We start from the raw sequence: 57002 nt of genomic DNA, 5'->3' as shown, positions 1-57002 counted from the left end.
GCGGTACCTGTCGCTCACGCAGGCGGGGGTGTCGCGCGAGTTGGCGCGCATCGGGCTGCCGGTGAACGTGTACACCGAGTGGTACTGGAAGTGCGATCTGCACAACATCCTGCGATTCCTGGCGCTGCGTCTGGACGCGCACGCGCAGATGGAGATCCGCGTGTACGCCGAGGCGATGCTGCGCCTCATCGAGCCGATCGTGCCGCTGACGGTCGAGGCGTTCCGCGACTACGAGCTGGACAGCATCCGCCTGACCCGCGCGGAGGTCGAGGCCATCCGGGCGCATCGCGGCGGGGTGGCGCCCGACATCAGCGCGTCCAACGCCCGCGAAGCCGCGGAGTGGCACGCGAAGCGCGGGACGCTGAACCTGGGCGGGGCGTCCGGGGGGGCGTGACCGGGCTTGCGGGGTGCTGTTGGCCGAGCCCCCATGGGGCTTGGCGGGCATCCGGGCGAGCGCGCGAACCTTTTTGGGCGTGACGAACCCCGCGCCGGAGGGCAGGAGTGGGTCTTTTTTGGATTTTGTGTGGGTCGATTGATGACCGAATCAGCAAAAACCTCACGCCAAAGGGAAAAAAACCTTGCCGAGGACGGAAGACGCATCACGTTCACAGTGGGTCAGGAACGAGTCGTTCGTTCTCCGCGTGTAGAGGGATTTTCGTCCCACCTAGAACTTGTGAGGAGATTGTCATGAAGAACGTGATCGGGATGATTGCTGTCGCCGGCCTGGCTTCCGTCGCCATGGCCCAGGGCCAGACGGAGCTTCGCTACGAGGCCCGCATCGCCAACCCCGGCAACAACACGGGCTGGACCTCGAACCTGAACGCCGCCCCCGGCGACACGATCGAAGTCCGCGCGGTGGTCTCGTACATCGGCCAGGCGGCCCCCGTCGCCCTCGGCCAGATCGTCTTCCAGCCCGTGCAGAGCAACTGGGTCGCTGGTGACACGCTGATCACCACCGCCGGCACCCCCGGCAACAACGGCATAGGCCCCGTCGGCGGCAACACGAACAACGGCTTCGTCAACGACGAGCCCGGCGCGTACGGCCGCATCACCCCCTGGGCTGCGAACGCCACCACGACCTCGACATTCCTCCGCGGGCACGTCCAGAACGTCAGCGGCGGCACCTTCCTCCGCATCGCTCGCGCCGACGTGACGAACTTCATCGGCGTGGGCGCCTCCTCGGGCGCTGGCGCGGCGAACAACACCAACGGCGGCGGCGGCGTCTCGATCGCCCAGGGCAACATCGGCCCCGCTCGTCCGACCAACTTCCCGCCCGCCGTCCTCGGCACCAGCGGCCTGGTCGTCTTCAAGTACGGCTTCACGCTCTCCTCCGACACCGCGCTCCGCACGATCACCGTGACGACCCCCGCGCAGGGCTTCGGTCGCTCGACCGCCGCCTCGAACTACGGCGCGGACAACACCCGCTGGTTCTCGAGCTCGTCGGACTCGACCCCCGGCTCGATCGTCACCAGCCCCTTCGCCGTTGACGCCGTGATCAACGTCGTCCCGACGCCCGCCTCGATGGCCCTGCTGGGCCTGGGCGGCCTGATGGTGGCTCGCCGCCGCCGCTAATCGCTCTTCGCAGTTCTACGCGGGAGACACCTCTCCCAGAGACGCGATGACTCGCCCCCTTCCGGACCTCCGGGAGGGGGTTTTTCATTGCGCCCGATGGGCCCGACCACCACGTTTCAGCCCTCGCCGCACGCCGGCGACGTCAAGAAAACGTGAATTCCAGCGGCTTCGAAGGCGATTTGGCAACCCGTCCCACAGAATCGGAGCCAAACCACCAAACAAAGAACGTAAAGTGTGTTTTTCGCTCGTGGAAACGGGGAAATTTGAGGGGGCATCATGCCCCCGGAGCGAGGGGTTGCGCACGGCTAGCCGGGGCGGTCGAGGGCCTGGGACGGGGGCGGCCGCGCCAAATCTGCCGGAACGCTCTCAAAATCATCTTGCCGTCCAGAATGGCTCCTGCTATTCTCCGCCTCGGTCAGGAACGAGTCCTTTCGTTCTCAGTGTGCAGAGAGACAGACAGGTACCCATTTGGGAGGAGATTGTCATGAAGAACGTGATCGGTATGATTGCTGTCGCTGGCCTGGCCTCGGCCGCCATCGCCACGACGGGTGATACGGAGCTTCGCTACGAGGCCCGCATCGCCAACCCCGGCAACAACTCGGGTTGGACCTCGAACCTGGACGCCATGCCCGGCGACACGATCGAAGTTCGCGCCGTGGTGTCCTACGTCGGCACGGGCTCGCCCGTCGCCCTCGGCCAGATCGTCTTCCAGCCCGTGGTCTCGAACTGGGGCGCCGGTGACTCGGTGATCACCACCGCGGGCACCCCCGGCAACAACGGCATCGGCCCCGTCGGCGGCAACACCAGCGGCGGCTTCGTCAACGACGAGCCCGGCGCGTACGGCCGCATCACCCCCTGGGCTGCGAACGCCACCACGACCTCGACCTTCCTGCGTGGCCACCTCCACAACATCAGCGGCGGCAGCTTCCTCCGCATCGCCCGTAACGACGTGACGAACTTCATCGGCGTGGGCGCCTCCTCGGGCGCCGGCGCGGCGAACAACACCAACGGCGGCGGCGGCGTCTCGATCGCCCAGGGCAACGTCGGCCCCGCCCGCCCCACCAACTTCCCGCCCGCCGTCCTCGGCACCACGGGCCTGGTGGTCTTCAAGTTCGGCTTCACCCTCTCCTCGAGCACCGACGTCCGCTCGCTGACCGTCACCACCCCGGACAACGGCTTCGGCCGCTCGACCTCCGCGTCGAACTACGGCGGTCCCAACACCCGCTGGTTCTCGAGCCTCTCCGACTCGACCCCCGGCTCCATCTTCACCACCCCCTTCGCCGTTGACGCCGTGATCAACGTCGTCCCGACCCCCGCCTCGATGGCCCTCCTGGGCCTGGGCGGCCTGATGGTGGCCCGCCGCCGCCGCTAAGTTCTCTTCGCTTCTTCTACCGGGAGTCTTCCTCCCATAGACGCAAGTGACTCGACCCCTCTCCGGTACCCCGGGGAGGGGTTTTTCTTTTCACCCGCACGGTGTTACAAAAAGCACGACCTACGCGGCCCGTTGATGAATCTAATACGTCAGCACCGCGTGCACCTCGGCGTCCGCCGGCAACTTGGCTCTCCCTCGCAGCCCGGCGAGCTCGATGAGCACGGTCATGCCGACGATGCCCGCGCCCGCGGCGGCGGTCATCTCCGCGCAGGCCCGCAGCGTGCCGCCCGTGGCGAGCAGGTCGTCGACGAGCAGGACCCGCTGCCCGGGGCGGAGGGCGTCGGCGTGCATTTCCAGGCGGTCGGACCCGTACTCGAGGTCGTACGACACGCCCCGGGTGGCGCGGGGGAGTTTCCCGGCCTTGCGGACGGGCACGAACCCCGCCGAGAGCGCCTGCGCGATCGCCGTGCCGAAGATGAACCCGCGCGATTCGGCGCCGACGACGGCCTCCACGCCCCGGCCCCGGAAGGGGTTCACCATGAGTTCGACGGCGAGCGCGAGGGCGCGCGGGTTCCCCAGCAGGGGCGTGAAGTCCTTGAACGTGACGCCGGGCTTGGGGAAGTCCGGCACGTCCACGATCAACGCCTCCAACGACCGCACGATCGAATCGCCCACGCGTACCTCCCGGGCCCGGCCCGCCCCAGCGTAGCGGGCGGAGCCCCCGCGCGCCATCGCCCCGGGCATAGCATCACGGCGATGGCTACACGAGAACCCGAAGGCTCCGCGGCTCGCGCCATCGAGACCGTCGAGCCGATCGGCAAGCGCGTCCTGATCCGCAAGGACGACGACAAGAAGCAGACCAAGAGCGGGATTCACCTGCCGGACAAGATCGAGATCCCCACGATCACGGGGCGCGTGGTAGCCGTGTCGGCGCAGGTGGAGCGCGACGCCGATTACCCGATCCGCCGGTACGACCGCGTGCTGTTCAACCCGAAGCACGCGATCCCCGTGGACTTTGAGGGCGACAACCGGCTGTGGGTGGTGCCGGTCGAGGACGTCGTCGCTGTGTTCCGGCGCGACGGGCAGGACGGCGCGCCGTGAGCGGCGCGGGCGGGAGCGAGGGCGAGATGCTGGCGGCCCTGCGCGGGCCGCTGGAGGCGCTCCCCGATCCGCTCCCGCTGCCCTGCGCCCATGGGCGGAGCGTGGCGGTCGACATCCGCCCGCCGGGGTCCAAGAGCCTGACGAACCGCGCGGTGCTGCTGGCGGCGTTGGCCGAGGGGCACAGCGAAATCCGGGGGGTGCTCGACGGCGCCGAAGACAGCGAGGTCATGCTGGCCTGCGTGCGGGCGTTGGGCGCGACGGTGGAGCGCACGCCCGGGGCGGTGCGCGTGCGGGGGGTTGGCGGGCGCTGGCCCGTGCCGCCGGGGGGCGTGACGCTGGACTGCCGCAACGCGGGAACGGCCGCGCGATTCCTGGCGGCGGCGGCGCTGCGGGCGTCGGGCCCGGTGACGATCGACGGCTCGCCCCGCATGCGTGAGCGGCCCATCGGCGAACTCGGCGAAGCGCTGGGGGCGCTGGGGTGCGGCGTGGAGTATCTGGGCACGCCCGGCAGGCCTCCGGTCCGCATCACCCCGCCGCACGCGGGGGCCCCGGTGCCGGACCCGCTGACGCTCGGGCCGACGCAGTCGAGCCAGTTCGTGTCGGCGATTTTGCTGATGGCGCCGTGGCTGGGTGGGCTGACGGTGCGGCTGACGGGCGTGGTGACGAGCCCGGCGTACATCACGATGACGCTCGGGCTGCTGGCGCGGCTTGGGGCGACCGCGCGGACGTCGGACGATCTGCGCCTGATCCGGGTGTTCAGCGAGCACGCGGGGCTGGGGGCGTTCTCGTACGACGTGGAGCCCGACGCGAGCGGCGGGACGTACTGGTGGGGGGCCGGGGCCCTGCTGGCGGGGGGCGCGGTGGGGGTGGAAGGTCTGGACACGTCGTCGCTGCAGGGCGACGCGGAGTTTCCGGACGTGCTGGCGCGGATGGGCGCACGCGTCGACCGGGTGGGACGGTGCGTGCGGGTGTGCGGGCCGGCGCGCCTGGAGCCGGTGACGGCGGATTGCTCGGCGATGCCGGACGCGGCGATGACGCTGGGCGCGGTGGCGTGCTTCGCGGGCGGGACGAGCCTCTTGCGGGGGTTGCGGACGCTGCGGGTGAAGGAGAGCGACCGGCACGAGGCGATGTGCCGCGAGTTCGCGAAGCTGGGGGTGCGCGTGGAAGCGCCCCCGGGCGAGCCGGACGCGATGCGCATCACCCCGCCCGCGCGGATGCGCGAGGACGCGGTGGAGTTCGACACGTACGACGACCACCGGATGGCGATGTCGCTGGCGCTGGTGGCGTTGCGCCGGCCGGGCGTGCACATCCGCAACCCGGGCTGCGTGCGCAAGACGTACCCGGGGTTCTGGGCGGACTTCGCGCGGCTGTACGATCCCGGTCAGTCGGAGCCACACCCGTGAGACAGGTCACGATCATCACCACCGGCGGCACGATCGAGAAGACGTTCAACGAGCGCTCCGGCGCGCTGGAGAACACGCGGTCGATGGTGCACCGCATGCTGCGTCGGCTGCGCCTGGAAGAGACGCGGGTGAACGTGGTCGAGCTGATGAGCAAGGACAGCCTGCTGATGACGGACGACGACCGCACGCGGATCGCCGAGGCCGTTCATGCGTGCGGGGGCGGGCACGAGCTCTCGACGGAGGCGTCGGGGATCGTGGTGCTGCACGGGACGGACACGCTGAACCTGACGGGCGAGGCGCTGGTGCGCCGGTTTCCGGCGCCGCGGGTGCCGATCGTGCTATCGGGGGCGATGCGTCCGTACGAGGTGACGCGGTCGGACGCGCTGCAGAACCTGACGGAGGCGATCTTCGCGACGGGCGTGCTGGGGCCCGGGGTGTACTGCGTGGCGCACGGGCGGGCGCTGGCGTTCCCCGGAGTGGTGAAGGATCGCGAAGCGGGGACGTTCGTGCGCCGATAACCGGAACCTGCGGATCCGCTGGGACGGGCGAAGACGCCGCGTGAACTGACCGATACCTCTCGTACGCGCCGCCGCGTGAGAGGTACGTCCATGGACAAGAGCAGCGTCATCGGGAGCCTGTTGGGCGTCGCGTGCTGTGCGGTCGTCGGCTTCATGGCGTCGGGCGGCAACTGGGGGATGTTCTACTCGCCCAAGGGCGTGATCATGGTGTTCGGCGGCACCATCTCGGTCATCTTCATGGCGATGCCGATGGACCGGATCTCGCAGATCCCCGGGTACGTGAAGCGGTTCTTCTTCGACAAGGGCACCCGCCCGGCCGAGGTGATCAAGATCATGGGCAAGCTGGCCGAGCGCGCCCGGCGCGACGGCATCCTGGCGCTGGAGTCGGAGATGTCCTCGATCAAGGACCCGTTCCTCCAGGCGAGCCTGAAGATGGCCGTCGACGGGGTGGAGCCGGGGAACATCGAGTCCACGTGCCGGATGGAACTGCTCGCGATGCAGGACCGGCACAAGGCCGGCAAGAAGTTCTTCGACCTGATCAAGCTGTACTCGCCCGGGTACGGGCTGGTGGCGACGCTGATCGGCCAGGTGGGCATGTTCGGCGGGCTGGCGGACGCGGAGATCGGTCACCTGGGTCACATGCTGGCGGTGGCGGTGGTGGCGACGATGTACGGGACGGTGCTCGCCAACGCCGTCGCGGGGCCGATGGGCGACAAGCTCTCGCTGCGCTCGGGTGAAGAAATCCTGGCGCGCGAGATGATGCTGCAGGGCGTGCTGTCCATCCAGGCCGGCGACAACCCGCGCATCACCGAAGAGAAGATGATGGCGTTCGTCCCCGCGCCGACCCGCAACAAGCTCCGCGTCGCCGCCTGACCGGCCGGAGGTTCCCGTGAGCGAGCACGAGCACAAGGAAGGACACGAGGGCGGGGGCTCGCACGGCGGCGGGGGCGGGCACGCCCCGCACGGCGGGGGTCACGAGGAAGGGCACGAGGGCGCCCCGGAGTGGCTCATCTCCTTCGCCGACATGGTCATGCTCATCATGGGCTTCTTCGTCATCCTGCTGGCGATGAACATGCAGAAGAACACCGCCGGCGGGATCGGCGGCGAAGCGGAGATGGGCGGCGCCAAGTCCGACGTGCTCATGGAGTTCGTCCTGTCCGTCCGCGAGGGGTTCAACAACCCCGTCGACCTGAAGTCCAAGCGTCCCGAAGACCAGGCCCTCATCCGCTACCTGCTGCGGCGCAGTTCCGGCACCACCAGCGAGGACGCGCCCAGCGGCGGGCACAACAAGGTCCAGAGCCTTCCCGCGGGCACCAAGGCCACCATCACCGGCGTCATCCCCTTCGACGATCGATCGACCGTCATGGGCGCCGCCGAGCGTGCGATCGCGGTGGACCTTGCCACCCGCCTCAAGGACCAGCGCTGGGTGATCGAGGTCCGCGGGCACGTCAGCCCGTTCGAGGTCATGCACAACCCCGTCCGCGCACGCCAGCTTTCCTACGAGCGTGCGCAGAACGTCGGCCTCGCGCTCGTCGAATCCGGCGTGCGCTGGGAAGCGCTGCGCCTGGTCGCCTGCGGCGATGGCCAGCGCGTCGTCCCCCGCGCGTTCGATCGCGACGAGGACCGCACCAACCAGCGCGTCGAGATCATCGTCACGACCGACCTGATCCCCGACGATCCGTACGCCAGGCCGGCGGGCACGCCTCGACAGTCTCCCGACGCGGCGAGCCCGGCCCCGGGCGACGCGCCCGCGCCGGCGCCCGAGCCGCGAGCGACGCCGCCGGGCGGGCACAGCCCGCACTAGCGCGGCGTGTCGTCGTACACGCGCCCGTCGATCACCACGCCCACGCACTTCGTGCGGTACTCGAAGGGGTCGGCGTCGAAGAGCGCAAGGTCGCCGTCCATGCCGACGCGGATCGACCCGACGCGATCGCCGATGCCCAGGATCGCCGCCGCGTCTCGGGTGACCGCGGCGAGCGCTCCCTCAAAGCCCAGCCCGTGCGCCGCCGCGACGGCGGCCTCGAAGATCGCCATCCGCGCCTTGGGCACGTAGCTCTCGTACCCGCCCTGGATGGCGACCGGGATCCCGGCCTTGGCGAGCACGCCCGCCGTCTCCCACGACTGGTTCTCGAGTTCGCCGTACGCGCGTGCCATCGTGGGATGGATGAGCACGGGCACGCCCGCGGCCTTGATCTCGTCGGTGCGCAGAGGCGCCTCGGCGGCCCCGTCGAGCACCACGCGGATCTCGAACTCACGCGCCACGCGCAACGCCGCGTCGATGTCCTGGGCGCGGTTGCACGTGATGAGCAGGGGCACCTCGCGGCGCACGACGCGGTCCATCACCTCTTCACGCAGGTTGCGCGTGCGCTCGTCGGCCTTGGCGGCGGGCGTGGCGCTGTCGGGGTCGGGCGTTGCGTCGGCCTTCGGCTCGGCGTCGCGCGCTGCCTTGCGGACGCGCTCGCGCGCGCGGATCAGCTCGTCGCGCAGCATGGCGATCGCCTTCGCGCGGGTGCCGGGCGCGCCCCCGCCCCGCTGGGCGCCCGGGCCGATGGTCGCGGCGACCGCGGCCGTCTCGACGAGCGTGGATAGCTCGACCGGCTCGCCGGTGGTCTTGATGACCGCCGTCTGCCCGGAGACGAGTTCGCCCGGGGCGTGCCCGGTGTGGATGGTCGTCATGCCGAGCGACCGTGCGTAGGCGACGAGCGGGTCGAGCGGGTTGAACGCGTCGATGGCGCGGAGCTCGGGCTGCATGGCGCCGGAGGTCTCGAGCTGGTCCTGGTCCTGACGCTGGTTGAGCAGCCCCGACACGCCGATCGTGCAGCGGGCGTCGATGAGCCCGGGCGTCGCGACGGGCGCGTCGATGACGCGGTAGCCCTCGGGGATGGGCGTGCTCGAGGCGGGCCCGACGGCGGCGACTTTGCCGTCGGTGATGACGACGACCGCGTTGTCGAGCCGCCCCGTGCCCGGGGCGCTCATGGTGTGCAGCACGCGCGCCCGCACCGCGACCTGCGCGATCGTGCACGACGTGACGCACGCGAGCACCAGGCCCGCGACGACCGTTCGAACGCTCATTGCCCGCCCTCCTGCTGCGAGCGCCAGACCCACACGCCCCCCGCGCCCTCGGCGCAGCAGAGGTAGGGCTTCTGCGGCTCGCCCGCGCCGAAGCCCCCGACCGCCCAGAGGCGGTCCTTCGGGTCGGCACGGTCGAACACCTTGACGCCCTCGACCCACGTCTGCTCGACGACGGTGTAGACGCTGAACGGGTCGCCGCTCAGCACGACGAGGTCGGCGTCCTTGCCGGGCTCGAGCGTGCCGACGCGATCCGCCAGGTCGAGCATGCGGGCGCCGTCGATGGTGAGCGCCCGCAGCGCCCCGGCCTCGCTCATCCCGCCCCGCACCGCGAACGCCCCCGACCGCAGGAACAGGCGCGAGTCCGTGATCCAGTCGTCCGTGTGGATGCACACCGAGGCGCCCGCACGCTCGAGCGCGCCGCCGGTCGTCCACGAGAGTTCCGCCGCCTCGAGCTTCCCGCCCGGACTGTCGATCACGATCACCGACGTGCCCAGCACCTTGCCGCCGGTCTCGCGCTCGGCCCGGGCGATCTCGCCGGCCACCTTCCAGGCCTCGCTGGCGTGGTGCAGCACGACGCGGAAGCCGAACTCGCGCTGCAGGCGCAGGACGGTCATGATGTCGTCGGCGCGGTGGGTGTGGTGGTGCACGATGCGCGTGCCGTCGAGCGCTTCGCCCAGCGCCTCGAGCGCGAGGTCGGGCGCGGGGGCGGCGTCGGGCGTGTTGTCTCGGGCGGCCCGGTCCTTCTTCGCGCGGTACGCCTGCGCGTCGATGAAGCGCTGACGCACGAGGGCCGCGGACTTGCCCCGCGTGCCCGGGAACGGCGCCCCGCCGATGGAGTTCGTGCCGTTGGCCATCTTGATGCCGCCGAGCGGCGTGCCCGTCTCGCGCGTCGCGTTGGGGGCGTAGATGCACAGGTCCTCGATCGAGCGTGCCGCGCCGGGTCGCGTCCGCAGTTTCAGGTACACCGTCTGCCCGCTCAGCAGGTGCCCGGAGCCGGGCATCACGTTCACCGTGGTGATTCCGCCCGCGATGGCACGGCGGAAGCCGGGATCGAGCGGGTTCAGCGAGTCCCACACCCGCACGTCGGGCTGGATCGGGCCCGACGAATCGGCGCCCGCCGCCCCGCCGATGTGGCTGTGCGTGTCGACCAGCCCCGGCAGGATCACCTTGCCGCTGACGTCCACGCGCGTGGCGTTGGGCGGGAGGGGCGTGTCCATCGGGCCCACCCGGAGGATCTTCCCGCCCTGCACGACTACCACGCCCCGGTCGAGCGCCTCGCCCGCGACCGGGACGACCCGCGCCCCGACGAACGCGACGGGCGTTTCCTGCCCGTGCGCGGGCGAAGCAGAGCCGAGCAGACCCCCGGCCCCGAGCACGGCCCCGAGCACGACGCCGACCAGCCGCTGCACGATGTCCCGCATGCACGCTCCCTCGCCCCGCCTCACCCGTCCGACGCGGCGCTCCGCAGCGTAGCGGATCACGCCCCGTCATGCGGGTGTCAGGCCCCGGCGGAGCCGGTCGGGGCGGGCGCGCCGTCGAACATGAGATCGAGCGCCCGCTCGTACACCCGCCGCGCCACGCCGGCGCCCGACGGGGTGCCGGCGAGCGCTTCCATCATGACGCCGCTGTTGACCTCGAGCACGCGCCAGGCGGCTCCGACGCGGACGACGTCGACGCTGCCGAAGGTGAGGTTCATGGTGCCCGCGGCGCTGAGCGCGAGGCGCCGCGGCTCGGCGAACGCCTCGTCGTCGGGCGCGTGGAGCTCGATGGACGCGCCCTGCCCCAGGTTGTGGCGCCAGTTCACCACGCGCGTCTCGCCCGGGGCGGGGCGGTCGCGCAGCGCCCCGGCGGTCTCGGCGTCCATCGTCGCGAGCAGGCGCGACAGTTCGCGGGTCAGCCCGCCGCGCGCCACGAGATCGCCCAGCAGTTCCAGCACGGTGCGGACCCCGTCGCCAACGACCGCGGGGCGGACCTTGGAGTACATGACCTCGCAGCGTCCGGCCAGCACGACGAACCTGGTTTCGGCGTCGATGGGCACGAACGGGCAGAGCGCCACGCTGCGCCCGCGTTCAAACAGCGCGAGCGCCGCCGCTTCCAGCGCCACGTGCGAGCGCGCCCGCTGCACGTCGCGTCCGCCCGTGCCGGTGTTGTCCTTGACGACCACGTCGCGCCCGTGCGCCTCGAAGAACTCGAGCATGCCCCGCCAGTTGCCCGGGTGACGCACGTACGCGGACAGGTCCGGGTTCAGGAAGAGCCGGTGCTCGACACGCGCCAGCCCCGCGGCGCCCAGCACCTCCGACGTGGCGGCCTTGTCGCACGCGATCGCGTGCGTGGCGGCGGAGTTGAGGTCGAACGCGTACCCGTGGACGCAGCGCACGACGCCCCCGCGGGCCAGCCGCAGCACCCAGCCCTCCGAGAGGGCGGTCACTTCCACGCCCCGCGCGCGGGCGGCCTCCTGCAAGATCCTGGACATCGCGCGATCGACGTTCAGTTCGCTCATGCCGCTCTGCGCCTCACGGTGCGGTCTCCTGTGCGCCGGCGCTTACAGCCCGCGCGCCTCGCGGAAGCTCGCGATGAGCAGGCTCAGCCGCTCGCCCGAGGCATCTCCGGGCGGGGCCGTCCGGGCCGCCCGCACGAGTTCCGGGTACATCCGCTCGGCGCGGCGCATCCAGAGCACGCCGCCCGGCCCGCGCCAGCGCTGGGCCGCGTGCTCGGCGCAGGCGAGGTGGTACGCGCGATGCCCTGTCGCGACGGCGAGTTGGGCGGCGGGATTCTCCTTGAGCCATCCCGACGCCGCACGCCGCACCGCCTCGGGGATGAGGTACGCCGTCTCGCCCGGGCCCCCGCCGGCGTCGAGCGTCCACAGATCGAACAGCCCCCGCAGCGCGAGCTTGGTCGCGACGCTGGCGGCCCGCGTCTCGCGCACGGTGGGGGGCGCGCCGTCGGGGTCGTCCGCCGCGGGATCGGGGAAGGACTCGCGCGCCCCGCCGACCGCGGCCAGACCCCGCGCGGAGAAGGGCCCGGCGAAGCTCGACGCCGCGAGGAGCACGGCCAGTTCGCCCGGCGCGAGCATGTCGAGCAGCCAGCGGGCGAGCAGGCCCTGCACGCCGTCGGGTGGGAGTTCGCGCAGGCCCGAGACGCCCAGCAGGCGGGCGCGCTGCTCAAGCCGCTCGCCCAGGTCGGAGAGGGGCACGCTCGCGGCGACGCCCGCGAGCAGGTGCAACACGCCGGGCCACCCGCCTACACGCTGGCAAAGGAGCGCGGCGGTGCGTGTGATCTCGGGCGTGAGCGCGCCCAGGCCCGGGTCGGCGGCGCGGAGGCGCTCGAGGAACACGCGGGCCGCGTCGAGGCGGTCGGATGCCCCGCGGGCGACGTCTTCCGGGTCCGGGCAGGCGAGCCCCGGGATGGTGACGACGCCCTCGCCGGCGAGCCCGAGCGCGGTGCGCGCGGTGGCGATGACGCGCACGTTGGGGCAGGCCCCGAGCAGTTCGTGCACCAGCCCGGCGCAGGCGGTGGGCGCGTTCTCGCACGTGGTGAGCACGATGATGGCGCGCCGGGCGCCCAGGCGCGACAGGACGGCGTCGAGCCCCGCCCCCGCCGCCCCGCGGGCGCCGATGGCAAAGCCCACGCTCAGCGCGGGCACGTCGTTGCCGGGCTCGGGGGGCACGGGCGCCAGCCAGGCGCCGTGGGTGACGCCGCTCCGGGCCGCCGCGGCCGCCGCTCGCGCCACCCGCGCCCGCCCCGACCCGCCCGGCCCGACGAGCGTGACCAGTCTGGACAGCCCGGCGAGGCGCACGGCCTCGGCGACCTCGCGCTCGCGGCCGATCGGCGCGGGCTCTGCCGGCAGGTTCCCGTCCGACGCGGGCCAGTCCTCGCCCGTGGGCGCGTTCGCGACCACGACCCGCCCGCCCCCGGAGGCGCCCCGCAGGTCGTGGATCGCCTTCTCGAGCGCCTCGCACGCCCAGGCCATCGTCTCGGGGCGATCCGACACGTCTTTCTTCAGGCAGCGGCGGACCAGATCCAGCACCCGCGCGGGCGTGCGCGCGGGCAGGGCGGCCCAGTCCGGCTCGGCGTGCAGCGTCGCGGCCAGCGCGTCGGCGAGCGACTCGCCCGCGAACGCCGCCCGCCCCGTGAGGCACTCGAAGATCACGCACCCGAGGGCCCAGAGGTCGGTGTGGTGCGTCACCACCCGCCCCCGTGTCTGCTCGGGCGACATGTACCCGGGCGTGCCCACGATCATGCCCGAGGTCGTGGGCTTGGTGCCGGGCGAGAGCATCACGGTCGGCGCGTCGGTGTGCACCACGCGGCGTACGTCGCCCGCCATGGCGATGCCGAAGTCGAGCACCTTGACGACCCCGTCGGGGCGCAGCTTGATGTTGTCGGGCTTGAGGTCGCGGTGCACTATGCCCCGCTGGTGGGCCGCGTCGAGGCCGCTCGCGACCTGGCGGCAGACCGACAGCGTCTCCTCGACGCTCATGGGCTCGCGCGAGACTTTCTCGGTGAGCGTCGGGCCCTCGACGTACTCGAGCACGATGTACGTCTGACCCTCCTGGTGCTCCAGCCCGTAGATCGACGCGATGTTCGGGTGATTGATCGCGGCGAGCGTGCGGGCCTCCTGCTCGAAGCGCTCGCGCCGGCGCGGGTCCTGCGAGACGTCCGACGGGAGGGTCTTGACCGCCACCGCCCGACCGAGCTTCGTGTCGTGCCCGAGGTACACCACGCCCATGGCGCCCCGCCCAAGTTCACGCTCGATCAGATAGTGTGTGACAGCCTGCAGTTTCGGCATCCCCGGCTCTCTCGTCGCCCGCGATCGTACCGGACCAAGCCCTCGCGGGACGTCCGTCCGTCGCGCTTTCGCACCTACGCTCCCGCATGGCCCCCGATCCCGGCCCGCCCGACGCCCTGCTCTGCCCGCTCGACGGCTACATCATGCAGCGCGTCACCGTCGACGGCGTCGGCGTCGACAAGTGCGGCGGCTGCCACGCCCTGTGGTTCGACGCCCTGGAACTCGAGAAAGTCCTCGCCGCCCCGGGCGCCGTGGCCGCCCTCGAGCCCGATCCCTCGCCCCGCGCCCCCAACGGCGCGCCCGCCTCGCCCAAGTGCCCCCGCTGCGCCGCGCTCCTCATCCGAACGCGCGACCTGCGCCAGCGACATGTCCACCTGCTCTCCTGCACGGTCTGCGGCGGGGTGCTCCTCGACGCGGGCGAGTTCACCGATCTCTCGCACTTCTCCCTGCTCGAACGCGTGCGCGCGTACTTCTCACTCGGCTGACCGCTCATTCGGCGCCGGCTGGAACCGCAGTTCGCCGCCCTTGCCCGCCAGCACCAGCAGGCCCCGCCGCACCCGCCACTGATCGGCCTGCCCGAGCGCGCCCAGGAACGCGTCTTCCGCCGCCTGCACCGCCGGCGGACCGGCCATCTTGGTCGCCCCGATCGGGCCCATCTCGAACGAGCCGTCCGCCTCGAGCGCGTACGTGCCGAAGAAGCGGTTGACGCCCGCAACGCCCGTCGCGCGCCCGTCGGCCCCCAGCGTGAGGCTCGGGCGTTGCTCGTCGGGCGTCGAGGCCGCCATCTGCCACGTACGTCCGATGACCTCCGCCGGCGACGCGCCGGGCCCGGTCGATGCCCGCCCGGCGCACCCGCCCGCCGCCAGGCATCCCGCGGCCCCGACCAGCAGCAGCCGCATAAGACCGTCGCGGCGCCCGATGCCTCTGACTGTGCCCATGCCGATGATCCCCCCGCGTGTCTGGCGTGCGCCCGCGCGGTCACTCCGCGGGGACCAGCCGCACGATCCGGTTGTTGCCGCCGACTTCGTCCGGGCTGCCGTTGAGCACGACGTAGACCAGCCCGTCCGGGCCGCACGCCACATCGCGCACGCGTCCGAGCCCGTGGATGAGTTCCTCGCGCTCGACGAGTTGCCCGGAGCCGGAGGCGTCGCCGGTGACGCGGAGGCGGTCGACGTTCTCGCCCGAGAGCCCGCCGGCGACGAGATCGCCGTTCCACTTCGGGAACTTCTCGCTGCGGACGACGTCCAGGCCGCACGCGCCGATGGAGGGCAGCCAGCGGAACACGGGCATGACGATCTCGGCGACCTTGCCGGTGTGGCCTTCGCCGGAGGCGAGGTCGGGGAAGGGCGTGCGGAACGGCGCGTCGTTGTAGTTGATGCCGTACGACACGGTGGGCCAGCCGTAGTTGCGGCCCTTCACAACGACGTTGAGTTCATCCCCGCCGCGCGGCCCGTGCTCGGTGTCCCACAGCACGCCGTTGAGATCGAAGACCAGCCCCTGCGGGTTTCGATGGCCGAAGGACCAGATCGACGCGTACGCGCCGGTCGTCTCGACGAACGGATTGTCCTTCGGTACCTCGCCGTCGTCCCACACGCGGTGCACCTTGCCGTTGGGGCGCGTGACGTCCTGGGCCATCTCCATGCGTCCGCGCTCGCCGATGCAGAAGTACAGGTACCGACGGCCGCCCTCCTGGGGCGCCGAGAAGACGATGTTGTTGCCGAAGTGCAGGCCCGTCGCGAGGAAGTGCTCGCGCTTCGCCTCCCAGATCACCTTCTCGTCGGTCCACTTGGGCGACTTGGGGTCGGTGAGGTCCAGCTTCCCGCGCGAGATCGTGGTCATCGTCGGCGGGCGGCGTTCGCCCGGGGCCGCCTTGGCGTACCCGAGGTACACGTGCCCGTTCGTCGCGTAGTCCGGGTGGACGGCGACCTCCATGAGCCCGCCCTGGCCGATCTCGACGGACTTGGGAATGTCGGCGACGGGCGGGCTGAGCACGCCGTCTTTCCACACGCGCAGGCGCCCGGCGCGTTCGGTGATGAGCATCGACCCGTCGGGAAGCCACGCGACGGCCCAGGGTGTGGCGAGCCCGTCCTTCACGACTTCTTCGACGCGGAACGTGTGGTGCGTGGAGCGCACGGAGCCGGGGCGAGCGCCCGGCGAGCCGCGCTCGCGCCGAAGCGCGCGGTGCTGCAGCTCGCGGATGTGCACGACGAGCGCCCAGATCTGCTCGTCGGAAAGGGTCTTGCCGAAGGCCATCATGCCCATGTCGGGCACGCCGTTCTTGATCGCGTCGAAGAACGGGCGGTCGTGCGACTGGTCGAAGAGCGCGGCGGTCAGCAGGGTGCGTGTGCCGGCGCCCCCGCCCTGGCCCTCGTCGCCGTGACAGTTGGCGCAGGTCCGCTCCCACAGGTTCGAGATGTTCCCGGCGCCGCCGATCTGCGCCAGCGCGGGCAGGGCTCCCGACGCGATCGCGACCAGCGCCACCCCACCACGACGGGCAATGCGAGTGCTCATGGCAGCATCGTACCGGTCGGCCCGCCCGCCCGCGTTCAGGCGCCACGCTTTCCGCGCGTCCGTGCCGGCGCCTTCGCGCGCGACGCCGCGCTCCGCACGGGCGTGCGCTTGCCCTTCGATGTCTGCACCCCGGAGTAGCCCGGGTGCCCGCCCTGGGTCCGCGTCTTCTGTCGCGGGCGCGGCGCCTTCTTCGGCGGCTTGGGCGTGCGCGTCGCGAGCAGTTCGCCCGCGTGCAGCGCCGTAGCGGCCCGGAGCACCGCCGCCGCGTGCCCGGGCGTCTTGACCCGGTCCCATCGCTTCGCGACCGTGCCGTCGGGCGCGATGAGGTACGTCGTCCGCAGCATGGCCCGCACGATGCGCCCGTACATGTTCTTCTCGCCGTAGGCCCCGTACGCCGCGCTCGTCGGCGGCACGCCGTCCGCGCCCGGCACGTCGGCCAGCAGCGGGAACGCCAGCGCGTGCCGATCGGCGAACGCGCGCTTCGACGCGACGTCCTGCGGGCTCACGCCCAGCACCGCCGTCTTGATGTGCGCGAAGTCCTGGTGATGATCGCGGAACTGGCACGCCTGCCCCGTGCACAGGGGCGTGTCGTCCTCGGGATAAAAGTACATCACCACCGCACGCCCGCGGAAGTCACGCAGCGCGTGCGTCTTCCCGTGCTGGTCCTGCAGGCGAAAATCCGGCGCCGCCTCGCCCGGTTGGATGAAGCCCATGTGAAAATAATACGCCCGCGAAGCGCGTCGCCCGCCGCGCCATGCGCCTCTAGACTCCGACGTGAAGGGAGGTGCCCGTTGGCCGAGCAGATCCTCAAGTTCATCGCGCGCTTCGTCCGCGACGACACCGGCGCACCACTCTCCGACCCCGCCCTGCGCGTGCGGTTCCTCGACCGCGACTTGCTGCGCGACGACCTGCTGGGCGAGTCCGCCCTCTCCGCCGACGGCGTCGCGCAGGTGCTCTGCACCAGCAGCGCGTTCCGCTCGGGCCTGACGGGCGAGGTCGCCGCCTCGCTCGGCGAGGACAAGCCCGACCTGTACTGCGAAGTCCGCGAGGGCGACACGCCGGTCTTCCGCACGCCCGTCGCCTGGAACACGCCCGTCGCCGAGATCGATCCCGTCACCAAGACGGCGTCGACCACGGTCGACCTGGGGACGTTCCGGTTCCGCCGGGGCGAAGGCTTCGAGGGGCTGGGATTTGGCGACAGCACGACGCCGCTGCGTCCGATGGTCTGACGCCGCGGCGTTACTTCACGCGGGTGAAGGTGCCCGTCATGAACCGGGTCCAGGCGCCGTCGTCGCCCTGGGCCTGCGACCACAGCAGGCGCTTGTTCGGGCCGTGCAGCTCGATGACGTCCTGGTAGTTCGCCTGCTTGGTCGGGTCGGCCCAGCTCGGGCCCACCGTGTTGAGCGGCAGGACCTGGACATCTGCCGAGCCGGGGACATCGCCCGAGGCCGGCCCGCCGCCCCAGTTGCCGCCGCCCCGCGTGAACTCGCCCTGGTAGACGAACATGGTGGCCATGGGCGAGCCGATCCACGAGCCGACGAACTTGCCCTTCGCGGGGTCGAAGCCCAGCGTCAGGATCGAGGTCATCGTGCCCCCGCCGGGCATCTCGCCCTCGCCCTCGAACACCACCCACAGGTCGCCGACCATGCGCACGACCTCGCGCCCCTTCGACTTCATCGCCGGCTGGTCCGGGCCCATCACGCACTCGAACTCGCTGGTCCACTCGCCGACGAAACGCCTGAGCCACTCGTGCTGCTTTTGCGGGGGAGTCATCATGGTCGGGCCTCCTGGGTGTTGGGGCAAGAGGATACCCGGGCGGGGGAGGGAAGGGGGAAAGAAGTGGCAGAGTGGTGGGGAGGGAAGAGGCGGTGTGTTGGGGGAGAGAAGTGGCAGAGTGGTTAAGTGGCGGAGTGGTTGAGTGGGAAGAGGGGGAAGTGGCAGAGTGAGGGGAGGAGGTGGGAGGCGTGGTGAAGGAGTGCGGCGTGGTCATGTGATGAGCGTGTGTGAAGGCCGCGGATGGGGCAAGCGCGGGGCGGGGAATGACCGCTACTTTGCGCGCAGAGGTGGTGCTGGGGGCGAGATCTTTGGAGCGGGGGATGGTCGAATGGGATTTGTGAGTCGATTACGAATTTAACGTATTGTTATGTTGATCTGAGAAGGGGTGGCGGTGTAAGGCGCGGGTCGTGGTGGTGCGCAGCAGGCTCCGTTGCCCCTCCGGGGCAAGGAGCGATGGGGGGTTGGTTCCCACGGGTTCCGCGACGCTCAGAGCAGCGTCGCTCCACCCGTGGCTACAGCCCGGCGCCCCGTTGGGGCGGGGGGCGAGGAAGACGGCGTAAGGAGGTGTGGGGCGGGGGGGCGAGGAAGAAGACGTGAGGAGGTGAGGAGTCCGTGGTGGAGGCCGAAGCCCCCTCCGGCTCGAAGACTCGCCACCTCCCCCAAGGGGGAGGACTCGAAGGCGGGCTCTGCTGGCGGGGCGGGCTCGGAGCGGACAAAGCGGAAGAAGGGAACCCTTGCTCGCGCTTCGGGCTCGTACGGAAGACGCGGAAGTGTAAGAAGCCCCCTCGCTCACGCTCGGGGCTCGTCGAGCGGGGAAGAGGGAACGTCGAGTTGCCGCCCTCACCCCATGTGCTTGATCACCGCGTCCGCGAACTCCGAGCACTTGACCTTCTTGACGGTGGTGTCGCCCTCGGCCTTCATGAGGCGTTCGAAGTCGTAGGTGACCGTCTTTGCCGAGATCGCGCCGTCCATGCCTTTGATGATGAGGTCGGCGGCCTCGGTCCAGCCCATGTACCGCAGCATCATTTCGCCGGAGAGGATGACGGAGCCGGGGTTGACCTGGTCGAGGTTGGCGTACTTGGGGGCCGTGCCGTGCGTGGCCTCGAAGATGGCGTGCCCGGTGACGTAGTTGATGTTGGCGCCTGGGGCGATGCCGATGCCGCCGACCTGGGCGGCGAGGGCGTCGGAGAGGTAGTCGCCGTTGAGGTTCATGCAGGCGATGACGTCGAAGTCTCTGGGGCGGGTGAGCACCTGCTGGAGGGTGATGTCGGCGATGGAGTCCTTGATCATGAGCATGGACTTCCACTTGCCCTGGCCGTGGGTCGACCAGATGGCGGCGAGGGTCGACTCGACTTCCTTGACGATCTTGGCGCGCTGGTCGGGGGTCATGAGGTCAAAGCCCGGGTCGATCATGCGGGCGTTGGCCTCGGGGGAGAGGTCGGCGTTGGACTCCTTGTTGCCGAGGATCCACGACTCGCGTTCGGTGACGGTCTGCGCGCGGAAGGCCTGGGTGGCGACCTCGTAGCCCCAGTCTTTGAACGCGCCCTCCGTGAACTTCATGATGTTGCCCTTGTGGACAAGGGTGAGCGACCGGCGCTTCTCGCGCAGGGCGTACTCGATGGCGGCCCAGACGAGGCGCTGCGAGCCGTACTTGCTCACGGGCTTGATGCCGATGCCCACGGCGGTGGGAAGGGGCATGTCCTTGACCTTGTCCATGCCGCCCATGGCGGCGGCGAAGTAGTCGAGCGCCTGCTCGCGCGTGCCGAAGCGGATCTTCGCGAAGTCCTTGGGGAACTCCTTGGCGAGGAAGTCGAGGGTGCGCTGGGCGGCCGGGGTTCCGGCGGCGAACTCGATGCCGGCGTAGATGTCCTCGGTGTTCTCGCGGAAGATCACCATGTCGCAGTCGCCCGGGCGCTTCACCGGGCTGGGCACGCCCTTGAACCACCGGACCGGGCGCAGGCAGACGTAGAGGTCGAGGATCTGGCGGAGCGCGACGTTGAGCGACCGGATGCCCCCGCCCACGGGCGTGGTCAGCGGGCCCTTGATGCCCACCAGGTGCGTGCGGAAGGCGTCGAGCGTCTCGTCGGGCAGCCACGCCTTCGTCTCGCCCAGGGTGTCTTTGAACCGGTTGAACGACTTCTCGCCCGCGTAGACCTCGAGCCAGTGCAGGCGGCGCTTGCCTGAGTAGGCCTTGGCGACGGCGGCGTCGAACACGCGGGACGAGGCACGCCAGATGTCGGGCCCGGTGCCGTCGCCCTCGATGAACGGGATGACGGGCTCGTCGGGGACGTGGAGGCGGCCGGACTGCATGGTGATGGAGGATGGCATGGTGGTTCCGATCTGCGTTGCGTGCATGGGCCGCCCGGGGGGCGCCCCGGATCGGGCGCGTCGGGCGACGCCGGTGAATCAGGAAGAATAGCTGCCGGCGCGGGTGTGCTCGGGGGGTGCCTGGCGGCTGCGCTCGCCGGAATGCCCGCGGGCGCGGAGGATGGCCTGCATCTCCTCGGCCAGGGCGTGCAGCCGCTCGTCGGAGAGATCGCGCGGCCCGTCGCGGAGGTTGGCCTCGGCCTCCTGCACCTGCTGGTAGTTGTTCAGCACCGCGCCCACGATCAGGTTGATCAGCAGGAACGTGCTCACGATGATCCAACTGACGTGGTACAGCGTGCTCTTCCACTGCCAGGGCTGCCCGTCGGCGGCGTAGCGGAGGTCGCTCCAGTTGTCGCCCGTCAGCACGCGGAAGAGCGTGAACGCGCTCTCGTGCAGCGTGCCGTACTCCTTGGGCATGAAGGGTCCGAAGAGCTTGACGCCGATCACGCCGTAGATGAAGAGGATGACGAGCGCCAGCAGCGAGATGTACTTCATGCTGACCAGGCTCTTCACAAGAACGGTCACGATGACTCGCAGCTCCGGGACCGACCGCACGAGGCGGAAGACGCGCAGCACGCGGATCACCCGCGCGATGGCGGCGAGCGTGGGGTCGGACTGCGGGAGAAAACTCCCCGCGATGACGATGATGTCGAAGATGTTCCAGCCGTCGCGCAGGAAGGCGCCCAGGGTGCCGAACCGGGTCGCCACCGAGAGTTTCAGGATGAGTTCACCGACGAAGATCCCGAGGCAGATGGCGAGCAGCGAGCGGATCCAGCCGGCCTCGGGGGCGTAGGTCTGCCACGCGATGAGAACACCGTTGGCCAGGATGACGCCCAGCACGGTGAGACCAAAGGCCCGCGACTCCACGAGGGTGCGCAGCGAGTTCATGGCCCGCATTGTTGCCGGCCGGACCCGGGTTAGTCGCCCGCGGTCAGCTCGCGCACGAGCGCGTCGGCCTTGTAGACCACGCGCAGGCCCTCCACCAGCGCGCGGCTATCGACGGCGACTGCCCGTGCCTGCTTGTCGGAATACTGGAACGCCAGGGGAAGACTCTGGATGTTTCCGTCGAAGATCAGCCCGACGACCCGCCCCTCGCGGTTCACCACCGGCGAGCCGCTGTTGCCCCCGATAATGTCCGCGGTGCACACGAAGTTGAATGGCGTGCCGAGGTTCAGCGCGTCCTTGGCCTTGGTCCACGAGTCCGGGAGATCGAACTCGGACTCGTCACGGGCCGCGGCCCGCTCGAACAGGCCGCCCATCGTCGTGTACGCCGGCACCGTGCCTCCGCCTTCCGGGTACGACTTCACCGTGCCGTACGACAGGCGCAGCGTGCCCGTGGCGTCGGGGTAGGTGGTCTTGCCGAAGGCGGCGAACCGCGCGTCGGCGAGGCGGGCGTAGACATCGCGCGAGACGGCCTCGAGCCCGGACTCCCGGCGCGCGGTGATCTCGCGCAGCACGGGGTCGAGCGTGCGGGCGAATGCGAGCAGCGGCTCGTCCGAGTCCTTCAGCGCCTTCGCCAGCCCGCTTGGGCCGGCCTTCACGAGTGCGGCCCGGTGCGAGGCGTCGCCGAGTTTCGAAGCGCCGACGAGTTCGGCGGCGCGATCTTCGGGCGACTTGCCGTCGAGGAGCGAGCGCACGAGCGGGTCATCGCCCCCGAGGTGCTGGGCGAGGTACGCCAGGCCGTCGGCGATCAGGAACGTCTCGTACTGCGGGTAGACCGGGGTGGTGGCCTCGAGGTCGGCGATGACGCCGGGCATCGCGGCGTCGCGGAACTCGCGGAGCCGGTCGGCGTTGGGCCTGGGCCACTCGGACGCGAGCGACACGAGGGTGTCGGCGTGCTGCACGAGGCGGCTGAGGCGGAACGCGCGGGAGATCGCCCAGTCGCGCTCGTGCGTCCGCGCCGCGTCCTCGACGGCGCTCTCCAGCCGGTCGAGGGCGTCGCCCACGCGGGCCGCCAGAGCCGGGTCGGCCTTGATGGCGGCCCGGAGCTTCGCTTCCTCGTCCCGCTTGGCGCCCATCAGCGCCGGATCGAGCAGCCCGTGGTACATGCCCGTAAACGCCTTGCGCCCGTTCGCGACCCCGAAGATGTCGTCGCTCGCGATCCGTCGGTTCTCGGCGGACCGGTTCGCGAACGCGGTGAGCTTGTTCTCGGTGCGCCAGTACCACTCCAGGCGCGTGGGGATCGCGACGTCGCGCCGGTGCTCGACGTCGGCGATGGTCAGCAGGCGCTCGGTGCTGCCCGGGTGCCCGAAGACGAAGACCAGGTCGTTCTCCTGCGAACCCTGCGTGCTCCAGCGGAGGAAGTTCTCCGACTGCACAGGGGCGCCGTTCTCGTAGGCCCGGACGAACGCGACGTCGAAGCAGAAGCGGGGGTACTCGAAGTTGTCGGTGTCGCCGCCGAAGAACGCGGCCTGGATCTCGGGGGCAAAGACGAGGCGCACGTCGGTGTAGCGCTTCACCCGGTGCAGGTGGTACACGCCCCCGCCGTAGAGCGTGACGACGCGGGCGTGCATCCCGCTCCGCTGCTTCTCGGCGCTCTCCAGCTCCGCGATCGCCCGCAGGATCGCGCTGTTGGCTTCCTCGGGAGACTTGCCCTTGCCCGCGGCCTTGATCTTCTCGGTCACGTCCTCGATGTCCCACAGGACGGAGACCTCGGCCCCGGGGATGGGAAGTTCTTCCTGGCGGGTGCGGGCGTGGAACCCGTTCTTGATGTAGTCGTGCTCGGCGGACGAGAGTTCCTGGATCCACGTGCTGGCGACGTGGTGGTTGGTCATGATGAGCCCGGAGGACGACACGAACGAGCCCGAGGCTCCGTCGACGTTCACCGCCGCCCGCTGCATTTCCAGCAGCCATTCGGCGGATGGCGAGAAGTTGTGGACCTGCGCGAGGCGCTGGGTGGGCGGGGCCGTGAGCAGCCACATGCCCTCTTCGGCGCTGGCGGACAACGGCAGGAGAAAACCGGCGAGCAGGGCGAGGCGGAGGGGCTTGATCATGACGGGAGGATAGAAGGAGCACGGGCGGAACGCCTGCGCCGCCCCTATGTGCGCCGCGCGTGCTGAGGCCGCGGGAGCGGGAGCGTCGCGTTAGCGGGCGAGTTCCGGCGCGAGGGCGTCGTGCACCGCGGGCTCGAGCCCGGCCTTCTTCGCGCGGGCGAGCATGGTCCGCGCGACGTCGTCGCGCTCCTCGCCCTGCATCAGCACGGTGACGGTGAGCCACGCCGAGCTCGAGTTCACCTCGTGCGCGTGCGCGACGGCGCGCGTGAGCATCTGGCGGAACTCGTTGTCGCGGAACCCCAGGGCCTGGGGGATGAGCGGCTCGCGCGCCAGCAGCGGGTCGGTGCGGTACGCGAGGCGCATGACCGGCACCGCGTCGGCGGCGTTGCGGTCGGCGAGCAGCGCGATGGCCAGGACGCGCATCGCGCGGGCGTCGTCGGGCGCATCGTCCAGGTGCCGACGCAGGGCCGCGATCGACTCGCGCGGTCGCCCGTCGAGCAGCGCCCGCACGCCGTGCTCCGCGAGCGTGGATGGGGTGCCGGACGAGAACTGGACGGGCTGCTGCTGCGCGGGAGGCTGCGAAGCCGTCGCGGGCTGCGGTGTGAAGAGGCGCGGGTCGATCGGGCCGTCGCCCCGCAGGAGGTTGACGGGCTGGGCTCCCCAGACACGCCCGTGGGAGTAGTAGAGGCTGTTCGTGTAGTAGAAGGGGGGCGCGATGACGATGGGCGGGCAGTAGCCGGCGTGCGAGCCGCCGCAGGGATCGCAGTGCGATCCCGGGTAGCCGCTCACGCCGCCCACGCCGCCGGAGCCGACGCCGAACGAGACGTCGAGCCCGTCGCCGCTGTACGAGCCGCCGACGGAGAGGCCCGACCCGGTGGAGATCGGGTACGGGTGCGGCTGAATATGAGGCGGGCAGGGACGAGGCGGGCAAGGACGCGGCGGGTTCACGATCGGCGGCACGGGCAGAGTGGTGTAGAACCGGCGGGTGGAGAGCAGGTTGATGTTCGCGCGGCTGCTGGTGCCGATGCCCAGGTTGCGGCGCGGGGACTGCTGGATGACGATCGTGCCCGGCGATGCACCGGTGTACCGCGCGATATCGCTGGGGCGCGGCCCCTGCGCGATGGCGGGGAGCGAGACCGAAGCGGAGAGTGCAAGGCCCAGAAGAAGTCGCGAGCAATCCATGCTGTGCTCCTGAAAACGCGGGCGGCGGTAGGCCCGATACTGAGTACGACGCTCGGGACACCTCCGGGTTCCGAATCGGTCCCCCGAGATTGCGGCCCCGGGCGACGCCGGACGCCGCAGGCGGTATCGTGTGGGGATGCGAATGCGTGCGGGGCGGATGATGCGGGCGGGGTCGTGGGTGTGCGCGGGCGCTCTGGGTCTGGTCGGGTGCGGCACCGTCGGAAGTGCTGGCTCGCTGCGCGTGACCTCGCGGGGTGAGGAACGGGCACGGTTCGCCTGCGACCTGCCGACGCGGGTGTTCGAGCCCACGAGCAATCTGTCGGCGGACTTTTTCCTCACCGACCTGCCCCGCGAGGTGTGGGCGGAGGGTGGCGACGCCAGCACGGTGAGCGGGACGATCGTCCATGTGAACATGTTCATCGTGCCCAAGTCGGGCAAGACGCCGATCGCGACGGGCGCCAGCACGGCGGCGGTGCGCGTGCTCGTGCTCTCGCAGGGCGAACTGGGCGTGTACGGCGGGGGCGGGTTCTTCGCGCAGTCCGGCGATCTCAACGGCGAGTCGCTGGGCGGGAGCATTCGCGACGGCACGGTGCAGTTGATCCGCGCGACGCCGGGGTTCGAGGACCTGCTGGGGCCGTCGTTCCTGTCGGGGTCCATCGGCGCCCGTCGAAGCGCGGAGGACGTGGCGGCGCTGCGCCGGGCGTTCAACTACCTGTCGTCGTTCGGGACGCCGCTGGATCCGCCCGCGCAGGAGCCGTGAGCGGCTCGCCCAGCGACGCGAAGAGCGCGGCGGCGGCGTCGTGGTACATGACGCGGAGGAGGTCGGCGGGGAGCGAGAGCCCGCGCAGGCGCGGCGCGCTCATCTGGCCGTACTGCGCGGGGTTGACCATCGCGAGGTCCGGGTCGGCGATGGGGCTCTCCGCGTCGTAGTCGGTTTCCCACAGCGTGCGCAGCGCCCAGTAGCGGCTGGCGTAGAGATCGAACGCCGCGGCGGGGCTGTCGGCCAGGTCGGCCATCGGGTGGTTCTTGGGGTCCGGCGGCTTGGGGGCGAGGTGCTCGTCGGTGGTGACGACGTCTGAGCCGAAGAGGATGCGTCCGCGCCAGCGCTGGAAGAACTCGCGGGCGGCGGGCGCCGGGTGCAGGCTGATCTCGCGGACGATCCACTTGGTGGCGGAGGTGTCGAGGTACAGGTTGGGGTGCGACTCGAGCAGCGTGGAGAGAAACGCGAGGTCTTCGGGCCAGCCGCCCATGTGGGCCGCGATCCACGGGCCCTTGAAGCGGTCGAGCATCACGCGGAGCGAACGGTACTGGTCGATCTTGGCGCCGTACATCGCGACGTCGCCGTAGCGCGTGCCGAACCAGGTGTCCGGGTCGGCGACGTGCACCATGAAGCCCATGCCGAGCGATTCGGCGAGCTGGGCGTGGCGCACGCGCCACGGGCTGTCGAACGGGACGATGTCGTCGCCCGCGGCCCCGGGGAAGAACTCGCGCATCCGGGGCGCGTTCCAGAGCTTGACGATCTTGGCGCCGAAGCCGTCGTGGAATGCCTGGATATCGGCGAGGAAGCCCTCGGTCATGGCCGGCCGGCGCTCGGCGCGGAAATCGGGGAAGGCGATGAACCGCACGCGGTCGCCCAGGATGTCGCGGACGCGGGGGGCGTCGGCGAGGCGGACCATGGTGTGCACCCGCCGGATGCCGAAGAGGTCGGCCACGTCGCGCCAGATGGGGGCGGCCCCCGCGCCGTTCACGTGCGCGTGCACGTCGATGATCGGGCAGGGGGGCGCCGGCAGGCGGGCGGCCTCGAGGCGATAATCGACGCCGAAGCGATTGGCCGCGGTCGCGGCCTGGGCGCCCGCGCTGACGAACGTGAATGTCATGGGATCGACTGTAGAACACGCGGCGACCCGTCCTCGCGTCGCGCTCGCGCACGACTGGCTCGTCGGGCTGCGGGGCGGGGAGTTCGTGCTCGACGCCATCGCGCGGGCGATGTCCGCCTGGTGCGAGGTGGGGCCCGTCTACACGATGTTCGATTCCGGGGCGGCGCTGACACCAACGCTCGACGCCCTGCCCCGCGTCGTGTCGCGCGTCGGGCGCCTGCCGGGCGCGAACGCGCTGCGCCGGCACCTGCTGCCCTTGTATCCCCGGGCGGTCGCGGACTTGTCGGCGCGGCTGGCGCGCGATCATGCGCGCACGCCGTACGACCTGCTGATCTCGACGAGTTCGGCGGCGATCAAGGGGCTGCGTGCGCCCGAGGGCGTCGCGCACCTGTGCTATTGCCATAGCCCGGCGCGGTACGTCTGGTCGCAGCGCGGGGCGTACGCGGGAGCGGGTGCGCTGGTGCGAACCGGGCTGCGCCTTGCGGGCCCGAGGTTCCGCGCGTGGGACCGCGCGACGAGCGCCCACGTCACGCGGTTTCTCGCGAACTCGACGCACACGGCCCGCGAGATCGCTCGGTGTTTCGGGCGCGAGAGCGAGGTGGTCTTTCCGCCGGTGCGGACGGGGTTTTACACGCCTCCGGAGAAAGACGCGCGTCGAGGCGAGCACGCGCTCGTCGTCGCGGCGCTGGAGCCGTACAAGCGGACCGAGGTCGCGATCCGGGCGTCGGCGCTGGGCGGGCGGGCGCTGCGCGTGGTGGGGGAGGGCAGCGACGCGGAGCGCGTGCGGCGTGTGGCGTGCGAGGTGAGCGGGCGCGTGGAGTTCCTGGGGCGCGTCGGCGACGAGCGATTGCGCGCGGAGTATCGCGCGGCGCGGATGCTGCTCTTCCCGCAGATCGAGGACTTCGGCATCATCGCGGTCGAGGCGCAGGCGTGCGGGCTGCCGGTGGTGGCACGTCGGGCTGGCGGGGCGCGCGACAGCGTGCTGGACGGCGTGACCGGTGCGCTGTACGACGGCGAGAGCGCCGAGGCGATGGCGGCGGCGATGGCGCGGTGCCCGCGCGATGCGGGACGGGCGTGCCGCGAGAACGCGGCGCGGTTCGGGGAGGAGTCGTTCGCGGCGGGAATCAGCGCGCACGCGGGACGCCTGTGCCACCCAGCCTGAAACCTCGAAGGAAGCGCGGGCGTGCGTCCTGAGGCGTGCGGCCTGCGCGAGCACGGGATGAGTGCGGATTCTGTTTGGATCTTGGTGGCGTTCGCCGCCAGGTTTTGCACATTTTGCCCACAAATGTGGTGAAGTGGAGCAGAGTGTTGCAAAGTGTGGCGATGTGGTTATCATGCATCGGTCGTGCGAGCCCGCGGGGCGGCGTGCGGCCGGGAGGGGGCAGGGAGCGCCCCGGACCGCCGGTGAATTCCGGCACGCCGCGTGGAGACGCGCCATGAGCAACCGGGTGAGGACGGGTGATGATCTTCACGGGGTTCGCGGAACTGACGATCGACGCGAAGCAGCGTCTGGCCGTTCCGGCGAAGTTCCGGTCGCTGCTGGATCCGACGCGGGACGGGTCGGCGTTCTACTGCATCCCGTGGCCGGGGCACGGGCTGATGCTCTTCACCGAACCGATGTTCCGGCAGTTCGCGAGCCAGGCGGAAGGCACGCTGACCCCGGGCGAGGACGAGCAGGAGTTCGAGACGTCGTTCTTTGGGTTGACGGAGCGGCTGGAGCTCGATTCGGCCGGGCGGATCTCGATCCCGAAGCTGCACCTGGAACTGACGAAGCTGCCCAACGAGGTGGTGGTCGTCGGTGCGAGGTACCGGCTGGAAGTGATGGACCGGGCGGCGTGGGGCGCGAGGATGCAGGACCGGTTCGAGAAGCTCGCCCAGCGGGCGAGGAACTTCCGAGCACCAGGCCGGACCGGGGATGGGGCGACCGGGGAGAAGACCCCGACGTGAGATGGGGGCGGGGGAGGCCGTAGGGGTGGAGTGGGAGAGTGGCAGAGTGGGAGAGTGGGAGAGTGGCAGAGTGGGAGAGTGGTGAAGTGGGAGAGTGGGAGAGTGGGAGAGTGGTGAATCGGCGCGGGGTGAGAACGCCGCGGCGGGGTTGAGGGGCACGGATGCCCCGCGGGAGCACGGCCGCTCCCGTTGAGAAGTCACGGGCAGACGGAGGGAGGCAGGGACGCCTCCCGCCGGAGAACGGGCGAGAGCGACGGTCGGCGCAGGGACGCGCCGGTCGGCGGCTCGGCGGGCGCATGGTGGCCCGGCCCGGTCTTTGGCCCGCGAGAGTTGGCGTCCGCGCGTGCACCCCGCGCGCGGACGCCTTTTTATTGAGGCTGCGGGTTTGCGCGCGATGTGAACATCGCCGCGGCGTGACGGCAGGTCCGTGCACGTGGGGCCGCATGCACGGGCGGGGACGATTCCGCTGGCATTCCTCGCCGCGTGATGTAGATTCTCCTCATGAACCGCAGACCCACCGTCCTTGCCCTCGCCGCGGCCCTGTTCTCGGGCGTGGGGGTGTTCGCGCCCGAGGCAGCTGGGCAGACGTTCCAGCTTCTCAGCAGCCCGCCGGGGATCACGAGCGAGTGGGCGTTCGGGTTGTCCGACGACGGGGGCGTGGTCGTCGGCAACGGCGTCGGCGGGGCCTTTTTCTGGACGCCGCAGGGCGGGTTTGAGCACTTTGCGCCGAATACATCTTCTCCGTACGCCGGCTGGGGCTACGGCGTCTCGGGCGACGGCACGACGGCGGTCGGCGGGGCGAGGTACGCGGGCGATTCGACGTTTCACGCGTACCGATTCCGGCGTGGCGGAACGCTCGAGATCCTGGGGCGCCAAGCGGGGTACCAGAACGCCTATGCGCAGGACGCGAGTTACGACGGTTCGGTTGTCGTGGGCCGCAGCGAGTCGTTCGACGGCGCGATCGGCCAGGCGTTCCGGTGGACGAGCGCGACGGGTCTGGTAGGGCTGGGGTACACGCAGCCCGGGCATGCGTACAGCGAGGCCGCGGCGATCTCGCGCGATGGCACGACGATCGTCGGGCACAGCCGGGGGGGTTACTCCGATGCGTTCGTATGGACGTCGACGAGCGGTATGGTCGCACTGCCGGATATTGCGGGCGGCATCGACGCCCGTGCACACGGCGTAAACCACGACGGGAGCATCGTCGTCGGGGTGTCCGTGTCGTCTCTGACGGCCGTCCGGTGGATCAATGGCGTATCCGAATCGCTTGGAGTAGCTTCCGGGTACTTCCAGAGCATTGCAAATGCCACAAGCGATGACGGTAACGTCATCGTCGGCGGTCTCGGCGGATCGACTGGAGTCACAGCCGGGATCTGGACTCCCGATCGCGGCATGGAGCGACTGAGCGACTACCTCGCGTTCCACGGCGTGCAGGTGCCGGCGGGGATCAACCTGCTCACCGCCACCGCGGTGTCGGCGGATGGGCGGACGTTCGTGGGGTACACCGGAATCCCGGGCCCGGGTCTGCAAGGATGGATAGCTACAGTTCCGGCACCCAGTGCAATCTTAATATTTATGATCTTCTTTCCCGCAACGGCGCGCCGCGCGAATCGGTAGGATATGTTTCCAGATCCAAGCAGTCTCGCTCCTGTATGCGCGGAGCAAATAGAGGAGTGCTCCCATGCGCATCATGATGCTTCTCGTTCTCTGCGTGTTCGTGAGTGCCGCGCGTGCGCAGCCCGCGCAGCCTGATCGCGTGTTTCCTCTGTCCATCATGTGGCAGAATCATCCGCCGACGAATGTGGTGCCGGCGGACCCGCTCTTCGTCTCGATGGTCGGCGTGCAGATTCATGTGCCGGGACAGTTCCCCGATCCGGTCAACCACTCCGACTCGCCCACGGCCTTCAACACGATTGCTCTGGCGTTCTCTGGCGGATGAGGTATATTCCCGACATGGCATCGCCGCGCGGCACATTTGCTCTGGCTACGGCTCTGTTCTCGGGCGTGGTGGCCTCGTCGGCGACGGGGCAGACGTTCGACCTCTTGGGCCTCGGGCCGGCGGGATTCTCGTCTCGGGCCTACGGGCTCTCCGACGACGGAAGAGTTGCCAGCGGCGGGTCGCCCGGCAACCCGGCGCAGGGTTTCTGGTGGACGCGTGCGGATGGGCGACGTGACGTCGGGGTAGTACTCGGCTTGCCGTTCGGGTCGTATTCCTACGGCATCTCCGGTGACGGGGGCACGCTTGTCGGACAGTATGGGATTGACGCGTACCGCTGGACTATCGGCAGTCCGAGCCTCGACATCCTTGGCCGCCTGCCCGGGTACCAGTCGGCGTTCGCGCAGGACGCGAATCACGACGGCTCGATTGTCGTCGGCCGCAGCGAGTCGTTCGACGGGGCGATCGGGCAGGCGTTCCGCTGTACGAGCACGACGGGGCTGGTGGGGCTGGGGTACACGCAGCCCGGGCATGTGTACAGCGAGGCCGCGGCGATCTCGCGCGACGGAACGACGATCGTCGGGCACAGCAGAGGAGGGGGATACTCCGAAGCGTTCGCGTGGCGTGAGGACGTCGGAATGCAGGTTCTTGCGGGGCTCGACTCGACGAATGAAGCCAGGGCCTATGGGACGAACTTCGACGGAAGGGTGGTAGTCGGGGACACAAGGTACGGTGCGGGGAATCAAGGTGCAGTTATGTGGATCAGCGGCCAGCCCGTCGCGCTCGGCTTTGCATCGGGCTACTCGCGGAGTGCCGCGACCGCTGTGGATGATTCGGGAAGTGTGGTGGTGGGGTACGTATCCGCTCCCTTCCAGACCGCGGCGATCTGGACGCCTGGCCGCGGCATGGAGCCGCTGAGCGCCTACCTCGCCTTCCACGGCGTGCAGGTGCCGGCGGGGGTCAATCTGCTTACCGCAACCGCGGTCTCGGCGGATGGAAGCACGATCGTCGGCTATACAGGGTTGAACGGCGGACCTGTCGAAGGCTTCATCGTTTCAATTCCATCTCCCAACACGATTTTTATGTTCGTTCTTGCGTTCTCCGCAACAGCGCGTCGAGCGCGACGGTAATCTGCTACAAGAAATCGCCCTTGCGTGCTCGGGGCTACCGGAGACCTCGCCATGCGCACGCAGCTTCTGATCGCTGTGTCGCTGCTCTCGCTGCCTGTGTTCGCACAACCAGCGCAGCCGGTTCGTGTGTTTCCTCTGTCCATCATGTGGCAGAGTACGCCGACGGGGTATGGCGGCGATCCGTTCGTCACGCCAATGCAGACGGTGGACGTGCACTGGCGTCCCTACTACCCGAACCCGCAGAATCCGACACCCGAGTCCGCTGCGGCGGCTCTCGCGCAGCGCGTGCTCGCCGACTTCACGAGCAATCTCATCACGCCGGACAATGTGTGCGTGATCGTGCGGGGCTTTGGGCACGACACCGAACGCTCCGACCCGACGTGGTTCGCTACCGAACAGAACCTCCCCGCCCTGGGCTTCTGGACCCCCGGCACCACGCAGGACCCCGGGCCGGATGTCCTGCGTTGGCCAAACGGCACGCCTCTCACGCCGTTCAACTTTCCCGAGGCACCGACAAACTACCCGCCCGACCCGAACTCGCCGAACTATCCGGGGGATGCACGGTTCGACGCGCGCCCGTGGCGGCATCCGTTCCCGGTGAATGCGACGCTCGGCGGGCCGCTGAGGGCCTGGATGGTGGAGTTCGTCGATGAACTTGACGCACAGATCGCGGCGATCCGGGTGAACAACCCGGCATTCCCGCCGGTGAGTGACTGGCGGTTCTACTTCGACGTCGAGGCGTTCATTCTCACGACCGGCAGCCGCAACGGCGTGTTTATGCCGTGGTTTCTCGCGTCGCAGGCCGGCGATCCGAACTCGATCTGGAACACGTGGAAGGTGCCCGGCTCGCCGGGGTGGGTGCCGCCCCAGTCGTTCCCCGGCTCGGACGGCATGACGCTGGCGGAGATGTGGAATGCGGCCGCCGCGGCGTACGGGTGGATAGTTGACCCGGATGATGCGTTCAACTTCAATCGTCGTGCCGACCATCCCGACAACCGTCCCTACATGATCTGGTGGATGTCGATCTGGCGGAACGTGCACCAGGCGGTGATGGACAACGCGGCGTACAGCGTGCTGCGCGCGAAGTTCGGTTCGAGCATCCGCGTGGGCAACTACAACGGCACGCGGACCGACGGCGCGCTGGACCAGGTGGGATGGCACCTGCCGCCGCAGCAGAGCGGGCCGGTGAACGAGTTGAACCGGTGCTGGATCGATCACCAGCCGGTGTTCGGCCAGTTGCCGGCGACCCAGCCGCCGCAGACGCGACACAACGTGGCGACGTCTCCCGCGCGGTACGACGTGTGGGCGGGGTATGTGCAGTCGTTCGGGTCTGCCCAGTCGTCACCCGGGATGGTGGACTCGCCGGAGTTGTACCCGGTGAGTTACCTCCAACTCGGAACCGACGAGTACGGTAATCCGCTGACGACGCACCTCGGGCACCGCCAGCCGAACCAGTACCTGCCGGGCACGCCGTACGAGACACGGTTCGAGGCGTCGACGCGTCTGCACCGTCACGCGGCGGAGTCGGTGATCAACTCGTTCGAGGGGAATCGGTGGGACAAGTTGGTGCCGTAGGTGGCTCAGTATGCGCATGTGTCTGACTCTCAGAACAGGGATATTGACTTTTACCAGGGAAACCCCGCGGGGCTGCGCATGCTGCTGGCGATGCTCCGCGCGAAGAACGTGCCCGAGATCATCTTCTGGACGCCCGGGGACGTGGTATGGCAGACCTATTCGTGGAGGGGCACGGTGGAGCTCACGCGGTACGTGTACGCCGCGAGCATCGACAGCGTGACCACGGCGTTCGGACACGAGCCGCAGGACTACCCCGGGCACGACCCGCTGATGCTGGAGTACACGCTGCGCACGCCCGCGGGAGAGCAGAGCACCGCTATGGTCGTGCCCCAGTGGTACTCGCTCGTGACGTCGCAGGGGACGATGTTCTGGCAGCAGGCCGGCATCGAAGTGGGTGTCCGTCTGCAGATGCTGACAGGCGCGGAGATGTCCACATACGTCGACTTTCGAAGCCAACATTCGTTCGAGGTTCACGTGGAGGATCAGGGCAATCCGGAGATCATTGGGCAGGTACTGGCTCTTAACGTGTTGACGAACGAGTGGCATGCGCTTTCGCTGCGGGAATCCGGCACCCAATACGGCTTTATCACGCCGGATGCGGAGTCGCGCCGCACGTTTGTTGTGCCGCAATCGAGCACGGGCGTGCAGTTTGTCGAGAGCGATCCGAGCGAGCCAGATGTATACCGCATGACGGTCCGATTGATTCACCGAGGTGTGCTGAGTGATGAAGCCCCACCATGGACGGTCTCGCGATTCAATCTGCTGCAGGTGGTGCCGATACTTCAAGAAGGGTCACCCGACCCGGGCGAGGGGCTCTCGTCTGCGGACATCGACGGCGATGGCGAAGTAACCGGGTTGGACCTTCAGATGTTCTCTCAGGACCTGGCGGAACTCCGACCAGGTGCTGACCTTGACCGGGACGGCGTGGTGAGCGGTGACGACGTGACGTCGTTCCTTGAGGCGTATGCGGGCACGCCGTAGGAGCTCGGGTCGGGCGATTCATGCGGCAAAACAAAAACCGGCCCGATCTTGCGACCGGGCCGGCTCTACGTTTCGAGTCGTAGCGGGCTGCGCGACGCAGTCCGTCGAGTGCGTCTTATCGACGCAGCCCCTTGATACAGTCAGACACTGGATCACCTCCTTTCGTAGAAGACTCCCCGCACGTCCGAGGGCTGTAGACCTCGAAGCCGGGCTCCTACTCCGCGGGCCGTCGCCCGCGGCTCATCGCCCGCGTCGCCTTCCGGAAGGGCTTCGCGGTCGTCGCGGGCCTCGCAGGGGTCCGGGGGGTTTGGTCCCGGGTTCGTCCCGCGCTGCACGCGATGCATCAGTATCGGAAATTTGGTACGCCGCGGCAAGCGAAAAGGTTCCACTGATTGACAGGAAGTCCACAGTGGGAACATGGGAAAGCGCGGGGAAATAGCGAGGGTTTTGCCCTGAACCGGGGCCCGGAAAGACCCCGCCCGGAAGCGCGTTCAGGGCTCGTCGAACTGCGTGAACGCGCCCTTGGCCGTCTGCTCTTCCACGTACTTCTGGAAATCGCTCATCTTGTACGAGATGAAGATGAACGCGTGCTGCAGCGTGAGCCACTCGAGGTCGGCGGGGTCTTCCTTCAGGTCTTTGCGGAGGCGGTTGAGTTCGGCGAGGAGGGTTTCGGCTTTCATGGGGCGGTTCCTGCTGGTGGAGCAACGCGCGCGCGGACACGGTCGCCCGCGCGGGCGAGCGCGAAGAGCACGGCGAGGACGCAGACGATCGACGGGCCTGTCGGCCAGTTCATCTCGAAACTGAGGATGATGCCGGCGAGCACGCCGATCCCGGAGGTGACGGCGGCCGTCACGAGCACGGGGCGCCAGCGCGTGCTGAGGCGCAGCGCGACCGCGCCGGGGAGCACGAGCAGCGCGGTGGCGAGGACGACGCCGGCGAGCTTCATCGCGGTGACGGTGGCGAGCGCGAGCAGCGTCATGAGCAGGACGTTCATGGCGGCGTGACGCACGCCCATCGCGCGGGCGACGACGGGGTCGAACGCCCAGAACACCAGGCTTCGACGGAACCACCAGAGCGCACCGGCGGCGAGCAAGGCCACGCCCCACGCGACGCCCGCGTCCGTCCACGCGACGTCGATGATGCTGCCGAAGAGGAAGGTCTCCCACGAGACGGTGCTGGGCGCGTAGTGGAGCATGATGGCGCCGGCGGCCATGGACGCGACGAGCACGATGCCGATGGCGGTGTCGGGCTCGGCGGCGCGCCCGCTGAGCAGGCCGATGAGCAGGGCCGCGCCGAGGCAGAAGGCGAAGATGATGGCGAACTGGACGACCGCGCCCAACCCGCCGAGCGGGCCCGACGAAGCGAGCGCGCCGGTGAGCCCGACGAGCGCGACGACGCCCACGCCCCCGAACGCGGCGTGGCTGACACCCTGCCCGATGAACGCGAGGCGCTTGAGGACGACGAGCACGGAGAGCGCCGAGCACAGTGCGGCGAGGGCGACGCCGGCGACGACGCCGGGCCAGTACAGGCGCCAGAGGTCGGGCGAGGTGAGGTAGTGCAGGGTGTTCATCGCGGTGGGCGGTTGGGTGTGGCGGCGGGGGCGGAGATGCCGAGCGGGGCGACGGGCGGGGCGTGGGCGTGCGAGGGATCGGTGCAGGCGTGGGCGGGGTGGGCGTGCACGTGGACGTCGCCGAAGATGCCAGCGACGTCGTGACGGAAGACCTCGGCGAGGACGTCGGGGGTGAGGCCGTGCGGCGCGACGTGGGAGTGCAGGGTGCGGCTGAGGCAGGCGACGCGGTCGCAGCCGGCGGCGACGGCGCGGATGTCGTGGCTGACGACGACGACGGTGACGCCGATCTCGTCGCGCACGCGCGCGAGGAGCGAGGCGAACTGCTGCTGTCCGGCGATGTCGATGCCGACGGTGGGCTCGTCGAGGAGGAGCAGGCGCGGGCCGGTGGCGAGCGCGCGGGCGATCATCACGCGCTGGAACTGCCCGCCGGAGAGGTGGCCGATGGGGCGGTGGGCGAGGTCGTCGGCGCCGACGACGCGCAGGGCGCGGTCGATGCGGGCGCGGGCGTCGGCGGAGAGTCGCTGCCAGGGCCACAGGGCGAGGGAAGGGCCCATCTCGACGGCCTGGCGGGCCGAGAGCGGAAATGCCAGTTCGCAGGTGGGTCGCTGGGGGACGTAGCCGACCATGCCCTGTCGGGCGGCGTGGCGCGGGTGCATGCCGAAGACGCGGACGTCGCCGTGCTGGACATCGAGCAAGCCGAGGGTGAGTTTCAGCAGGGTGGACTTGCCCCCGCCGTTGGGCCCGAGGATGCCGAGGCGCTCGCCCGCCTCGACGCGGAGGGAGACGCGCTCGAGGACGGTGCGGGGCGCGTCGTCGCCCGCACGGGCCGGGTACGCGAATGAGACGTCGCGGTACTCGACCGCGGGGGTAGACATGCGGGGAGAGCCTAGTTCTTTGCGGCGAGGTTCGCCGCGAGCGCGTCGAGATTCGAGCCCATGAGCTGGAACCAGTCGCCGTCGCCCAGGGGGTCGAGGGTGGCGACGGAGACTCCCGCGGCCTGGGCGATGCGGCGCGCGGTCGACTGGTTGAACTGAGGCTCGGCGAAGATCGCGCGGACGCGCTCGGCGCGGATCGCCTGCACGACCTCGGCGAGCCGGGCCGGCGTCGGTTCGGCGTTCTCGAAGCCTCGGATGACCGCCGCCACACGCAGGCCGTAGCGGGCGGCGGGGCGCGGGAAGGCGTTGTGGTGCGTCACGATCGGGCGGCCCTGGAACGGGGCGAGCCGGATGCGCCAGGCGTCGTCCACCGCGCGCACCCGCGCCACCAGCGATGCCTCGCGCGAGGCCAGGTCGTTGCGCGCGGCGGGCGACAGCGGGGCCGCGCGTTCGGCCGCGGCGCGCACGCTCGTCGCGAGCGCGGGCACGACCTGCGCCACCAGCACGGGATCGAGCCAGAGGTGCTGGTCGACCGGGCCGTGGTCGCAGTGTTCGTCATGGTCGTGATCGTGGTGCTCGTGCGCGGCGTCGGCCTTGATGCCCACGGCGTCGGCGAAGCAGACGACCTGGCGCGTGGGGCGGGGGTCCTTCGCGAGCGTCTGCTCCACGCGGGGTTCGAGCGCGAGGCCGACGTAGAAGACCAGGTCGGCGCGGGCGACCGCGGCGAGGTCCTTGGGCGTGAACTCGTAGCCGTGCTCGCTGCGCCCGGGGGGCATCAGCACCGTGACGGTGCTGCCCTCGGGGAGGAGGGGCTCGAGGATGCCCTTGAGCGGTGGGATGGTGACGACCGCGCGGATGGGGGGCGCGGGGGTGGCGCTCGCTGCCGGGGCCGCGGGTGCCGCGGGCTGAGCCGCCATGGCGAGCAGGGGCGAGAGGAACGCCACGAGAAGGGCGAGGAGCGGCGGCAGCCGTCGGGCGGCCGCGGGGCGGAACGATGCGGAACGGATGGCGGGCGCGACGGCGGCGGGGCGGAGAGGAGGATGCATGCGGCGGGCCTCGGGGGGCGGGCGGAAGACGAGAACCGATTCTCAGTAAGGACAATAGGCCGCGTGGGTTCGCGCGGGGGCGCGGGAAACGGAGAGCACCGGGCCCGGATAGGTTCCCACCCCCACACGCGGCCGTGCCCCGACGCACGGGGACTGGAAAGGCCCGCCCCGGAAACAGCACCACCCCGGAAACAGCACCACCCCGGAACCAGCACCACCCCGGAACCAGCCCGCCAAGAAGCGCGGAAGAACGCCCGGTGCAGACCTATAGTGGCCCCCGCGGCGTGGCGACCACCCGCGGACACGCGATGGGGCGGTAGCTCAGCTGGTAGAGCGCATCGTTCGCAATGATGAGGTCGGGAGTTCGATTCTCCTCCGCTCCACTTGAAGGACAAGCCCCGATCTTCGGGGCTTTGTCGCTTTTTGGGGGAGGGGTGTGCCCGACCGGGCGTATGGCGGCGCGGCGGCGTCGTGTGGTCGATCGCGGGCGGGCGAGCGATCAGCGCCCGATGGTGGTCGCGTCGGGGAAGGCTTCGAGGGTGAGGGGCGTGGTGATGCGGCCTGTGGTTTCGTTGCTGGAGCCGCCCTTGATGGCGATGGTCTGTCCGGGCTGGGCGAAGGCGAGGGCGGCGTTGAAGGTCGTGAACGGCGTGGTGTAGCTGCCGTTGGGGGTGGAGCCGGAGTAGTTGAAGTCGACCCAGATGATGGGGCTGTTGGGGTCGAGGCAGGTGCGGCCGGCGGCGAACTGGCGGATGACGGCGGCGGAGTAGGGATCAAAGTCTGGGGCGCCCACCGGCGAGCAACTGTCGATGGCCGAGCACATGATGGTGCACGGCGTGACCGGGGGATCAAGCTGGTTGCAGTGCTCGGCGTTCCACGTGTGGCCGAGCTCGTGGGCCATGAGCGTGACTCGCTGGATGAAGGTGCTGACGAAGGAGGCCGAGATGGCGTAGCCGTTGCCGCTGTGAGGGCTGCCGCACATGCCGCCCAGGAACGCGATGCCGATGTGATTGTCGGTGAACGTCCTGCCGGACATCATGTAGGCGATGTCGCGAGAGACTCCCTGATGGTTACCGATCCAATGCGCGCGGAACTGGTCGCGGAGCGCGACGGAATCATTTCCCGTGTACGGGTCATCCTCTGTCGTGCGGATGATGATGTCGCCGAGCACATGGCTGAGGCGGCAGGCGCGCTCGTACGCGAGGTTGGTGGCGTTGAGGAGCAGCTCGATCTCGGCCTGGACGCGGGCGGGGTCGCGGCGGTTGACGTTGTAGTACTCATAGTCGGCGTCGAAGGCGATGCGCGCCCAGAGGAGGGTCTGGAGGCGGAACTCATCGAGCTCGACGTTGGCCGCTTCAATGAGGGCGTCGGGGTCGAGAGGATTGGGCGTGGTCGTCAGGCCGCAGGTGCCCGGCGACGCGCGCATGTCGGCCGTGGTGTAGACGACGTGCTGGTTCGCGAGGTCTGGGTTGGGGGCGGGCTCGATGCCCCAGGTTTGGCCGCCGGGCGTGAAGATGATCGCGTGGAGTTGGCCGTCGATGATGGACGCCGCGACCTGGGCGCCTTCGACGCCTTCGACGGTGCCGCGGTAGGTGGATGCGGGTGCGGGCTTGACGGGGGTGAGGCGCCCGGGTTCGTCCTCGACGAGGACGCGGGAGTTGCTCGCACGAACGAGGTACTTGGTGAGAATCAGCCGTCCGGCGTGCGGTCCGGCCGGGATGTCAACTGCGAAGGTGGCGGGGAGATCGGCGGGGAGCGCGAGGGTGGTGCGCGTGCCGCCGTCGATCGCCGGGCCGAGTGCGCGAGCGGGCACGACGGGGACGGACGGGGGCGCGATCGACTGGCCGGGCGCGGCGCCGGGCATCACCAGGGCGGCGGCGAAGAGGCCGAATCTGAGGGGTAGGCGCCACATGAGACGGGCCCTTTGGTGAGGGTGAGATTCGAGGTCGGGGTCAGGGAACGCCGATGCGGACCCCGCCGAAGGGGGCGACCCAGCGCTGCGGGCGGTCGAAGCGGCCGATGTCGTTGTACGTGCCGTCGGTGATGTACACGGTGCCGCCGTTGGCGACGGTGGTGGCGGAGCGAGTGACATTCCAGTCCGGGTCCAATGGTGTGCCGCTTCCCATGGTGGTGACGCGGTGGGCGTGCGTCCGATCCACGAAGCGGGAGTCTGGTCCGGGGAAATCGGCGAGCATGGCGTTGAGCGCGGGCAGGCGGATATCGGTCCCGGCGTTGCCTGCGGGAGGGAACTCGAGCGAGCACCCTCCGTCGGTGTGGATGCCGGCGGCGTAGCCGGGCCTGGAGTCGACGAAGAGGGGAGAACCTGAGCTTCCGGCTTCGGTGTCGGCCTGGTAGAAGGCGTACCAATGCGGGACGGGCAAACCAACGCTCAGGTTGCTCAGCACCTGACCTGTCGAGGTCTGCTGGGTGGCATAGTTGATGCCGGTATCGTCCCCGTGCCCCGTGACGCGCAGGTCGGCGCCGACGAGGAATGTGCCGGTTCCGCAGAGACGGAAGTACCCTTGGCGCTGTTGCGGGTGCTGGCCGCTGCTGTTCGTGGTGGTGTCAAAGCAGGCGAAGTCGCGTCCTGCGATCACGCTCGGGTCGTGGAGGAACTGCGAGTTGTTCACCGGGTACTGATCCTGCGGCGCCGCGAAGACGATCGTGCCGTTGGAGTTTGACGAGGGCACGTTGAACTCGACTCTGTAGCCGTTGTTGGCGTCGCGGTTGCCGTCGCCGTCGGCGTCGAAACAGTGGCCTGCGGTGATGAAGATGCCGGCGCTCGAGAGGTACGCTGTGCAGATGCCGATGCTGCCGTTGGTGTTGAACTTTATGAATCGCGCGATGCGGTTGTCGGTGGAGCGTGAACGGTTGTCCTCGCCGCAGAGAGAGCGTTCGGTGAACTGGTGCTGACCGACGTCGGCGGAGTCGAGGCGGAAGCCCACGCCCCGATCGTTCGGCGCGACGTGCAGCCGCACCACGATCTGGCCGCCGTTGAAGAGCGAGGAGCGGCCTTGGCAGTTGGCCATGGTGCCGCCGACGAACTCCTCGACGCTGCCGTCGAGGTTCGAGATGATCTCGAGGCGGCTGGACGTGCCGAGGTTGACGTTGGTGAAGACGAGCGAGGCCCAGGGGCCCTGGAAGTCAAAGAGATGGTCGTAGACGGTCGATTCGGCGAGGCCATTGCCGTCGTACGGGCCTTGCACGACGCCGACCGCTTCGCGGCGACCGGGCACGAAGTCCTGGGCCGCCGACACGTCGACGCAGAGGCAAGCCGCGAGCAGGAGCAGGAGCGAGCGGAACATGGATGGTCTCCAGGAGGGCGGATGGTGCGATCGCGAGCGGGGAGCAGCGGTGACGCCGATCACTGGAGGTTGACGAGGACGAGGACCATGCCCTTCTCGCCCTGGGCGAGGGGGGTCATGGCCTTGCCGATGACGGAGCCGCTGGCGTCGGCGCCGGGGCGCACCTTCATCGCGTGTCCTGGCGTCTGGCTCGAGGTGAGTCGGTCGCCGGGCTCGATGGCGCCGAAGGACGTGTCGACGTAGCACCAGACGCGGCCGGTCATGGCGACGGGGTGGTCGCCGTCGGCGTGCTGCTGATCGATGGCGCGGAGGGTGAGGCCGGGGGCCAGGCCGTTTGCCCCGGAGATGATGCCGGCGACCTTGGTGTCGTAGGCGGTGGTGGAGACGACGAGGGCGCCCGGGTTGGCGGGGTCGATGGAGACGACCATGCCGGGGATGGCCTGGACGGCGGTGGTGGTGTCGGTGGCGAGGCTGGCGGCGACGTCGAAGGGCTCGGCGACGTCTGAGCCGCCGACGATGGTGAGGACACGGACCTGGGCCTCGCCGTCGCAGTTGATCGCGAGGCCGCCGCCGTCGTTGCGGCAGTAGATGGCGGCGCCGCCGGCCGCGCCGCTGAGCGCGACGAGACCGACGCCGGTGGGGGATTCGGCCCAGGCGCCCTCGCCGGCGCCGCCGAACCAGCCCTTGTTGCCGTTGGCGGCGCGTTCGCCGTACACGGCGGTGCCGCCGGTGTTGGTGACGCCGCGCACGGCGGTGCCGGTGATGCTGGTGGCGAGGACCGCTTCGGAGGAGGTCGAGTCGGCGACGACGCCTCGCCCGCCGTTGGTGGCGTTGGCACGGATGGCGGTGCCGGTGGAGCTGGTCGCGAGGACCGCTTCGGAGGAGGTCGAGCCGGCGACGAGGCCTCGGGCGCCGTTGGTGGCGAAGGCGCGGATCGCGGCGGCGTTCACGCTGCTGCTGGCAGTTTCGGCCTGGAGTCCGGTATTGGCTCCAGCGGAGTGTGTGGCGCGGGCGTGGATGCCGATGCCGTTCTGATCTGCTGTTTCGGCCCGAACGCCGATGGCCACGCCCAAGGGGTTGTCGCCAGTTGCCGACGCGAGGAGGGCGATGCCGTCGGTCCCGGTGGAAATGGCCTGAATGCCAATGCCGTCAAGGCGTGTGTTGGTGCCGTTGATGGTTCCGGCCGCGCTGACGGAACCCGAGAGCGTCAGCGGCACGGGGATGGAGGTGAGGAAGGCGGAGGCGTGCTGGCCGTCGAGGAGATCGGCGTTGAGGTTCGCGACGACGCCGGTGCTCGAGACGCCGATGCTGTTGAAGTTGGCGTGGCTGAAGGTGCTGGTGCCATTGACGGTGAGCCCGTTGTTGACGAGGAAGTTGTCCGAGACGCCGATCACGCCGACGCCGGGGGTATCCAGCGTGACGGCGACGGAGTTCGTGACGCCGAAGAGCTGGCCGGGCGTGACGGTGAAGGTGCCGGGGGTGGCCGCGGCGCCGCGGACGTCGAGCGGGGCGGTGGGTGTCGAGGTACCGATGCCGACCCGGCCGTTGGTGTGGTTGATGACGAGTTGTGGGGAGCCGTCGGACTTCACGAACGAGGTGGATCCGGTGGCGATCGTGTTGGTGAAGACCATGACGCCGTCGAGGCCGCCGTTGTATTCGATATCGCCGTTGCCGGTGGTGACGCGGACGAAGGAGCCGCCACCAGAGGCGACCTCGAACTTGCCGGAGGGGCTGGCGGTGCCGACGCCGACGCTGCCGAGGAAGGTGTTCGGGAAGTTGCCGAAGGCGTTTGCGCGGTTGAGGAGCGCGACGTTGGAGGAGAGGCGAGCGTCGACGAGCGTGCCGGATGCGATGTCGGCGGCAGTGTGGGTGTGGGCGACGAGGGCGAAGGCGGAGCTGTGCAGGCCGTCGAGGAGATCGGCGTTGAGGTTCGTGACGAGGCCGTTGGAAGAAACGGCGAAGGGAAATCCGGGTGAGGTAAAGAAGGGTTGAGTCTGGAATGTTTGCTGAGCGCTCCAGCTCTGCACGATGTTCGTGCGGGCGACGACGGCGGGAAGGCGCGACACGTCGAGCGTGCCGCTGGCGATGTTCGAGGCGTTGAGCTGGGTGAGCGCGGCGCCCGAGCCGGTGAACGCGCCGGAGAACAGGTTCGCGGGATTGCTGAGGTTGACCTGGGATGCGTAGGTGCCCGAGAAGCGGGAGCTCGGCAGCGAGCCGTTCGTGAGGTTGTTCGCGTTCTGGTAGAACGATGCCGGCTGGCCGTTGAGGTTGGTCGAGTTGATGGCGGCGCTGGCATTGGCGGCGGTGCTGGCGTTGGTGGCCCACATGGCGTTGGGCGTGGGGTTCAGTGTCTGGCGCGGCGCGAGCACCGTGAAGCCGGTGGTGTTCGCGCACGGGAGCGTTTGGCCGGCATCGGCGCGCACCTGGATCTCGAGCGAGAGCAGGTCGCCGAGGAAGGCGCTCCCGAAGTCGAGGGACACGGTGAACTGCCCGTTTGCGCCCAGCAGCACGTCGTTCGAGCAGAGCAGCGGGCCGACGGGCGAGCCGCTCTCCGTGTACAACTGGAAGCGCAGATCGTGGAAGCCGCTCGAGGGCGTGCCCGCGTCCGAGAGCGAGCCCTGATAGGTGAAGGCGGTGCCGACCGCCTGACCACACGCCGAACCGGCGGCGGCGAGCAAGGTGGCGATGGTGATCATCCGGCGAACGCTGCGATTGGTGTGTGCCACGGGTGCTCGCTCCCTCGGAAAAGTTCGCGCTGCTCGTCTGGCTTGGGTGTCCGGGCCGCCGACGGGCGCCGGGACGGATCGAAGCAGACGGGGCGACATCCGAGAGGGGAGTTCGCGCCGTGATTCGTCGGAGAAAAAGGGGAAATCGCCGGAGTCAGCGGGCGGGCAAGGACCAGCTCCAGACCGCCCCGCGGTCCTGGTGGACGTCGGCGGGCTGGGGCCAGTCGAACTTGGGCGCGCTGAAGACGATGTGGCGTCGGGCGTGGCCGCTCGTGCGGCTGAGCCACGTGTCCATTCTGATGCCGAGGTCGTCGTCGTCCTGCCCGCCGAGGTAGATCGTGCGCTCGAGTTGCCAGGCGTGCGGCGTCGGTTCGTAGATGGCGACCCCGCACCTGAGTGTTCGGCTTCCGGGGCGCTTGTGAAAGACGGCCAGCCGTCCGTCGAACTCGGTGAACCAGAGGCCGAAGAGCGAGTTGTGGAACCGGTTCGCGACGTCGGGGGCGATCTCGCTGTCGAGGACCCAGCGCAGGCCGTCGGACGATTCGGCCTTGCCGGTCGCCGCGGGCTCCGGGCGGAAGATAAGGACCTTGCCCACGCGCGTGGCTTCGGGGTACGACCACGTGGCGGCGGAAATGGCCAGGTGCACGCCCGCGGGGCCGGGGGGCGATCCTTTGGGTCGGAAGGCCACCACATGGGTGCCGAAGTTGTCGTAGGGCCGGATCGAGGGGTCCCACAACTCCTGGACGAGATCCCACCGGTCGGTTGTGGGGCTGCGCCTGTAGATGTAGACGACGCCCGTCTGATCGCCCACGGCCGTGTTGGCAAAGGGGCCGGCGAGCACGATGTACTCCCCGCCTTCGAAGACTCCGGGTGAGATGCCAGGCATCTCCGGGCTTCGGAGACTGTCCGGGGAGAGGGTTTGCAGAAGCGTCAGGCGGCCGTCTTTCAGGCGGAACACATGCGCCGGGCCGGCGCCGGCGGGCAAGGCGCGGGGCCCATCCTTGGCGGCGGCGGGCGATCGGAAAAAGCTCGTGATGACCACAATGTCGCCGCTGCCGTCTATGCGATAGCCGAGGCCGTCCTGTTCGAAGGGAACGGGTGCGGTGATGCGCTGGGTCTGTCGCCACTCGGCGCCGACGCGATTGAAGACATAGACGGCCCCGGCGACAGGGAGGCCGTCGACGGGTGTGCCGGGGGCGCCCACGATCGCGGTGTCGCCCACGAGGAGCGCGCTCTCGCCGAACCTGCGGGAGTGGCAGAGGTCCGGGACGGTGAGTTCGGCTTCCTGGCGCCAGGCGCCGTTCTCGTGGACGAATATGGCGGCGCGCCCCGCATCCACGCCGTCGTCTCGTCCGGGCACATCGGCCTGGACCGCGCCGACGAGAAGACGATCTCCAAAGCCGCTCACGGCGTGCCCGAACAAATCGCCCGGGGTGGGGTTCTCGATCGTGATGCGGGTCGGGGATTGCCAGATGTCCGGGCCGGCGCGCGGATCGCAGCGACGCAGCGCGAAGAGCGATGACGAGCCGGCGAGCGCGAGCAACGCGACCGCCGCGGTCCCGCCCCGGGTGAGCCGGCGGCGTGCTTCCGGGCGGGGCCCTGGCGTGGGCGAGGCGAACGCGTCGGCCATGTGCTGCGCCGACGGGAAGCGCCGGTCGCGATCGAACGCCATCGCGCGTTCGATGATGCGGACAAGGTGCGTCGGAAGATCAGGGGCGGTTCTGAGTGCGGCGAGGTGGTCGCCCTGCTGGAGCGAGCGGAGCGCGGCGGGCACGCTTGCGTGGCGAGTCGGGGGCGAGAGGAGGAGCAGGTGATACAACGTTGCGCCGAGCGAGAAGATGTCGGCGCGGTGGTCGAGTTCCTCGCCGCGGAGTTGCTCCGGGGCGGCGTAGGCGAGGGTGCCGAGAAAGCCGGGGCCCACCGTGAGGCTGTCGCGGGCGGCGTCCTTGGCGAGGCCGAAGTCCGAGAGCAGCGGCGTGCCGTCCCGGCGCACCAGGATGTTGGAGGGTTTGACGTCGCGGTGGACCACGCCCGTCGCGTGCACCGAGGCGAGGGCCCGCGCGATCGCTTCCGCGACCCGCGTGACGAACCCGATGAAGCCCTCGTCAGGCCTGGCGACGCAGAGCCGCTCGTTGAGAACGGCCATCCGCTGCTGGTGCGTGTCGGGGCCGGCGTGATCGGTCCACAGGTCGATGGCCTGCTGCATGGTCAGCCCGTCGACCCATTCCATGATGTAGGCGAGGGTCTCGCCTTCCTCGACGATGTCGTAGACCGACACGATTCCGGCGTGACGTTGCTTCGCGACGGACATGACCTCGGCCTTGAATCGCGCGCGCGCCGAGAGCGAGCCGGCGATGTGCGCGGGGAGGACCTTGATGGCGACGGGTCGGCCCCCCAGGCGCTCCTGGCGGGCGAGGTACACGACTCCCATCCCACCCCGGCCGAGTTCGGAGAGAATGGTGTAGCCCTGGAGATCCATGCCGGGCGCGGCCGAGCCGCAGAGGACCTTGGCGACATCCGCGAGGCGCTCGGCGGCGGCGCAGAGCGAGGGATCGGCCCGGATCTCGTCGGGGAACGGGATGGGGTTGCCGATCTGAATGGACCCGACCGCGCGGTCGAAGAACTCGTCGAGCAGTTCCTGGCGCGCGGCGCGGGCGCGCTCGCCTGCGGCGGGGTTGGCCCGCGTGCCTTCATCGGATGGATCGTCTGGGGGGCTCGGGTCCATGGGCGACAGAGGAGAGGGGCTTCGAGCGATGCGAAGTGTCGGCGAAACTGGAATTATGAAGAAGTCGAGGTCTTTGAGCCGAGCACGCCCGTGAGGCTGTACCGCAAGAGTTCGGCGCCGCGCCGCAGCCGCCGGCGGACCAGCGACTGGCTGAGGCCGAGGTGGGCCGCGATCTCGTCGAGCGTGCGCTGCTCGACGATGCGCAGCATCACGATCTCCCGGAGTTCCTCGTCGAGCGCGTCGAAGGCGAGGCGCAGCGCGTCGGCCCGCTCGCGGTGCCACGCGATGCGGCTGGGCGTGGCGGAGGCGGGGGTGTTCGCGGCCTGATCGTGCGACTCGATGAGCGACACCCCGCCCGCACCGCCGCCACGCTTCGCGGCGCCGAAATGATCGGCCAGGCCCATGATGCGGTGTTCGGCGATTGTGAGGAGCCACTCGCGAAATGCCCGCGGCCCGCCGCGGGTGAATCGGGCTCGATCATTCCACGCGATGAGCAGCGTCTCCTGCAGGACGTCGTCGGGGGACACGCGAGCCGCGAGCGCGGGGCCGATCCGCCGATCGATCGCGATGAGCAACAGCGACGGGTTCGCCATCGCGAGCAGTTGCTCCCACGCGCGCGCGTCCATCACGGGAGGAACTGCAACATCATCGGCGGACAACTGGGGCGCCCTCCTGCCCGCGCAGCATACCTGATCCTCGCACCCTGAGAAGAGCCTTCGACCCCGGATGCGCGCGGTCTGATCGAGAGAACCCGGGCGCGCGCCCGTCGTCCGGGCGCCCCGGGTACGCTCTTGGGCATGAAGCGACGATGCATGACGTGTTGGACCGGCGTTATCGCCATCGCGAGCATCGGCGGGTGCCGAAGCGGCGGGGCCGAGTCGCCGCAGTCCGGTGATCGCGCGGCGGGCGGCGAGGCGCCAGCCGCGACCGCGTCGGCCGAGGCGTGGTACGAGCCGGAGATCCGGGCGTTCGAGGCGGCGGACCGGGCGACGCCGCCGGTGCCGGGGCGGGTGGTGTTCGTCGGCAGTTCGAGCATCCGGATGTGGCGGACGCTGGCGGCGGACATGGAGCCCGTGCCGGTGGTGAACCGCGGGTTCGGGGGTTCGAAGACCGGCGAGGTGCTGGAAGTGTTCGACCGCGTGGTGACGCCTCAGCGGCCCGCGGTGATCGTGTACTACTGCGGCGACAACGACCTGGGCACGGACAACACGGACAGCGAGGCGGCGGCGGCGGGGTTCATCGAGTTTGACCGGCGGGCGCGCCGGGCCTGGCCCCGGGTGCGGGTGCTGTACATCGCGATCAAGCCGAGCCTGGCGCGATGGGAGAACTGGGGGGCGATGGGCCGCGCGAACGACCTTGTGCGCGCATACTGCGCGCGGACCCCCGGCGCCGAGTTCCTGGACATCGCGACGCCGATGCTCGGCGCCGACGGGCGGCCCGAGCCATCGCTCTTCGAGTCCGACGGGCTGCACGTCAACGCGAAGGGCTATGAGGTGTGGACGGGCGTGGTGCGGCCTCGGGTGCTGGCGGCGTGGCGCGAGGTGGGCGCGCGGTAACCGCGTGCGGCGCCGGGGCGCGCGGTGACTGCTCGCGTGGGCTCAGGGCTGTTCGGCGCCGGTCTGGGGCTTCAGGCGCGCCTCGAGTTCTGCGAGCCGGCGTTCCAGGGCCTGCAGACGCTCATCGCGTGCGGCGACTTGCTGGCGGAGCGCCTCGATCTCCGCGTGCGCGGCGTTGACGGCGGCGTCGGACTCGGCGCGCAGGTCGCGCAGGGCCTCGACGGTGATCGCCTCGAAGCCTCGGAACGTCACGGTCTTTATCCCGTCGGGCCCCGTGTCGACCCAGTCGGGGAAGATGGGCTCGACCTCCTGCGCCACGAAGCCGACGCGCCGGCCGGGTCGCTCGCGCGACGCGACGTCGGGCGTGTACAGGAACGACACGCCGCGGAGTTGGAGCAGGCGGTCCAGGCTTGAGGAGAGCGGGGCGATGTCGTGCTTGAGGCGCCGGTCGGAGAGGACGGCCCACGAACCCCCGCCCGGCTTGCCGGCGTTCCCGCCGACGACGAGCTTGATGTTCGATGACGGCTGAACGTAATCGCCGATCGAGACGAACCCCAGGCCCGTCGAGAAGACGCCCGGCTCATCCGGGAATACGGGATCGACGAGACGGAAGGCGGTTCCGGCGGCGGGCGAAATGGTGATGGGCTGGCGGGGTGACAGGACGTCGAAGTTGCCCGAGCCGGCGTCGGCGACCTCGACCTGGAGCCACTTGGCGGCGCCGGAGTAGATGTTGGTGCCGAAGTCGAGCGAGACCTGGACGTCGCCGTTCACGACCGGCAAGGCGGAGACCTGGAGGACGCTGCCGATGCGGTTGGCTTCGATCGGTGTGCTGGGGTGGGACCAGAGCGAGAAGCGCATGTCGACGGTGGAGTTGAGGGGCGTGCCCGAGGCGTCGCGGAGCAGGCCCTGATAGGTGAACCCGGTGCGGATGGGCGTCGAGGGCAGGGCGGTGTTGAAGGAGATGGACCAGCCGTTGATGTCACCGCCGTCGGCGTCGGCGTCGTCGTAGACCCACAGCCGCCAGGTGCCGTCGGCGCTCGCGCCGACCCAGGTATCGAGCTGCGTGCCGTGCGGGGCGGGGGGTGCGGGGGGTTGAAGGACGTCGTTCAGGTCGTAGTTGGTGGGGCGGTACGCGCCCGACGGGATGTTTGCGTTCTGCGGCATGAGCGGGCCGCTGTCGCGGAAGGTGAGGGTGGTGTTGACGAGGTCGCCCGGCCCGCCGCAGTCGGACATGAGCATGACGGTCTGGCCGTCGGGCCCGACGAGGAGGATGTCAAGATCGGCGGCGTAGGTGTGGTCGCAGCCGTTGAGCGTCACGGAGATGTTGTAGATGGTGGGGACGCCCGAGACGGTGATGTTGCTCGAGTAGCAGCCCGGTGCGCCGGTGGGGGGGCCGGAGCTGATGAAGCAGGTGGTGTTGTTGGAGAACGTCTGCGCGCCCGCGATCGGGCCGGCGAGCATGGCGACCACGAGCAGCAAGGACGCGCGCAGGAACGAGAACGATCGCATGGGTCTCCTCCTCACGAGGGGCCGAACGCGGTCGCGCCCGCCCCGGCGGGATGATACCAAGAACCGACGCCATTGAAAGAAGAACCGCCCCGCGAGGCTACTCTTCGCGCTATGGAAGGATCATCCGACCGTCCGTTGTTCACGCCCGGGCCGCTGACCACCAGCCGCACCGTCAAGCAGGCGATGCTGCGCGACCTGGGGTCGCGCGATGCCGAGTTCCTGGGCGTGGTGGCGCGCGTCCGGGCGGCGTTGCTGGAGGTGGGCGGCGCACCCGCGGGCGAGTGGGCGTGCGTGCCGATGCAGGGCAGCGGGACGTTCGGGATCGAGAGCGTGCTCTCGACGGCGGTGCCCCGTGGCGGCGGGCTCATGGTCGCGGTGAACGGCGCGTACGGGCGCCGGATGGCGGGCATCGGCAAGCGCCACGGGATCGCGACGAGCGTGGTCGAAGCGCCCGAGACGCAGCGGATCGAGGCGGAGGCGGTGGACCGGGCGCTCGCGAGCGCGCCGGAGAAGCCGGCGCTCCTGGCGGTGGTGCACTGCGAGACGACGACCGGGCTTGTGAACCCGATCGAAGCGATCGCGGCGGCGGCGCACCGGCACGGCGTGCCCTGCATGATCGACTCGATGAGCGGGTTCGGCGCGCTGCCGGTGGATTGCGCGTCGATGCCCGGCGTGTCGTGGGTGGTGAGCTCGTCGAACAAATGCGTCGAGGGCGTGCCGGGGCTGAGTTTCGTGCTGGCGCGCCGGCGCGACCTGGAGGCGTGCGAGGGGCGGGCGCGGACGCTGAGCCTGGACCTGTGGGAACAGTGGCGCGGGCTGGAGAGCGACGGGCAGTTCCGCTTCACGCCCCCGACGCACGTGATCCTGGCGCTGGGTCGGGCGCTGGAGGAACTGCGCGAGGAGGGCGGGCCGCCGGCTCGCCTGGCGCGCTACGCGCGCGTGCAGAAGATCGTGGTGGAGGGCCTGCGCGGGCTGGGGTATCGCACGCTGCTGCCCGACGAACTGCTCAGCCCGATCATCACGAGCTTTTTGTACCCGGACCGCCCGGGGTTCTCGTTCAACGCGTTCGCGGGCAGGTTGGCCGACATGGGCTACGTGATCTACCCCGGCAAGGTGTCGAACGCGCCGTGCTTCCGCGTCGGCTCGATCGGGCGCCTGCGCGAGTCGGACGCCGCGGGCCTGGTGCGCGCCGTGAAGACGTTGGGGTAGAAGTTCCGGAGCGCGGAAGGTCGGCGTCGCCGCGGGCCGCGTCACTCCAGGGTTTCGATGGCGACCACGAGCGCCTCGCTCGCCGCGCTGGCGCCGAGCCGCACGTGGTCGGCGGGCTCGGGGTTCGAGGGGTTGGACGCCGAGTTGTCGAAGACGCCCTCGAGCGTCAGGCTTGTGCCCGCCGGCAGCGTCAGCGGCTCGCGCAGCGCGTAACGGATCTGCCAGCGCGCGTCGTACGCGGGAAGGTCCAGGAGCGTGCGATCCTGCCCGTCGGGGAGCAACGCGCGAAGCGTGAGCGCGCGTCCCCGCCAGCGCATCACGGGCCACAAGGCGAGGACAGTGGTTTCGCGTTCGAGCGTTGTCTGTGCGCGCGAGGTGATGTCGGGCGCGCCCGGCGGCAGGTCGATCTCGGGGGCCGCCAGCACGAGCGTGCGGACCTCGCGCGAGGCCGGCGCCGGGGCCTCGCGGAAGGCGAGGCGCAGGCTGGCCTGCATAGGGCGGCCCATGGGGCGCGCGTAGAGGTCGATGACGAGCAGCGACCCCGCGGGGATGGCGCGTGCCGCGCCGGGCGGGTACTCCACGAGCCCGTCCCCCACGCCGTAGGACCCCAGGAACTGGGGCGAAGCGGGCATGTCGTCGGGCGCGGGCACGCGTCCGCCGGGTGGGATAAGCCAGACGAGGGCGTGGTGGATGCTGTCGCGCTCGACCGGGCGCAGTTCGAACGCCCCGACGCGGTGGTCTATGTCGGCGTCGAGGACCATGACCCGCCGCGCGTGCAGGAGCGGGCCCTCCGCCGGGAGCGGGGCGGCCGGGGTCACCAGCAGGACATCCGGCGGGCCGATGCGCCAGGTGGTGGGGGCGGGCGGGGTGCGGGGTAGATCACGCGGCGGGCCGGCGGGGCGGCCTGCGCGGAGCCAGGCCAGCAGGTCGGCGCGATCACGCACGGACAACGCGCGCGTGTGCGCGAACGGCGAGTCTTCGCCCGGCGGCGTCGACACGCCGTGCGAGGGCGGCATGAGGCGGTCGCGCACGACGGCCTCGACCATCGCGGCCCGGGCGTGCAGCGCGGGGAAGGAGTCGAGCGGGAACGCGCCCACGCCCCCCATGCGATGACATTCGACGCAGTTGCGCGCGATGATGTCGGCGACGCGCCCGAAGTAGGTCGGCACGTCCTGCGGTGCCGGCGCGGGGCGGTACCCTTCCTCGGGCGCGGGGTTCGGCGCGGGGCGGTTCACCGCGCCCGGCGCGGGCGGGATCTCCAGCAGGCAGCCCGGTGCCCAGGTGGCGCGGACCTTGGGATCGCGCCCGGCGAGCAGCGCGTCGACCGCGTCCTTGAGGAACGCGCGCTTGGGGGCGTTGCGGGCGGCCCCGATCGCGTACTGGTCGTCGACCGCGCCGCGGTAGACGACGCGCCGCGCGGGATCGAGCAGGAAGACCTCCGCGGTGGTGCGGGCGCCCAGCGCGCGGGCGATGCTGAGATCGCGGTCGGTGGCGTAGGGCCCCTTGAACGAGGCGTCGCGGATCTGCCCGCGGACGTCGTCCAGCGATTCGATCGGGACGGTGTTGAGCAGCACAACGGGCACGGCGCGCGAGGCGAACTGGCGTTCGAGGGCCGCCAGGCGCGGGGCGTACTTCGACGACACCGGGCAGCCCACGCTGGTCGCGGCGATGACGAGGCCCTTCTTGCCCTCGAGGAGCGATGACAGCGTGCGGCGCTCTCCCGAGAGCAGCGAGAGCGTGAGGTCCGGGGCGATGCGCCCGACGCCGAGCGCGTCGGGGTCGTCCTCGCGCGCGAGGCGTTCGAGGCGTTCGCCCGGGTCGGCGGCGGGGCCGGGCGGAACTTCGGGCTGCGCGGGGCGCGGGTGCAGGGCGCCGGCGGAAAGGGAGAGCAGCGCGAGGAGCGCCAGCCGGGCGGTGGATCGGGTCATCGCGGGATGGTACGAGCCCGCGGGCCGCCGCCTGCCAACGATGGCGGGATGCACCACACCCACGCGCAGGAGTTCATGCGGGAGCGCGGGATCGACGCCTGGCTCGTGCACGATTTCCGGGGCTCGAACAGTGTTTTGTCGCAGTTGCTGCCCGGGAAGCGGTTCCTCACGCGCCGGGTGGGGCTGGTGATCCCCGCGCGTGGCGAGCCGACGCTCATCGTGAGCCACATCGACGCGTCGAGCTTCAAGGGCGTGGACGTTGCGCGCCGGCTGTACCTGACGTGGAAGGAGTACCACGCCGCCGTGCGCGAGGTGCTGGGCGGGGCGCGCCGGGTGGCGATGGAATATTCGGCCGGGTGCGACCTGCCGGTGGTCGGGATCGTCGACGCCGGCACGGTCGAACTCGTGCGGGCGATGGGCCCGGAGGTCGTCTCGTCGGCGGATCTCATCCAGGCGACGGTGGCGCGATGGTCGGCCGAGGCGACGGCCAACCACGAGCGGGCCTGCGCCGCAACAACCCGGATCATGGCCGACGCCTTCGCGTTCATCCGCGCGGCGCTCGCGGCGGGCACGCCGACGGATGAGTTCCGCGTGGTACAGCGCATCCGCGAGCACTTCGGGCGCGAGGGGCTGGAGTATCCCGACGGGCCGATCGTCGCGGTGAATGGGCACGCGGGCGACCCGCACTTCGAGCCCTCGGAGACCTCGCCGTCGCCGATCCGCGCGGGCGACTGGGTGCTGATCGACCTGTGGGGGCGCGTGCCGGGCGACGAGAACATCCACAGCGACATCACGTGGGTGGGGTGCTGCGGCACGCCCAGCGAGCGCCAGGTGAAGGTGTTCGAGGCCGTGCGGGGCGCGCGCGACGCGGCGGTCGCGCTCGCGCAGGATCGCTGGCGCGCGAAGCGGGCGGTGCAGGGCTGGGAGATCGACGAGGCCGCGATGGGCGTGCTGCGCGACTCGGGGTTCGGCGAGGGCATCCGCCATCGCACGGGGCACAGCCTGTCGCCGGGCCCCAAGGTGCACGGGCTGGGCGTGAACATCGACAACACCGAGACGCGCGACACGCGCGAGATGCTGGCGGGCGTCGGGTTCACCGTCGAGCCCGGGCTGTACTTCAGCGACTTCGGCGTGCGCCTGGAGGTCGACGTGTTCAACGACCCGGCGAGCGGCCCGCGCATCACGAGCTGCGTGCAGCGGGAGATCGAGCGGCTGGGCTAAGCGGGCCGGAGTGTGCCGATGATGCGATCAAGTCTGGCGGCCGCCGCCGAGCGGAGCGCATCGGCAAGCGGCGTGTCGGCGAGTCGTGCTCGGAGCGTGCCGGCATCGACGAGTCCGTGCCGGAGCATCGCGCCGAGGTAGGCAACGACTTTCTCGCGCCCGGCGACGAGCTTGGAGATCGCCAGGTCGTGCACCCAGAGGCACCAGCCCGTTGCGCCGGCGGTTCGCTCGCTGCGGAGGGGTACAAGGCGAGCCCGCCAGCCGTCGGGCAAGGTGGCCGCCTCGAGCCCGACCCCGTGCGCGTGGTATCCGAAGGTCCGATGGAACGGGGATCCCTCGCCGATCGAACCGTCGATCAGGTCCGCTGCAACGCTCGTCCGGCTCGAACAGACACCTGCCTCCATGGAATCCGTGAGTTCCGAGGGCGGCGATTCAAACTGGCCAAGCACGGCCTGCGAGCCGATGACGACGAACTCCGTCTCGCCGGTGATGCCGGCGGCGGCCCTGAGGATGTGCTCAAGCTGCGTTCTGTTCATCTCGCACTCGCCGCTTGACGTCCCACACCACCGCGTACGGGATCGCGCCCGCGAAGGGCGAACTTTGGCGCAGGCGCTGGCCCTCGTCGCTCTTCTCCGTCAGGACGCGGCAGACCTCCTCGACCGGGCGGCCCAGGATCGCGCGCCACTCCGCATAGCAGCGGAGGAGGCCCGGTGCGTCGTGGTTCCGCGCGGTCCACCGATCGAGATTGTCCAATGCCATCACGATCCACTCGGGGCGCTGGGGAAGCTCCGCCGCGATCATGCGGGCGAGTTCGAGGCTCACGCGATCCTGGTACTCGTGCCCCATCAGTCGAATCGTACGGGGTGTCGGGTGCGGGGCCTTGGTGCGGGGGCTCCCGGGCGGTACGCTGCTTCCTCGCCATGACGACGTCGCGCGACACCCCGGCGATGCAGCAGTACACCCGCTTCAAGAAGCGACACCCCGGGTGCGTGCTGCTCTTCCGCATCGGCGATTTCTACGAGATGTTCGACGACGACGCGGTGAACGTGTCGAAGGCGATCGGCCTGACGCTGACGCAGCGCAGCGAGGGCGTGCCGATGGCCGGCGTCCCGCACCACCAGCTCGAGACCTACCTGCGCAAACTGATCGGCGCGGGGTTCCGCGTCGCGGTCGCCGAGCAGATGATCGACGCCTCGCAGGCCAAGGGCGTCGTGCCCAGGGCCGTCACGCGCGTGCTGACGCCCGGCACGCTCGTGGACGACGCGCTGATCGAGCAGGACGCGCCCGGGGCGCTCGCGGCGGTGGCGTTCACCGCGCCGGGCGCCGATTCGCCCGCGGCGGTGGGCGTCGTCGACGTCTCCACCGGCGAGTTCGTCGTGCTGCACGCCCCCGCCCACGAACTGGTGGACGAGCTCGCCCGGCGCGGCGTGCGCGAGGTGCTCTACTGCGACAGCGGCGAAGGGGCGCCGCCCGCGCGCGTCGCGCACGTGCTCGAGGCCCTGCGCATCCACGGCACGCCCCGCCCCGCGTGGAACTTCCGCCGCCAGGAGGCCCTGGACGCCCTGTTCGAGCAGTACCGCGTCGCGACCCTCGCGGGGTTCGGGCTGGAGGACGCCTCCGACGAGGCGATCCCCGCGGGCGTGCTCGTGCGGTACCTGCGCGAGACACAGACGCTCAGCGAGGAGGACGTGCGGGCCCTGGGGAACCTGGCGGTGGCGCGTCCGACGCTCGCGCACCTGCGCCCGCCGCGACGCGAGACGCCCGCGCGGCTCTGCGTGGTCGACGCCGTGTCGCTGCGCTCGCTGGAGGTCGAGCGGACGCTGCGCGACCCGCGTCCGGACGGGTCGCTGCTGTCGATCTTCCTGGGGCCCGGGCAGCGCGGGTCGGCGCGCACGTCTATGGGCCGGCGCCTGCTGCGGAGCTGGCTCTGCTGCCCGCTGCGCGACCCCGGCGAGATCGGCGCCCGCCACGACGCGGTGGGCGTGCTGACGCAGGACCGCACGCTGGCCGGGCGGGTCGGGGCGGCGCTGGACGGCGTGCAGGACGTGCCGCGCCTGGGCGCACGGCTCGCGCTGGCGCGCCTCTCGCCGCGCGATCTGGTCGGGCTTGGGAGGTCGCTCGAGCGCGCGGGGGTGATCGCCGGGCTGCTGGAGGGGTGCCAGCCCCTGGCCGAGATCCGCGCGGACCTGGCGCGGTCCGGCGTGCACACGGGGCCGATCGCCTCGGAGATCGCGCGGCTGTGCGTCGACGACCCGCCCCCGCACCTGCGCGAGGGCGGGCTGTTCCGCGACGGCGTCGACGCCGCGCTCGACGAGGCCCGCGGGCTGCAGCGCGACGCCGGGGCGTGGCTGGCGGCGTACCAGGGCGACCTCGCCGGCAAGTACGCCCTGCCCGGGCTCAAGGTCGGGTTCCACCGCGTGTTCGGGTACTTCATCGAACTGCCCACCGCCCAGGCGCGCCAGGCCCCGGCCGGGCTGACGCGCACGCAGACGCTCCGCAACGCCGAGCGCTTCACCACGCCCGAGCTGCGCGAGTTCGAGCGCAAGGTCTCGACCGCCGAGGCGAGCGCGCTGCAGCGCGAGCGCGACCTCTTCGCCGACCTGTGCGCCCGGGCGCACGGGGCGCTCGGGCACATCGACCTCGCCGGCCGGCGTCTGGGCGAGCTCGACGCGCTGCTCGCCTTCGCCGACAAGGCGAGCGCCCGCGGGTGGGTGCGTCCCGAGATGGTCGAGGAGCCCGTGCTGCGGATCCACGCGGGGCGTCACCCGGTGCTGGATGAATCGCTCGGCGCGTCGTTCGTGCCCAACGACGTGGAGCTCGGGCTCGACGCTTCGGACGAGTCGCGGGCCCGGCTGGCGCTCATCACCGGGCCCAACATGGCGGGCAAGAGCACGTTCATCCGCCAGACGGCGCTGCTGTGCCTGCTGGCGCACGCGGGGTCGTTCGTGCCGGCGGACCGCGCGACGATCGGCATCGTCGACCGCATCTTCACGCGGATCGGCGCCGACGACGCGCTGCACGCCGGGCGCTCGACGTTCATGGTCGAGATGATCGAGACCGCGTCGATCGTGAACCACGCGACGCCGCGCTCGCTGGTGGTGCTCGACGAGGTTGGGCGGGGGACGTCCACGCTCGACGGGCTCTCGCTGGCGTGGGCGATCGTGGAGCACCTGGCCGGCGCGGGGGCCGGCGCGGGGGCCGGCGCGGGGGCCGGCGCGGGGGCCGGCGGGGGG

Annotated in this window: 49 protein-coding genes and 1 tRNA gene (1 of these 50 running past the window's edge); 23 read left to right on the top strand and 27 right to left on the bottom strand. The window is 70.4% G+C overall.

What is annotated here, in order from left to right; genetic code table 11:
• The 3 genes from thyX to SFY69_09390 form a co-directional block, all read left to right on the top strand.
• On the top strand, positions 1–394 hold the end of the coding sequence (gene thyX / locus SFY69_09400) for an FAD-dependent thymidylate synthase (protein ID MDX2132256.1). The gene continues 629 nt to the left of window position 1, outside the view; the window shows 394 of its 1023 coding nt (coding positions 630–1023); its start codon lies off the left edge, out of view; the stop codon is at positions 392–394.
• A gap of 293 nt (positions 395–687) precedes the next feature.
• A complete protein-coding gene (locus tag SFY69_09395) occupies positions 688–1572 on the top strand; it encodes a PEP-CTERM sorting domain-containing protein (GenBank protein MDX2132255.1) in 885 nt (294 codons plus the stop codon).
• 484 nt (positions 1573–2056) lie between these two features.
• Positions 2057–2944, top strand: a complete 888-nt coding sequence (locus tag SFY69_09390; protein MDX2132254.1) for a PEP-CTERM sorting domain-containing protein — start codon at positions 2057–2059, stop codon at positions 2942–2944.
• A 141-nt stretch (positions 2945–3085) separates the two neighbouring features.
• Here the strand turns inward: SFY69_09390 and SFY69_09385 are convergent, their stop codons facing one another.
• The gene (locus tag SFY69_09385; GenBank protein ID MDX2132253.1) at positions 3086–3619 is read right to left on the bottom strand and encodes an adenine phosphoribosyltransferase; all 534 of its coding nucleotides are present in this window, start codon (positions 3617–3619) and stop codon (positions 3086–3088) included.
• 81 nt (positions 3620–3700) lie between these two features.
• On the opposite strand from SFY69_09385, the gene SFY69_09380 reads away from it, so the two are divergent.
• The 5 genes from SFY69_09380 to SFY69_09360 all read left to right on the top strand — a co-directional run bounded on the left by SFY69_09380 (position 3701) and on the right by SFY69_09360 (position 7770).
• Positions 3701–4045 (top strand): co-chaperone GroES, encoded by a 345-nt coding sequence (locus SFY69_09380; protein ID MDX2132252.1) that lies wholly within the window; start codon positions 3701–3703, stop codon positions 4043–4045.
• The gene (gene aroA, locus SFY69_09375; protein ID MDX2132251.1) at positions 4042–5448 is read left to right on the top strand and encodes a 3-phosphoshikimate 1-carboxyvinyltransferase; all 1407 of its coding nucleotides are present in this window, start codon (positions 4042–4044) and stop codon (positions 5446–5448) included. The genes SFY69_09380 and aroA overlap by 4 nt, the downstream gene beginning before the upstream one ends.
• Positions 5445–5966 carry an asparaginase domain-containing protein gene (locus tag SFY69_09370; GenBank protein ID MDX2132250.1) on the top strand — a complete coding sequence of 174 codons (522 nt, stop codon included), beginning with the start codon at positions 5445–5447 and terminating at the stop codon, positions 5964–5966. Before aroA ends, SFY69_09370 begins: the two co-directional genes overlap by 4 nt.
• 90 nt (positions 5967–6056) lie before the next feature.
• Complete coding sequence (locus SFY69_09365; GenBank protein ID MDX2132249.1) at positions 6057–6839, top strand: MotA/TolQ/ExbB proton channel family protein; 783 nt, start codon at positions 6057–6059, stop codon at positions 6837–6839.
• A gap of 16 nt (positions 6840–6855) precedes the next feature.
• Positions 6856–7770, top strand: coding sequence for a flagellar motor protein MotB (locus SFY69_09360; GenBank protein ID MDX2132248.1), 915 nt, complete (start codon positions 6856–6858; stop codon positions 7768–7770).
• Here the strand turns inward: SFY69_09360 and SFY69_09355 are convergent.
• The 4 genes from SFY69_09355 to SFY69_09340 form a co-directional block, all read right to left on the bottom strand.
• Positions 7767–9038 (bottom strand): amidohydrolase family protein, encoded by a 1272-nt coding sequence (locus SFY69_09355; protein MDX2132247.1) that lies wholly within the window; start codon positions 9036–9038, stop codon positions 7767–7769. The genes SFY69_09360 and SFY69_09355 overlap by 4 nt on opposite strands.
• Positions 9035–10459 carry an amidohydrolase family protein gene (locus tag SFY69_09350; GenBank protein ID MDX2132246.1) on the bottom strand — a complete coding sequence of 475 codons (1425 nt, stop codon included), beginning with the start codon at positions 10457–10459 and terminating at the stop codon, positions 9035–9037. The genes SFY69_09355 and SFY69_09350 overlap by 4 nt, the downstream gene beginning before the upstream one ends.
• 77 nt (positions 10460–10536) lie before the next feature.
• Positions 10537–11538 carry a hypothetical protein gene (locus SFY69_09345; protein ID MDX2132245.1) on the bottom strand — a complete coding sequence of 334 codons (1002 nt, stop codon included), beginning with the start codon at positions 11536–11538 and terminating at the stop codon, positions 10537–10539.
• Positions 11539–11580: 42 nt separating this feature from the next.
• The gene (locus SFY69_09340) at positions 11581–13824 is read right to left on the bottom strand and encodes a protein kinase (GenBank protein ID MDX2132244.1); all 2244 of its coding nucleotides are present in this window, start codon (positions 13822–13824) and stop codon (positions 11581–11583) included.
• Positions 13825–13910: 86 nt separating this feature from the next.
• On the opposite strand from SFY69_09340, the gene SFY69_09335 reads away from it, so the two are divergent.
• On the top strand, positions 13911–14309 hold the full coding sequence (locus SFY69_09335) for a zf-TFIIB domain-containing protein (GenBank protein ID MDX2132243.1): 399 nt from the start codon (positions 13911–13913) through the stop codon (positions 14307–14309).
• Here the strand turns inward: SFY69_09335 and SFY69_09330 are convergent.
• The 3 genes from SFY69_09330 to SFY69_09320 are packed head-to-tail and all read right to left on the bottom strand — an operon-like array spanning position 14298 to position 17048.
• Positions 14298–14762, bottom strand: coding sequence for an META domain-containing protein (locus tag SFY69_09330; protein ID MDX2132242.1), 465 nt, complete (start codon positions 14760–14762; stop codon positions 14298–14300). The genes SFY69_09335 and SFY69_09330 overlap by 12 nt on opposite strands.
• A gap of 40 nt (positions 14763–14802) precedes the next feature.
• Positions 14803–16335: a PQQ-dependent sugar dehydrogenase gene (locus SFY69_09325; GenBank protein ID MDX2132241.1), complete on the bottom strand. Its 1533-nt coding sequence runs from the start codon at positions 16333–16335 to the stop codon at positions 14803–14805.
• 35 nt (positions 16336–16370) lie between these two features.
• Positions 16371–17048: a peroxiredoxin gene (locus SFY69_09320; protein MDX2132240.1), complete on the bottom strand. Its 678-nt coding sequence runs from the start codon at positions 17046–17048 to the stop codon at positions 16371–16373.
• A gap of 78 nt (positions 17049–17126) precedes the next feature.
• Here SFY69_09320 and SFY69_09315 point away from each other — a divergent pair, with 78 nt between their 5' ends.
• Positions 17127–17564 carry a hypothetical protein gene (locus tag SFY69_09315; protein ID MDX2132239.1) on the top strand — a complete coding sequence of 146 codons (438 nt, stop codon included), beginning with the start codon at positions 17127–17129 and terminating at the stop codon, positions 17562–17564.
• Between the two features lie 10 nt (positions 17565–17574).
• Here SFY69_09315 and SFY69_09310 read toward each other — a convergent pair whose 3' ends face one another.
• The 5 genes from SFY69_09310 to SFY69_09290 form a co-directional block, all read right to left on the bottom strand.
• Complete coding sequence (locus tag SFY69_09310) at positions 17575–18111, bottom strand: DUF1579 domain-containing protein (GenBank protein ID MDX2132238.1); 537 nt, start codon at positions 18109–18111, stop codon at positions 17575–17577.
• An 840-nt stretch (positions 18112–18951) separates the two neighbouring features.
• A complete protein-coding gene (locus SFY69_09305) occupies positions 18952–20439 on the bottom strand; it encodes an NADP-dependent isocitrate dehydrogenase (GenBank protein ID MDX2132237.1) in 1488 nt (495 codons plus the stop codon).
• 78 nt (positions 20440–20517) lie between these two features.
• Complete coding sequence (locus tag SFY69_09300) at positions 20518–21366, bottom strand: ion transporter (protein ID MDX2132236.1); 849 nt, start codon at positions 21364–21366, stop codon at positions 20518–20520.
• A gap of 29 nt (positions 21367–21395) precedes the next feature.
• Positions 21396–23471: a S46 family peptidase gene (locus SFY69_09295; protein MDX2132235.1), complete on the bottom strand. Its 2076-nt coding sequence runs from the start codon at positions 23469–23471 to the stop codon at positions 21396–21398.
• Positions 23472–23561: 90 nt separating this feature from the next.
• Complete coding sequence (locus SFY69_09290) at positions 23562–24653, bottom strand: tetratricopeptide repeat protein (protein MDX2132234.1); 1092 nt, start codon at positions 24651–24653, stop codon at positions 23562–23564.
• A 136-nt stretch (positions 24654–24789) separates the two neighbouring features.
• Here SFY69_09290 and SFY69_09285 point away from each other — a divergent pair, with 136 nt between their 5' ends.
• A complete protein-coding gene (locus tag SFY69_09285) occupies positions 24790–25413 on the top strand; it encodes a hypothetical protein (protein ID MDX2132233.1) in 624 nt (207 codons plus the stop codon).
• Here SFY69_09285 and SFY69_09280 read toward each other — a convergent pair.
• A complete protein-coding gene (locus SFY69_09280) occupies positions 25358–26530 on the bottom strand; it encodes a hypothetical protein (GenBank protein ID MDX2132232.1) in 1173 nt (390 codons plus the stop codon). The genes SFY69_09285 and SFY69_09280 overlap by 56 nt on opposite strands.
• On the opposite strand from SFY69_09280, the gene SFY69_09275 reads away from it, so the two are divergent.
• The 7 genes from SFY69_09275 to SFY69_09245 all read left to right on the top strand — a co-directional run bounded on the left by SFY69_09275 (position 26529) and on the right by SFY69_09245 (position 34099).
• Complete coding sequence (locus SFY69_09275) at positions 26529–27692, top strand: glycosyltransferase (protein MDX2132231.1); 1164 nt, start codon at positions 26529–26531, stop codon at positions 27690–27692. The two genes, SFY69_09280 and SFY69_09275, sit on opposite strands and share 2 nt — an antisense overlap.
• 299 nt (positions 27693–27991) lie before the next feature.
• The gene (locus tag SFY69_09270) at positions 27992–28477 is read left to right on the top strand and encodes a hypothetical protein (GenBank protein ID MDX2132230.1); all 486 of its coding nucleotides are present in this window, start codon (positions 27992–27994) and stop codon (positions 28475–28477) included.
• 501 nt (positions 28478–28978) lie between these two features.
• The gene (locus tag SFY69_09265; GenBank protein ID MDX2132229.1) at positions 28979–30094 is read left to right on the top strand and encodes a hypothetical protein; all 1116 of its coding nucleotides are present in this window, start codon (positions 28979–28981) and stop codon (positions 30092–30094) included.
• A 64-nt stretch (positions 30095–30158) separates the two neighbouring features.
• Positions 30159–30416, top strand: a complete 258-nt coding sequence (locus SFY69_09260; protein MDX2132228.1) for a hypothetical protein — start codon at positions 30159–30161, stop codon at positions 30414–30416.
• 14 nt (positions 30417–30430) lie between these two features.
• Positions 30431–31543, top strand: coding sequence for a hypothetical protein (locus SFY69_09255; protein MDX2132227.1), 1113 nt, complete (start codon positions 30431–30433; stop codon positions 31541–31543).
• 51 nt (positions 31544–31594) lie between these two features.
• Entirely contained in the window at positions 31595–33118 is a 1524-nt protein-coding gene (locus tag SFY69_09250) for a hypothetical protein (GenBank protein MDX2132226.1), read from the top strand.
• Positions 33119–33196: 78 nt separating this feature from the next.
• The gene (locus SFY69_09245) at positions 33197–34099 is read left to right on the top strand and encodes a hypothetical protein (GenBank protein MDX2132225.1); all 903 of its coding nucleotides are present in this window, start codon (positions 33197–33199) and stop codon (positions 34097–34099) included.
• 491 nt (positions 34100–34590) lie between these two features.
• Here the strand turns inward: SFY69_09245 and SFY69_09240 are convergent, their stop codons facing one another.
• From SFY69_09240 to SFY69_09225, 4 genes are read right to left on the bottom strand one after another with little or no spacing between them, the layout of a single operon-like run.
• The gene (locus tag SFY69_09240; GenBank protein MDX2132224.1) at positions 34591–34779 is read right to left on the bottom strand and encodes a hypothetical protein; all 189 of its coding nucleotides are present in this window, start codon (positions 34777–34779) and stop codon (positions 34591–34593) included.
• Positions 34776–35669, bottom strand: a complete 894-nt coding sequence (locus SFY69_09235; GenBank protein ID MDX2132223.1) for a metal ABC transporter permease — start codon at positions 35667–35669, stop codon at positions 34776–34778. Before SFY69_09235 ends, SFY69_09240 begins: the two co-directional genes overlap by 4 nt.
• A complete protein-coding gene (locus SFY69_09230; GenBank protein MDX2132222.1) occupies positions 35666–36544 on the bottom strand; it encodes a metal ABC transporter ATP-binding protein in 879 nt (292 codons plus the stop codon). Before SFY69_09230 ends, SFY69_09235 begins: the two co-directional genes overlap by 4 nt.
• An 11-nt stretch (positions 36545–36555) precedes the next feature.
• Positions 36556–37590: a metal ABC transporter substrate-binding protein gene (locus SFY69_09225; GenBank protein MDX2132221.1), complete on the bottom strand. Its 1035-nt coding sequence runs from the start codon at positions 37588–37590 to the stop codon at positions 36556–36558.
• Positions 37591–37900: 310 nt separating this feature from the next.
• On the opposite strand from SFY69_09225, the gene SFY69_09220 reads away from it, so the two are divergent.
• A tRNA-Ala gene (locus tag SFY69_09220) sits at positions 37901–37973 on the top strand.
• A 116-nt stretch (positions 37974–38089) separates the two neighbouring features.
• On the opposite strand, the gene SFY69_09215 is transcribed toward SFY69_09220, so the two are convergent.
• The 5 genes from SFY69_09215 to SFY69_09195 form a co-directional block, all read right to left on the bottom strand.
• Positions 38090–39502 (bottom strand): M12 family metallo-peptidase, encoded by a 1413-nt coding sequence (locus tag SFY69_09215; GenBank protein ID MDX2132220.1) that lies wholly within the window; start codon positions 39500–39502, stop codon positions 38090–38092.
• A gap of 40 nt (positions 39503–39542) precedes the next feature.
• On the bottom strand, positions 39543–40895 hold the full coding sequence (locus SFY69_09210; GenBank protein MDX2132219.1) for a trypsin-like peptidase domain-containing protein: 1353 nt from the start codon (positions 40893–40895) through the stop codon (positions 39543–39545).
• 59 nt (positions 40896–40954) lie between these two features.
• Positions 40955–43621, bottom strand: a complete 2667-nt coding sequence (locus SFY69_09205; GenBank protein MDX2132218.1) for a hypothetical protein — start codon at positions 43619–43621, stop codon at positions 40955–40957.
• A gap of 154 nt (positions 43622–43775) precedes the next feature.
• Positions 43776–46346 carry a protein kinase gene (locus SFY69_09200; GenBank protein MDX2132217.1) on the bottom strand — a complete coding sequence of 857 codons (2571 nt, stop codon included), beginning with the start codon at positions 46344–46346 and terminating at the stop codon, positions 43776–43778.
• A 53-nt stretch (positions 46347–46399) separates the two neighbouring features.
• Positions 46400–46972, bottom strand: a complete 573-nt coding sequence (locus tag SFY69_09195) for a sigma-70 family RNA polymerase sigma factor (protein ID MDX2132216.1) — start codon at positions 46970–46972, stop codon at positions 46400–46402.
• A gap of 171 nt (positions 46973–47143) precedes the next feature.
• Here SFY69_09195 and SFY69_09190 point away from each other — a divergent pair, with 171 nt between their 5' ends.
• Positions 47144–47902, top strand: coding sequence for a GDSL-type esterase/lipase family protein (locus tag SFY69_09190; GenBank protein MDX2132215.1), 759 nt, complete (start codon positions 47144–47146; stop codon positions 47900–47902).
• A gap of 42 nt (positions 47903–47944) precedes the next feature.
• Here SFY69_09190 and SFY69_09185 read toward each other — a convergent pair whose 3' ends face one another.
• Complete coding sequence (locus SFY69_09185) at positions 47945–49411, bottom strand: tail fiber domain-containing protein (GenBank protein MDX2132214.1); 1467 nt, start codon at positions 49409–49411, stop codon at positions 47945–47947.
• Positions 49412–49522: 111 nt separating this feature from the next.
• Between SFY69_09185 and SFY69_09180 the strand changes: the two genes are divergently transcribed.
• Positions 49523–50620, top strand: coding sequence for a 2-aminoethylphosphonate--pyruvate transaminase (locus tag SFY69_09180; GenBank protein MDX2132213.1), 1098 nt, complete (start codon positions 49523–49525; stop codon positions 50618–50620).
• 41 nt (positions 50621–50661) lie between these two features.
• On the opposite strand, the gene SFY69_09175 is transcribed toward SFY69_09180, so the two are convergent.
• The gene (locus SFY69_09175) at positions 50662–52548 is read right to left on the bottom strand and encodes a redoxin family protein (protein MDX2132212.1); all 1887 of its coding nucleotides are present in this window, start codon (positions 52546–52548) and stop codon (positions 50662–50664) included.
• 48 nt (positions 52549–52596) lie between these two features.
• Here SFY69_09175 and SFY69_09170 point away from each other — a divergent pair, with 48 nt between their 5' ends.
• Positions 52597–53769: a Xaa-Pro peptidase family protein gene (locus tag SFY69_09170; GenBank protein ID MDX2132211.1), complete on the top strand. Its 1173-nt coding sequence runs from the start codon at positions 52597–52599 to the stop codon at positions 53767–53769.
• Here the strand turns inward: SFY69_09170 and SFY69_09165 are convergent.
• Together SFY69_09165 and SFY69_09160 are read right to left on the bottom strand one after the other, a co-directional pair.
• Positions 53766–54305: a DUF6036 family nucleotidyltransferase gene (locus SFY69_09165; GenBank protein ID MDX2132210.1), complete on the bottom strand. Its 540-nt coding sequence runs from the start codon at positions 54303–54305 to the stop codon at positions 53766–53768. The genes SFY69_09170 and SFY69_09165 overlap by 4 nt on opposite strands.
• Entirely contained in the window at positions 54286–54615 is a 330-nt protein-coding gene (locus SFY69_09160; GenBank protein ID MDX2132209.1) for a hypothetical protein, read from the bottom strand. Before SFY69_09160 ends, SFY69_09165 begins: the two co-directional genes overlap by 20 nt.
• 74 nt (positions 54616–54689) lie before the next feature.
• Between SFY69_09160 and mutS the strand changes: the two genes are divergently transcribed.
• Positions 54690–57002: DNA mismatch repair protein MutS (gene mutS / locus SFY69_09155; GenBank protein ID MDX2132208.1), on the top strand; the 2313-nt coding region annotated here is incomplete at its 3' end.

The sequence above is a fragment of the Planctomycetota bacterium genome (genome assembly GCA_033763975.1).
Classification (GTDB): Bacteria; Planctomycetota; Phycisphaerae; order Phycisphaerales; family UBA1924; genus RI-211.
The sequence above is the reverse complement of the archived record's forward strand: the minus strand, read 5'-3'. Positions and strand labels throughout refer to the sequence as shown.

Excerpts from the sequence above, each read along its gene's own strand:
- SFY69_09330 (MDX2132242.1), bottom strand. The coding sequence starts at position 14,762 with ATGGGCACAGTCAGAGGCATCGGGCGCCGCGACGGTCTTATGCGGCTG.
- SFY69_09305 (MDX2132237.1), bottom strand. The coding sequence starts at position 20,439 with ATGCCATCCTCCATCACCATGCAGTCCGGCCGCCTCCACGTCCCCGAC.
- SFY69_09325 (MDX2132241.1), bottom strand. The coding sequence starts at position 16,335 with ATGAGCACTCGCATTGCCCGTCGTGGTGGGGTGGCGCTGGTCGCGATC.
- SFY69_09390 (MDX2132254.1), top strand. The coding sequence starts at position 2,057 with ATGAAGAACGTGATCGGTATGATTGCTGTCGCTGGCCTGGCCTCGGCC.
- SFY69_09180 (MDX2132213.1), top strand. The coding sequence starts at position 49,523 with ATGGAAGGATCATCCGACCGTCCGTTGTTCACGCCCGGGCCGCTGACC.
- SFY69_09235 (MDX2132223.1), bottom strand. The coding sequence starts at position 35,669 with ATGAACACCCTGCACTACCTCACCTCGCCCGACCTCTGGCGCCTGTAC.
- SFY69_09190 (MDX2132215.1), top strand. The coding sequence starts at position 47,144 with ATGAAGCGACGATGCATGACGTGTTGGACCGGCGTTATCGCCATCGCG.
- SFY69_09195 (MDX2132216.1), bottom strand. The coding sequence starts at position 46,972 with ATGGACGCGCGCGCGTGGGAGCAACTGCTCGCGATGGCGAACCCGTCG.
- SFY69_09240 (MDX2132224.1), bottom strand. The coding sequence starts at position 34,779 with ATGAAAGCCGAAACCCTCCTCGCCGAACTCAACCGCCTCCGCAAAGAC.
- SFY69_09250 (MDX2132226.1), top strand. The coding sequence starts at position 31,595 with ATGCGCACGCAGCTTCTGATCGCTGTGTCGCTGCTCTCGCTGCCTGTG.
- SFY69_09185 (MDX2132214.1), bottom strand. The coding sequence starts at position 49,411 with ATGCGATCGTTCTCGTTCCTGCGCGCGTCCTTGCTGCTCGTGGTCGCC.
- SFY69_09210 (MDX2132219.1), bottom strand. The coding sequence starts at position 40,895 with ATGTTCCGCTCGCTCCTGCTCCTGCTCGCGGCTTGCCTCTGCGTCGAC.
- SFY69_09350 (MDX2132246.1), bottom strand. The coding sequence starts at position 10,459 with ATGCGGGACATCGTGCAGCGGCTGGTCGGCGTCGTGCTCGGGGCCGTG.
- SFY69_09335 (MDX2132243.1), top strand. The coding sequence starts at position 13,911 with ATGGCCCCCGATCCCGGCCCGCCCGACGCCCTGCTCTGCCCGCTCGAC.
- SFY69_09230 (MDX2132222.1), bottom strand. The coding sequence starts at position 36,544 with ATGTCTACCCCCGCGGTCGAGTACCGCGACGTCTCATTCGCGTACCCG.
- SFY69_09245 (MDX2132225.1), top strand. The coding sequence starts at position 33,197 with ATGCTGCTGGCGATGCTCCGCGCGAAGAACGTGCCCGAGATCATCTTC.
- SFY69_09295 (MDX2132235.1), bottom strand. The coding sequence starts at position 23,471 with ATGATCAAGCCCCTCCGCCTCGCCCTGCTCGCCGGTTTTCTCCTGCCG.
- SFY69_09310 (MDX2132238.1), bottom strand. The coding sequence starts at position 18,111 with ATGATGACTCCCCCGCAAAAGCAGCACGAGTGGCTCAGGCGTTTCGTC.
- SFY69_09345 (MDX2132245.1), bottom strand. The coding sequence starts at position 11,538 with ATGAGCGAACTGAACGTCGATCGCGCGATGTCCAGGATCTTGCAGGAG.
- SFY69_09175 (MDX2132212.1), bottom strand. The coding sequence starts at position 52,548 with ATGACCCGATCCACCGCCCGGCTGGCGCTCCTCGCGCTGCTCTCCCTT.
- SFY69_09270 (MDX2132230.1), top strand. The coding sequence starts at position 27,992 with ATGATCTTCACGGGGTTCGCGGAACTGACGATCGACGCGAAGCAGCGT.
- SFY69_09355 (MDX2132247.1), bottom strand. The coding sequence starts at position 9,038 with ATGAGCGTTCGAACGGTCGTCGCGGGCCTGGTGCTCGCGTGCGTCACG.
- SFY69_09395 (MDX2132255.1), top strand. The coding sequence starts at position 688 with ATGAAGAACGTGATCGGGATGATTGCTGTCGCCGGCCTGGCTTCCGTC.
- SFY69_09170 (MDX2132211.1), top strand. The coding sequence starts at position 52,597 with ATGCACCACACCCACGCGCAGGAGTTCATGCGGGAGCGCGGGATCGAC.
- SFY69_09200 (MDX2132217.1), bottom strand. The coding sequence starts at position 46,346 with ATGGACCCGAGCCCCCCAGACGATCCATCCGATGAAGGCACGCGGGCC.
- SFY69_09265 (MDX2132229.1), top strand. The coding sequence starts at position 28,979 with ATGAACCGCAGACCCACCGTCCTTGCCCTCGCCGCGGCCCTGTTCTCG.
- SFY69_09340 (MDX2132244.1), bottom strand. The coding sequence starts at position 13,824 with ATGCCGAAACTGCAGGCTGTCACACACTATCTGATCGAGCGTGAACTT.
- SFY69_09215 (MDX2132220.1), bottom strand. The coding sequence starts at position 39,502 with ATGTGGCGCCTACCCCTCAGATTCGGCCTCTTCGCCGCCGCCCTGGTG.
- SFY69_09275 (MDX2132231.1), top strand. The coding sequence starts at position 26,529 with ATGGGATCGACTGTAGAACACGCGGCGACCCGTCCTCGCGTCGCGCTC.
- SFY69_09165 (MDX2132210.1), bottom strand. The coding sequence starts at position 54,305 with ATGAACAGAACGCAGCTTGAGCACATCCTCAGGGCCGCCGCCGGCATC.
- SFY69_09290 (MDX2132234.1), bottom strand. The coding sequence starts at position 24,653 with ATGGATTGCTCGCGACTTCTTCTGGGCCTTGCACTCTCCGCTTCGGTC.
- SFY69_09255 (MDX2132227.1), top strand. The coding sequence starts at position 30,431 with ATGGCATCGCCGCGCGGCACATTTGCTCTGGCTACGGCTCTGTTCTCG.
- SFY69_09380 (MDX2132252.1), top strand. The coding sequence starts at position 3,701 with ATGGCTACACGAGAACCCGAAGGCTCCGCGGCTCGCGCCATCGAGACC.
- SFY69_09280 (MDX2132232.1), bottom strand. The coding sequence starts at position 26,530 with ATGACATTCACGTTCGTCAGCGCGGGCGCCCAGGCCGCGACCGCGGCC.
- SFY69_09320 (MDX2132240.1), bottom strand. The coding sequence starts at position 17,048 with ATGGGCTTCATCCAACCGGGCGAGGCGGCGCCGGATTTTCGCCTGCAG.
- SFY69_09365 (MDX2132249.1), top strand. The coding sequence starts at position 6,057 with ATGGACAAGAGCAGCGTCATCGGGAGCCTGTTGGGCGTCGCGTGCTGT.
- SFY69_09225 (MDX2132221.1), bottom strand. The coding sequence starts at position 37,590 with ATGCATCCTCCTCTCCGCCCCGCCGCCGTCGCGCCCGCCATCCGTTCC.
- SFY69_09160 (MDX2132209.1), bottom strand. The coding sequence starts at position 54,615 with ATGGGGCACGAGTACCAGGATCGCGTGAGCCTCGAACTCGCCCGCATG.
- SFY69_09300 (MDX2132236.1), bottom strand. The coding sequence starts at position 21,366 with ATGAACTCGCTGCGCACCCTCGTGGAGTCGCGGGCCTTTGGTCTCACC.
- SFY69_09285 (MDX2132233.1), top strand. The coding sequence starts at position 24,790 with ATGCGAATGCGTGCGGGGCGGATGATGCGGGCGGGGTCGTGGGTGTGC.
- SFY69_09260 (MDX2132228.1), top strand. The coding sequence starts at position 30,159 with ATGCGCATCATGATGCTTCTCGTTCTCTGCGTGTTCGTGAGTGCCGCG.